A 55229-nucleotide genomic window follows, 5' to 3' on the forward strand; every position below is an offset into this window, starting at 1 on the left:
GGTGTGCTCTACCGATCCCCTGGGGCCCCGCAGGGGCAACGGCCCTGGCGGGCCGCACCGGGCTCCGCCCGGACCCGCGCCTCAAACGCCGGCGGGGCTGGAATGGCCCCCCCCCGGGCTGGAATGGCCCCCCGGGCCGGGATGGCCGGGTCGGGGCCGTCGGGGCTAGAGGCGGCTGAGGGTGGCTGTGGCGTAGAGGACGTCGCGGATGGCCTCGCGGTCGCCGTGCTGGCCCGCCGCCGCGTCCTCCGGCGAGATGTGCCCGGCGACCAGCTGGCAGAACTCCACCCCGTCCAGCGCGATCTCCGCCACCCGGTGCTCCGCCGACGTCGCCGCCGCCGGCGAATCCAGGGCGATGTCCCAGCCGCCCCCACCCGCCCCCTCGATCTCCAGGTGCAGCGTCCGCCCCGGCGCCCCGGCCGCGACCAGGTGCCGCGGCGGAGCCGCCAGGCCCGACCGCCGCCGCCCCGCCAGCGCCCCCGGGAGCAGCCGCGCCGCCAGGTCGATCATGCGGTGCAGGTGCGGCCCGGACGGCGGGGCGTACGGGTAGTCCACCGCCTCCGCGATGTCCCCCGCGTGCACCCAGCACTCGAAGGCCCGCTCCACGAACGCGTCCCCCAGCGGCAGCGCGAAGTCCCCGTACCCCACGGCCAGCTCGGCGACCCCCTGCCCGGCGAAGGACACCGTCCGCACCAGCGTGTGACCCTGCTCCCGCCACGGCTCCCGGACCTGCCGGGTGACCGGGTGCGGCGAGGAGCTCCAGAAGTGCTCGGTGCGCCCGGTCGGCCCCGGCGGCGCGTCCGGCCCGATCGGGTCGTCCAGCCCGAGGGCCGACGCGATCAGCCCGTCGACCGTCAGCAGGTGCCCGATCACCCCGGCCACCGTCGTCCGCCGCGACCGCCCGCCCTCGTCCTCGAACCACTTCAGCCGGACCGGCGTGTGCCATTCCGCGTCACCGAAGTCCCGGAGCAGCGCGTCGAGCCGCGCGGTCTCGGTGTCGTACGGAGTCGCCCACACCGGAACCGGGATCCGGGCCGGCCGCTTGCCCAGGCAGTCCTCCAGCACCCGCGACCGCAGCAGCGGCTTCAGGTCGAGGCTCTCCTCGGGCCGCAGCAGGCCGACCGCGTCGCGCAGCCGCAGCGCCTCGTCGGCGCAGGGCGCGCACTCGGTGAGATGGTCCTCGACGGCCTGGGTCTCCTCCGGCGAACACGCGGCCAGCGCCCACGCGCCGAGCAGGGACTTCAGCACGGCGTGCGTGGGCGCGGGCGAGGGGACCACCGGCGCGGGCGGTACGGCCGCCACGGGCTCGGGGTCCGCCGACGGCAGCGACACCACCGCCGGCAGCCGCTCCCAGTCGTCGGCGGCTTCGCGCGGTCCCGGTATCCACGGGCTGCCGCCGGAGCGGCTTCCGTGGCCGTCGTACGCGTCATCGGGTGACTCGGCGGGGCCGTTCATCGGCTGCTTCCGTATCCGGGCGGGGAGAGGTCTTCCTGCGGAAGGTGGTTGGCCGTCGACAGCAGCTGCAGGCCGAGCCGCAGCCGCCGCCGCGCCTCGTCCTCGCTGATCTGCAGGTCCGCGGCGGCCTGGCGGTAGTCGCGCCGCTTGAAGTAGGCCAGTTCGAGCGCGGCCCGCAGCGGGGCGGGCATGGAGGTGACGATGTAGTCGGCGCGGGCGGCGGCGTTGGCGCTGCGGACCTTCTGCTCCAGCTCCTCGCGGGAGCCGCGGCCCAGTTCGGCCTGGCGCAGCCGGGCCACGGCCTGGCCCTGGGTGATCCGGGCGACCCAGGACCGCATGGAGCCCTGCTTGGGGTCGTAGGCGTCCGGGTTCTCCCAGATGTAGCCGAACACCTCGCGCGTGATCCGGTCCGCGGCCTTCTCGTCGCGCAGCACGCGGTGCGCGAGGCTGTGCACGAGCGAGGCGAAGCGGTCGTACAGCTCTCCGAGCGCGGCGGCCTCGCCGCGCGCGAGCCGCTGCTGCATCCGGCGGTCCCAGCGGGGTGGTGCGTCCTTCGCCATGCTGCCCCCTGCCGTGTGTCGACTCCTTGAATGTAGTGGGCACATGGCCCCGCGCGCCTGTTTTGGGGCAAGTCCGCCCCGGAGCGACACCCTCCGTGGTAGTGGAGCCGACGCTCCGTCATCAGCACATCTGTACGCGCCCCACCGCGCTTCCCGTGCGCGGGTTCGATGCGGCCACCTGCTTGCCGACTTCGCTTAACGCGCAGGCCACCAAGGCCTTACGCTTCCGCCTGTCTTGATCTGAACCCCACCGCACATGTGAAGGCGGAAGCCGAAGATGGACAGCGCAGAGTACGAGCGCAAGATCGCCGCCCGATTCGCCACTTTCGACCAGGACGGCAACGGCTATATCGACCGCGAGGACTTCAGCGCGGCCGCGAAGGCGGTGCTGGCCGAATTCGGCACCACGGCCCGCTCCGACAAGGGGCAGGCCGTCTTCATCGGCGCCGAGGCCTTCTGGCAGGGCATGGCCGGGATCGCCGACGTGGACGGTGACCAGCGGGTGACCCGCGAGGAGTTCATCACCGGGGCGGCCAAACGGCTGCGGGACAATCCACGCCGGTTCGCCGAGATCGCCCGCCCCTTCCTGCACGCCGTGATCGCGGTGGCGGCCGAAGCCGACAGTGGCGCGGGGACCAGCCCGCAGGCCGCGGCGCGGGTGCTGCGCGTCCTCGGTACCGCCCCGGACGTGGCCGACAGTGTGGCCGCGGCCCTGGACACCGACGGCGACGGCCTGATCTCCGAGGACGAGATCCTCGCCGCCTTCGCGGGCTACTGCGGCGTGGCGGCCCCGGACGCCTGACGCGCGGGCACGGGCAGACGGCCGGGCTCCGGCCGACTGCCCCGCCTGCGTACGTCGGCCCCCTGCCGCGTACGTCGTTCGGCGCTCCCCGCGTACGCGCCCGCCCCGGCCGCATCCGCGTACGCGCCCGCCCCGGCCGACCGCTAGTCGGCGGCCGAGGCGGCCCGGAGGAGGGATTCCGCGGCGGCCGTGCGGGCGTAGAGGACCGAGCGGCCGGCGCGGTGGGCGCTCACCAGACCGGCGCGGCGCAGCGCCGTCAGGTTCTGGGACACCCCGGCCGGGGACAGCCCGGTGCGGTGGGCCAGCTGCGTCGTGGAGGCCGGAGTGTCCAGCTCGGTCAGCAGCAGGGTCCGTGAGCGGCCGAGTACGCCGCTGAGCGCGTCCGCGTCGGCGGCGGCCCCCGGCTCCCACAGCGAGCCGATGCCCCGCGCCGGATAGGCGAGTTGCGGCGGATCGGGCGGAACCTGCGTGGTCAGCAGCCGCGGCCCGGTGAAGGCCGAGGGGACCAGCAGCATGCCGGGGCCCGTCGTGGTGCGGGGCATCGGCCTGCTCCGGCGGTCCAGGTGGAGGGCGCTGCCGTCCCACCGGAGCGACCCGTGCAGGTCGTTGAGGGCCCGGCCCGCGCCGTGCGCGGCGACCTGGCGGGCCCGGTGGAAGACGTCGGTGTCGAGCACCGCGCGGATCCGCGCCCAGTAGGGGGCGAGCGCCAGCTCCCAGTACGCGGCGATCTCCTGGGTCACGCGGGCCAGCCGGGTGTCCGGGTCCTGGCGCAGCGACCGCGGCCGGGGCCCGGGAGGCCCCTGGTGGTACACCAGGTGATCGAGGTCGCGGCGCACCCGGCCGGGGTCGGCGGCCCGGATCGCGGCCAGCTCGTCGGCCAGGGAGGGGGCCGGTCCGGCGGGGGCGGGGTTCAGGAAGTACGGGAAGAAGCCCGACGGCGGTATCAGCTCCGCGAGCCACCCGCGGTCGAGCCCGGCCGCCGCCACCCGCGGCCGGACCTGCCGGATCCACGGATCGTGCACCGGGGAGGGCTCGGCGCCGTCCGTCAGCAGCCGGAAGCTGGTCACGACCTGCCACATCGGCGAGACGGCGAAGCGGACCTGCGCCAGATCGCTCGCGGAGAACGCCAGTTCCGCCAGGACGCCCACCCCCTCGGATTCACCCATGCCTGAATCAGTGGCGTTCACCCTAGCCCGCGGAGATCATTCGGCCATGACCTCCCACGCGATACCCGCACCCGCACCCACGCCCGCACCCGCACCCACGCCCGCCCCCGCCCCCACCGCGGCGGCCTCCGGCACCTGGACCCTCGGCGACCGGGTGGTCCACCGGATCGGCTTCGGCACGATGCGGCTGCCCCAGTACGGCGAGGCGCTGATCCCCGGCGCCGCGCCGCGCGACCGCGACCAGGCGATCGCGGTGCTGCGCCGGGCCGTCGAGCTGGGCGTGAACCACATCGACACCGCCGCGTTCTACTTCTCACCGCTGCTGTCGGCCAACGAGCTGATCAACCGCGCGCTGGCCCCCTACGCCGACGACCTCGTCATCGTCACCAAGGTCGGGCCGCGCCGCGACGCGTCGGGCGAGTGGACCGCGCACGCCGGTCCCGGGGAGCTGCGCGGCCAGGTGGAGGAGAACCTGCGCCAGCTCGGCCGCGACCACCTGGACGTGGTGAACCTGCGCATCGTGGGCGAGGGTTCCCTCGCCGAGCGGTTCGGCGCCCTGGCCGACCTCCGCGAGGCGGGACTCATCCGGCACCTGGGGCTCTCCAACATCCGCCCCCACCACCTCGCCGAGGCGCGGGCCATCGCGCCGGTGGTCTGCGTACAGAACGCGTACGGGATCGGCGGCTCACCCGAGCAGGCGGAGTTCCTGCGCGCCTGCGGCGAACAGGGCGTCGCCTTCGTGCCCTTCTACTCGATCGCCGGCAGCGGACGCACGGCGGGCGCGGGCGGCGGTGGTGAGAGCGGTTACAGCGGCGACGAGAACGGCGACGACGGGGTACGGGCCGTCGCCCGCGCCCACGGGGTGAGCGAGGCCCAGATCCGGCTGGCCTGGACCCTGCACCAGGGCCCCCATGTGCTGGCCATCCCCGGCACCGGCGACCCCGTCCACCTCGCGGAGAACGTGGCGGCCGGAGCCGTCCGGCTCTCGGCGGAAGAGCTGGCCGCCCTGGACTCCGTCGGGGCGGGGTCGCGGTAGGCGGCGATCCGCCGGGGCGGCCCAGGCCGAAAGAGACGGCCTACGCGTAGCGCTCGCGCAGTTTGTACTTGAGGACCTTGCGCAGGGCGTCGTTGCGCGGGAGGGCGTCCACCAGCTCCAGCTGCTCCGGGAGTTTGTGGGTGGCCAGGCCCTCGGCGCGCAGGTACGCGGTCACCCGTGACAGGGTCAACGGGTCGGCGGCGGGGCCCTGTTCGACGACCGCGCAGACGCGTTCGCCGCGCTCGGGGTCCGGCAGGCCGATGACGGCCACGTCACCGATGCCCGGGATCCGGTGCATCAGGTCCTCGATCTCCTTCGCGGAGATGTTCTCGCCCTTGCGGATGATCACGTCCTTGCCGCGGCCGGTCAGGACGAGGTAGCCGTCCTCGGTGAGGTGGCCGAGGTCCCCGGTGATCAGGTAGCCGTCGGCGTCGAAGACCTCGGCCGACTGGTCGCGGTTCAGGTAGCCCTGGCAGACGGCTTCCCCGCGCAGCCGGACCTCGCCGTCGGTGCCGGCGGGCAGCGGGACGCCGTCGGGGCCGGTGACGCGGACGGACATGCCCGCGGGCGGGCGGCCCTCGGTGGTGGCCAGGTGCTCGGCGCTGTCCAGCGGCGAGCCCATGGTGATCATGGGGACCTCGGTCATGCCGTAGCCGTGGGTCAGCTGGCAGCCCAGCTCGCGGACGACCGCGTGGTAGATCTCCGGCGGCTTGGGGGCCCCGCCGCCCGCGAGCAGGCGCAGGGTCGGGATCAGCGGGACGCCGGGGGCCTTGCGCTGTTCGGTCAGGAACATCGAGTAGAAGGCGGTGGAGCCGCCCGCGATGGTGACCCCGTGCCGCCGGTACCCGGCCAGCGCGTCCGGCATCGCGAACTTCTCGAAGAGCACCGCGGGGAACCCGTACAGCAGCAGCATCACCGTGTAGTCGGGCCCGGCGATGTGCGCGAAGGGGAAGGCCATCGAGCCGATGTCGGCCGGGCCCAGGCGCAGGGCGTGGGCGAGGCAGGAGCCGCCCGCGATCAGGGAGCGGTCGGTGTGCAGGACGCCCTTGGGGTCGGAGGTGGTGCCGGAGGTCCAGTAGATCCACCGGACGTCGGTGCCGGAGGCGGGCGGCGGGGGCAGCACGGCCGGGTCGCCGTCGGGGAGGCTTTCGTATGCCTCGAAGACGCCCCGGGCGTCGAGCCGCTCGGCCATCGCGGTGTGGTCGTACCCGCGCCAGACGCCGGGCACGGCGAAGAACTCGGCCTTGGACTCGCGCAGCGCGAAGCCGACCTCGCGGTCCCGGTAGAAGGGGATGACGGGGGACTGGACGGCGCCGATCCGGGCCAGGGCGACCGAGAGCAGGACGGTCTCCAGGCGGGTGGGCAGCTGCCAGGCGACGACGGTGCCGGGGCGCACGCCCATCCCGTACAGGCCGGCGGCGACGCGTTCGGCGCGGTCGCGCAGGGCGCCGAAGGTCAGGGTCCGGTCGTCGGCGGGGTGCTCGGCGGCCTCGATGAGCACGGGGGCGCCGGGGGTGAGCGCGGCGCGGCGCGTGATCAGCTCCCAGAGGGTGGGGGACCGCTCCAGGTCCCGCGCCGTCCGCGTCGCACTGTCGGCCGCGCTGTCGGCCGCACTGCCGGCCGCGTTGTCGGTCGCATTGCCGGCGGCGCTGTCGTCCCTCGCCGTGTCGTCCGTCATTCCCGGCCTCCCCGGTGCGGCTGCCTTCCCGGATCGGTCCGAGACCCGTCCGAGAGCGATCTGACCATCCGTCAGATACGAGCGAGAGCGTAAGGCTCCGGCGCTTGTCGGTCCAGGGGTGGCGGAGCTAGCTTGTTTCTGACGATCCATCAGATAAGGCTGAGGAGACACCATGGAACTGCCTCGGATCATCAGCGTGGACGACCACGTGATCGAGCCAGCGCACTTGTTCGATGTCTGGCTGCCGGCCAAATACCGCGACCGGGGACCCAAGCCGCTCACCGCGGGCATCGGCGAACTCGCCTACACCGGCGGCAAGTACGTCATCACCATGGACCCCGACGGCCCGCCCACCGACTGGTGGATCTACGAGGACCTCCAGTTCCCGTACAAGCGCAACATCGCCGCCGTCGGCTTCGACCGCGACGACATGACCCTGGAGGGCATCACCCGGGCCGAGATGCGCCGCGGCTGCTGGGACCCCAAGGAACGCCTCGCCGACATGGACCTCAACCACGTCGAGGCCTCCCTGTGCTTCCCGACCTTCCCCCGGTTCTGCGGGCAGACCTTCGCCGAGGCCCACGACAAGGAAGTGGCCCTGGCCTGCGTGCGCGCGTACAACGACTGGATGGTCGAGGAGTGGTGCGGCGACAGCGGCGGCCGCCTGATCCCGCTCTGCATCATCCCGCTGTGGGACATCGGTCTCGCCGTCGCCGAGATCCGCCGCAACGCGGCCCGCGGCGTGCGCGCCGTGACCTTCTCCGAGATCCCGACCCACCTGGGCCTGCCGTCCATCCACTCCGGGTACTGGGACCCCTTCTTCGCCGTCTGCCAGGAGACCGGCACGGTGGTCAACATGCACATCGGGTCCAGCTCCCAGATGCCCGCGGCCTCCCCCGACGCACCGCCCGCCGTCCAGGCCTCGCTCAGCTTCAACAACGCGATGGCCTCGATGATGGACTTCCTCTTCTCCGGCGTCCTCGTCAAGTTCCCCACGCTGAAACTCGCCTACAGCGAAGGCCAGATGGGATGGATCCCCTACGCCCTGGAGCGCGCCGACGACGTCTGGCGCGAGCACCGCGCCTGGGGCGGGGTCAAGGGCCTCATACCCGAGCCGCCCTCCAGCTACTACTACCGGCAGATCTTCTGCTGCTTCTTCCGCGACAAGCACGGCATCGCCTCGCTCGACGTCGTCGGCCGCGACAACGCCACCTTCGAGACCGACTACCCGCACGTCGACTCGACCTTCCCGCACACCAAGGAGGTCGCCCTCGACCACGTCAAGGGACTGGACGAGGAGACCGTCTACAAACTGATGCGCGGGAACGCCATCCGGATGCTCGGCCTGGACCTCGACCGCGACCGGCGCCCGGCGGGACGGTGACCGCGGTGGACCTCACCTACACCGAGGAGGAGCGCGCCTTCCGCGCCCGGCTGCGCGAGTGGCTGGGCAAGACGCTCCCCGAACTGCCCGCCAGGCCCTCGCCCGACGACTGGCCGGGCCGCCGCGCCTACGACCTCGGCTGGCAACGGCGGCTGTACGACGCCGGGTACGCCGGGCTGCACTGGCCCGCCGACGCGGGCGGGCGCGGCGCCACCCCGACCCAGCACCTGATCTTCCTGGAGGAGACCGAGCGGGCCGGGGCGCCCTACGTCGGGGCGAACTTCGTCGGGCTGCTGCACGCCGGGCCCACCATCGCCGCCGAGGGCACCGCCGAGCAGCGGGCCCGCTGGCTGCCGCCCGTGCTGCGCGGGGACGAGGTGTGGTGCCAGGGGTTCAGCGAGCCCGGCGCGGGCTCGGACCTGGCCGCCCTGCGCACGAAGGCGGTGCGCGACGGGGACGAGTACGTGATCAGCGGCTCGAAGATCTGGACCTCGCACGCGGAGGTCGCCGACTGGTGCGAGCTGCTCGTGCGCACCGAGCCCGTCAGCGCGAGCGTGCCCAAGCACCGCGGGATCAGCTGGCTCGCGATGCCGATGGACGCGCCCGGGGTGAGCGTGCGGCCGCTGCGCACGCTGGCGGGGTCGACCGAGTTCGCCGAGATGTTCCTGGACGAGGTACGGGTTCCCGTCGGCAACCGGGTCGGCGCCGAGAACGACGGCTGGCGCGTCACCATGGTCACCCTGTCCTTCGAGCGGGGCACCGCCTTCGTGGGCGAGGTCGTCGCCTGCCGCCGCACCCTGGCCGCCCTGGCTCGTACCGCCAGGGCGAACGGCCGCTGGGACGACGCGGTGCTGCGGCGCAGGATGGGGCGGCTGCACGCGGAGTTCGGCGCCCTGTGGCGGCTCACCCAGTGGAACGTGAGCGAGTCCGAACGCTCGGGCGGGGTCCCGGGCATCGGCGGCTCCGTCTTCAAGCTGCGTTACTCGCACGCGCGCCAGGAGCTGTACGACACGGCGGCCGAGGTGCTGGGGGCGGCCGGCGGGGCGCTGTCGCTGGACGAGGAGTGGACCCTGGACCGGCTCTCGTCCCTCTCGTACACGATCGCGGCCGGGACCTCCCAGATCCAGCAGAACATCGTCGCCGAGCGGATCCTCGGCCTCCCGAAGGGCCGGTGAGGGACCGTGGACTTCCAGCTGACCGAGGACCAGCGGGACCTGCGCGCCGGAGTGCGGGAACTGCTGGAGGGGCGGTACGGGCGCCAGGCGCTCCGGGGTTCCGTGGACGCGGCCGAGGCGGGCGGGGGTGTGGTCGACCGGGGGCTGTGGCGGGAGCTGGGCGAGGCCGGGTTCTTCGCGCTGCGGCTGCCGGAGGGCGGCCCCGAAGGGGGCGTCGGGCTCGGCCTCGCGGAGGCGGTGCTGGTCTTCGAGGAGGCCGGCCGGGTGCTGCTGCCGGGGCCGCTGGTGGCCACGCACCTGGCGGCCGGGGTGGTGCCGGGCGCGGCCCAGGGCACGGCGGTGGTGACGGCCTTCGACCTGGACGGGCCGTTCGCCGCGTACCTGGGGGAGGCGGACGCGGTGCTGGGGGCGGAGGCCCCGGGGGAGGCGGCGGGCGAGGTCCCGGCCGCGGGACGGGGCGGTGTGCGGGGCGGCGTGCCGGTGCGGTCCGTGGATCCGCTGACGCCGCTGTACCGGGCGCCGGAGCCCGCCGGGTCCGCCGGGTCCGGCGCGCTCGCCGTGGCCCTGCGGGACGAGGGGGCGCTGCTCACGGCCGCCCTCCAGCTGGGCAGCGCGCTGCGGACCACGGAGCTGGCCGTGCGGTACGCGAAGGAGCGCGAACAGTTCGGGCAGCCGATCGGGGCCTTCCAGGCGGTCAAGCACCTGTGCGCGCAGATGCTGGTGCGGGGCGAGGTGGCCCGTACGGCGGTCTACGCGGCGGCCGTGACGGGGGATCCCGGGGAGATCGCGGGCGCCAAACTGCTGGCCGACGAGGCGGCCGTGCGCAACGCGCGGGACTGCCTCCAGGTGCACGGCGGGATGGGGTTCACCTGGGAGGCGGACGTGCACCTGCACCTGAAGCGGGCGTGGGTGCGGGCGGAGCAGTGGCGGACGGCGGCGCAGGCGGAGGAGCTGCTGGCGGAGGAGCTGCTCGGGCAGCAGCCGGTGGCCCGGGAGGCGGTCGACCGGGAGGCGGTCGACCGGGAGGCGGGGAGGGCTTCGGCCTGACGTGTGCTGTCACGGGTGGGACGGCGCAGGACGCGTGTCCGATTACAGAGAGTTGATATCGGTTTGTGTCCTTCGCCCGCCTCCTTACGGACCGGAGTCGGCCACGTGCTCCGGTACGCTCCGACGAATGCGAGCGGTTGAGCGGCGCGGGCGTCGCACAGTATGCAGCACGCCTACTCCTTCGCGCTGGAATATGCCCGAAGCGCTTGTTGTGGTGACTGTATGTCAACCATGCTGCTCCGCAAGGGGATCACGGACCGTGATTCCGTACTGTCGCGAGGCGTTGTGTCCGCCGGTTCGGGTGGTGTGAGCGGTGCAGGTGCTTCAGGTTCAGCTTGAGGTCGGGCCGGATCCCGCGGAGGTCGGCCGGGCGCGCAGGTGGGCGCGGTCCCGCCTGGCGGGATGCGGAGTGGGGGAGGACGAACCGCTCGCGGAGGTCCTGGTCCTGCTCATTTCCGAGCTGGTCACCAATGCGGTGGTGCACACGGGCTGTCCGGCCGTGCTGCGGATGCTCTTCGGCGGCCCGGGCGTCCGGGTGGAGGTGGCCGACGCGAGCGACCGGCCGCCCGCGCCCCGGCACGCCGAGGGGGACGACACCAATGGGCGCGGCCTGGAGCTGGTGGACGGCCTCGCGGACCGCTGGGGCTGGCAGCGCGAGGGCGCCGGTAAGCGGATCTGGTGCGAGATCGACTGCGCCGAGGGCGGCTCCGGCGGCTCCGACGGGCCGCAGGGGCCGGGCGGAGATCACTCGAAAGGCTTTTCCGAAAAATGTGATCAGGCACGGGAACCGCACGTGTACCTCTAACGAGGTGTTGACGGACCGTCACGCATTGATCACCCTTGGGGGAGCGATTCGTTGCGAGGGGACGCCAAGGGCAGGCCTTGACGAGTGCGGGTCGTGGGGTGGCGGCTGCCGTGCGGCGCTCGGGGCGTGCACGAACGTAAGCCGCCACCCACAAAAGAACTCTCCGGTCAGGGGAGTCTCAGGTCGGGAGGCCCCGGGTCAGAGGATGGCCACCGGGGCCACCGGCGTGCCCGTCCCGCCGACGAAGGGCTCCGGCATCGCCGACAGCAGGAACGAATACTTCCGTTCTTGTCCACAGGCTGTGGACAACTTTTCGAGATTCCAGTTCTGACCCTGGTGCATGCCCATCTCCACCAGGTCGAGAGCGTGCACCGGCAGCCACAGGTTCTCGATCTCCGGCGGGAAGATCTCGAAGGTCAGGGTGTCGTTGGCGACGGCCGCGACGTCCCGTGAGTGGAACCACTCCGGCGTGCGCACGGACAGGCCCGGTGACGGATAGCCGTAACCGTGCTTGTCGCCCGCCAGGTAGACCTGGATCTGCCCGGTGCGCACCAGCACGATGTCGCCGGGCCGGACGGTGACCCCGCCGAACTCCTCGGCCTCCGCCAGGTCCTCGGGGGTCACCGCGTGCCCGCCGGGCAGCCGGTCCAGGCCCTTGGCGCGGGCCACGTCCAGCAGGACCCCGCGCGAGACGATGTGGCCGGCCTTGTCGATGCCGCTGAACTGGGCGCGGGAGTGCGCGGTGATGGTGCCGGCGGGGCGCCCGTTGTAGATCTTCCCCGAGTGCGAGACGTGGGTCAGCGCGTCCCAGTGGGTGGCCGACTGCAGGCCCATGGTCACGGCGTCATCGCTGCACGCGACCGTGCCCGGGCCGAAGATCTCCTGGTTGATCTGCACCATCGTGTGCAGCGGGTTGATCCGGCCCGGGATCATGCCCGCCTGGACGCCGTCCTCCTTGAGGGGCAGCGCGAGCGGGATCCGGCGCCCGGTGCGGATCTCGGCGGCGGCCGCGCGCACCACCTCGTCGGTGATCAGGTTCAGGGTGCCGATCTCGTCGTCGGCGCCCCAACGGCCCCAGTTGTTCACGCGCTTGGCGATGTCGTGGAACTCGGCGGGCAGGCCCATGGGTCGCTCACTCCTTGTGGACTGGGGCTTGTGCTGGCGTATCCGGCTGCCCATAGAATCTAACGGTCCGTCAGAAACAGCGGGAAGGGGCCGGGCATGGGGAACTTCTTGGCAGGCAAGGTCGTCGCCGTCACGGGCGCGGGCCGGGGCATCGGACGGGCGGTCGCGCTCGCGGCCGCCGCCGAGGGCGCCAAGGTCGTCGTCAACGACTACGGCGTCGGCATCGAGGGCGGCGAGCCCACCAGCGAGATCGCCGAAGGCGTGGTGAAGGAGATACTCGCCGCGGGCGGGGAGGCCGTCGCCGTCGCCGACGACATCTCGACCATGGCGGGCGGCCAGCGCATCGTGGACACCGCGCTCGCCCGGTACGGCCGGATCGACGGGGTCGTCTGCGTCGCGGGCATCCTGCGCGAACGGATGCTCTTCAACATGTCCGAGGAGGAGTGGGACCCCGTCGTCGCCACCCACCTCAAGGGCACCTTCACCGTCTTCCGCGCCGCCTCCGCCGTCATGCGCAAACAGGGCACGGGCACGCTCATCGGCTTCACCAGCGGCAACCACCAGGGCTCGGTCGCCCAGGCCAACTACAGCGCCGCCAAGGGCGGGATCATCTCGCTCGTGCGCTCCGCCGCCCTCGGCCTGAACCGGTACGGGGTCACCGCCAACGCCGTCGCCCCGGTCGCCCGGACCCGGATGTCGGCGAACGTACCGATGGAACTCAAGGAGATCGGCGAGCCGGAGGACGTGGCCGCGCTGGTCACCTACCTGCTCAGCGACAAGGCCGTCGCGGCCGGCGGCGAGAAGATCACCGGGCAGGTGTACACGATCGCCGGACCCAAGATCGCGGTCTGGGCGCAGCCGCGCGAACTGCGCGCCGGATACGCCGAGGGGTCCTGGACCCCCGAGAAGATCGCCGACTTCCTCCCGGGGACGGTCGGCACCGACCCCATGCCCATGCTGGCGCAGCTGGAGGCCATGGCCAAGGCGGCGGCCGCCAAGGACCGCCCCAACGCGTAGGAGCTCGCATGGACTTCGGCTTCGGTGCGGCGGACGAGGAACTGCGCGCGCGGGCGCGGCAGTGGCTCGCGGAGCACCTCGTGGGACCGTACGGCCGGGCAGTCGGCCTTGGCGGACCGGGCAGCGAGCACGAGGGGGTGACCGCGCGCCGCGCCTGGGAGCGCGAGCTGGGCCGGGGCGGCTGGATCGGCCAGGGGTGGGACGTACCCGACGGGGCCTACGGGCAGCGGCGGCTCTCGCTCACCGGACAGGTGGTGTGGGCCGAGGAGTACGCGGCGCTGCGCGCGCCCGGCCGGGTCGGCCACATCGGCGAGAACCTCCTCGCGCCGACGCTGATCGCCTACGGGTCCACGGAACAGCGGGACCGCTTCCTGCCCGGCATCGCCCGCGGCGAGGAGCTGTGGTGCCAGGGGTACAGCGAACCGGGCGCGGGCTCGGACCTCGCCGGGATCCGCACGAGCGCGGTCCGGGACCCGGCGGACGGCCACCACCGGGTCACCGGCCAGAAGATCTGGACCTCGCTGGCCCAGGACGCCGACTGGTGCTTCGTGCTGGCCCGCACCGAGGCGGGCTCGAAGCGCCACCGCGGGCTGTCGTTCCTCCTCGTACCCATGGACCAGCCGGGCCGGATCGAGGTCCGGCCCATCCGCCAGATGTCGGGCACCGCCGAGTTCAACGAGGTCTTCCTCGACGGCGCGCGGGCCCATGAGGTGGTGGGCGGCGAGGGCAACGGCTGGAGCGTCGCCATGGGCCTGCTCGCCCTGGAACGCGGGGTCTCCACCCTGGTCCAGCAGATCGGCTTCGCGGCCGAACTGGAGCGGGTCGTCGCGGCGTTCCTCGCCTCGCCCCAGGCCGGCGACGCGGTGCTGCGCGACCGGCTGGTCGGACAGTGGGCCGAGCTGCGCACCATGCGGTGGAACGCGCTGCGCACCCTGGGGGCGGCCGCGCCCGACCCGGGGGCGCCCAGTGTGGCCAAGCTGCTGTGGGGCGGCTGGCACCGGCGGCTCGGTGAGCTGGCGGTGGCGGTGCGCGGGGCGGTGGCCACCGCCGGGCCCGGCGACTGGGCGCGGGGGACTCCGTACGAGCTGGGCCTCGACGAGGCGCAGCGGCTGTTCCTGTTCACCCGCGCCGACACGATCTACGGCGGTTCGGACGAGATCCAGCGGAACATCATCGCCGAGCGCGTGCTCGGCCTGCCCAAGGAGTCCAGGTGAGAGGCGTCGTGTTCGACGGCAAGCAGGCCCAGGTGGTCGACGACCTGGAGATCCGCGATCCCGGGCCGGGGGAGGTGCTCGTCGCGATCAGGGCGGCCGGGCTGTGCCACAGCGACCTGTCGGTGATCGACGGGACGATCCCCTTCCCACCGCCGGTGGTGCTGGGGCACGAGGGCGCGGGCGTCGTGGAGGCGGTCGGCCCGGGGGTCACGCACGTGGCGGCGGGCGACCACGTCTCGCTGTCCACCCTCGCGAACTGCGGGGCGTGCGCGGACTGCGACCGGGGCCGGCCGACGATGTGCCGCAAGGCGATCGGGATGCCCGGGCAGCCGTTCTCGCGGGGCGGCAAGCCGCTGTACCAGTTCGCGTCCAACTCGGCCTTCGCGGAGCGGACGATCGTCAAGGCCGTCCAGGCGGTGAAGATCCCTGCGGACATCCCCTTCACCTCGGCCGCGCTGATCGGCTGCGGGGTCCTGACGGGCGTCGGCGCCGTCCTGAACCGGGCGAAGGTGGACCACGGCGAGTCGGTGGTCGTCATCGGCACGGGCGGGATCGGCCTGAACGTCCTGCAGGGGGCCCGGATCGCGGGCGCCACCACGATCGTGGCCGTCGACGCGAACCCGGCGAAGGAGGCGGTGGCCCGGCAGTTCGGCGCCACGCACTTCATCGGCGCCTCGGCGGTGGCGGACTCCTCCGAGGCGGTCCGCGAGATCCTTCCGACGGGCGCGGACCACGCCTTCGAGTGCGTGGGCAACGTGAAGCTGATCCGCCAGGCGATCGACCTCCTGGACCGCCACGGCCAGGCGATCCTGCTCGGCGTACCGGGCTTCAAGGAGGAGGCGTCGTTCCAGGTCTCGTCCATGTACCTGGACAAGACGGTCATGGGCTGCCGCTACGGCTCCTCCCGCCCCCAGCGCGATATCGCCCTGTACGCCGAGCTCTACCGCCAGGGCCGCCTGCTGCTGGACGAACTGGTCACCGAGACCTACCCGGTCGAGGACTTCGCCAAGGCGGCGGACGACGCCCACCACGGCCGGGTGGCCCGAGGGGTGCTGACCTTCTGAGGTGGGGGGCGGGGCCGGGGCAGGGCCTCCGGCCCTACTCCGGCCGGGCGGTGTTCCAGGGCCGGAGCTTCTCCGGGTTGCGGACCGCCCAGATGCGGCTGACGCGGCCGTCCGCGAGACCGAAGGCCGCCACCGTCACCGTGACGCCGGAGTGCTGGGCGACCAGCCCCGGCACGCCGTTGACCGTCCGCTCCAGCAGGGTCAGGCCGGGGGCCTTGGCGGCGATGTGGATCAGGTACGCGGCGATGTTCTCGCTGCCCTCGACCGGGTGCAGGACGGCGCCGACCGCACCGCCGCCGTCGGCGGTCATCGTGGCCGCGGGGTCGAGCAGGCCCACGAGGGCCTCGATGTCCTTGGCTTCCCACGCCTCCTTGAACTCCCGCACCAGGCCGGCCTGTCCGGCCGCGGGCGCCGACGGCAGCTGCGCGGAGCGCACCCGGCGCCGGGCCGAGGCCGCCAGCTGCCGGCAGGCCGCGGGCGTGCGACCGACGATGCCGGAGATCTCGCCGAAGGGGTACCGGAAGACGTCGTGCAGGACGAACGCCACGCGCTCGGCCGGCGTCATCGACTCAAGCACGACGAGGAACGCCATGTTCACCGACTCGTCCAGGGTGACCCGGTCCGCGGGGTCGTCCGACCCGTCCCCCTCGCCCGTCCGCCCGCTGAACCACTCCGTACGGTCGGGCAGCGGTTCGGGTATCCACTCGCCGACGTACCGCTCGCGCCGGACCCGCGCCGAGCCGAGCACGTCCAGGCAGATCCGCCCCGCGACCGTCGTCAGCCACGCGCCCGGGGCCTCGACCGCCGCCTGCCGCTGCGGGGACATCGCGTACCAGCGGGCGTAGGTCTCCTGCACCGCGTCCTCGGCCTCGGCCAGCGAACCGAGCAGCCGGTAGGCGAGGTTGGTGAGCCGGCGCCGCTCGCCGAGGAGCGCGCTCAGGTCTGGTTCGGCCCGGTCGGACGCGGTCGTGTTCATGGCGGTCGCCTCACATTTCGCGGGCCCATGTCGTCGGACCACCGAGAGAGTACCGATCCACCGCCGCGAGGCAGATGAGGGGACCACATCATGGCCACACAGACGACGACAGCACCGGTCGGCGTGACGTTCGTGCAGGTCGCGATAGGCCTGCAGACCCTGGCGATCTTCTTCCAGGCGGCCACCGCCGGCCTGCTGCTCTCCTCGTCCGTCGGCGAGCTGCTGCACGGCATCGGAGCGCGCGTGATGTACGGCATGTCGATGCTGTACGTGATCGCCGCGGTCCTGGCCTGGCGGCCGGGCGGCGGGTCGCCGCGCCCCATCCTGTACGCGTCGGGCTTCCTCGTGCTCGCCTCGGTGCAGGTCGTGCTCGGTATCGCGCACGTGGCGTCGGTCCATGTCCCGCTGGGCGTCCTGATGTTCGGCCTGAGCGTGCTGGCGCTGGGCCACGCGCTGTTCGCGCGTGCGCTGGAGGGGGCAGGCGGGGTCGGCGGGCTCCGGCGGGTCAGTCGCTGAGGCGGCCGAACTTTCCCTTGTGGAAGAGCAGGGGCCCGTCTTCGCCCGCCGCGCCCATCGCCTCGACACGGCCCACGACGATCAGGTGATCACCGCCGGTGTGCACGGCGTGGATGCGGCAGTCGATCCACGCCGGTACGGCGTCCAGCTGGGGCGAGCCCGTGACGGGGGCCGGGGTGTGGGCGACCCCGGCGAACTTGTCGGCCCCACTGACGGCGAAGGCCCGGCAGAGCAGGCCCTGCTGGGCGCCGAGGATGTTGACGCAGAACACCCCGGCGCGGGCGATCCGCGGCCAGGTGGTCGACGTACGGGCCACCATGAACGTCACCAGTGGGGGATCGAGCGACAGCGAGGCGAAGGACTGGCAAGCGAACCCGGCCGGCGAGTCCTCCCCCTCGGCCGCGGGCGAGGTGATGATCGTGACCCCGCTCGCGAAGTTGCCCATGACGGACCGGAACTCGCCCGGATCGATGGGCGCGCGCTCGTCCTCGCCGACGGCCCGCAGCTCGGGGCGCGGATGTGTGTCGACGGCGGAGACGGAGGTGGAGGCGGAGGCGGTGGAGGCGGAGGTGGCGGATTCCGGCTGCCCGGCGGACCTGAGGTATCGGACGACGGTGGCCGCCATCCCTGCGTGTCCCATCACGAGTCCGATTGAACCTGACGGTATGTCAGATGGGAAGGGGCGGGGAGGTGGTGGGGATCGCGCTCATCCCGATCTGCTGCACGGGCCCGCTCCTCGTGGTCATCGCCGGCTTCGCGCACGCGGTCGGCTTCACCTGGCCGGTCGCCACCCTGGCCCGGATCGCCGAACCAGGCAGAACTCGTTGCCTTCCGGATCGCGCATGGTCTGGAACGCCCCCTGGTCATCGGTGACGGTCTCACCGACCCGGGCACCCCCCAGGCCGACCACCTCCGCGATGGCGGCTTCGATGTCACCGGTCCGGATGTCAAGGTGCAGCCGGTTCTTCCCGGCCTTCTCCTCGGGCACAGGCTGAAAGGCCAGCCGCACACCCCCACCTCCGGGCACCTCGAGGTGAGACCAGCCCCGCCCCCGGTCCACCACCTGCGCATGCAGGAGCTGCGCCCAGAAGCGGGCCAGGGCTCGGGGGTCACGGGAGTCGACGACGACTTGGTGGAGGGAGGGGCGGGAGGAGGGGTGGGAGGAGGGGTGGGAGGAGGGCATGGGCCGACTTTACGGTGCGGCTTGGGGGTGGGGGCTCGGGCTTCGAGCGTCCGGGGTCGGGGTGGTTCCCGGGGGCTGCCCGTCAGTTCAACTGTCTCTTCGCGCCGAGCCGCACTGTCAAGGGCGCTCCCTGCGGTCGCGTCGCTGCGCGATGGCCTTCGGCCACCCTTGACAGCACGACTCGACACGAAAAGCCAAGAACTGTCGGGCGGCCCCCGGGGGAAGGCAGGGGGGAGGCTGACCATGGGCCCCTCGTGAAGTCGCTGGGTCGGGGCGAGGGTGCGGCCAAGCCGCGCCCTCCGGGCGGACAGACGACAGGCGACAAGCGCCAAGAATGCTGACAGATCGCTACACAGTCGCGACCGGCAGGCGTCTGCGGCGTGTTTGTGCCTGATGGGCGGTTCGGGAGGGTGGAAAGTCGCCCTCATGAGCATGGAGTCGGATCAAGGCGGGCTCGACATCCAACACCCCACCAAGACGCCCCTTTTGTGACCATTTGAGACCCGGTTGATGGGTCAGACGGCCGCTTGACCCGTCTCCATGCCCGTCTCGCCGTAGTTGAGGTCCTAGATGGGCCCCGAACAGGCCGCAGACGCCGATCCCAGAGAAGCGCGTAGCGATCTGTGCGCGCTCTTGTGGCCTTTCCGCCCGGAGGGCGCGGTGTGGCCCCACCAGGGCCCCTGGCCACTCGCCGAGGACCCGGGCCTTCGGGGGCCCTCCCCCCTGCCGTTCCTCCGGGGGCCGCCCGACAGTTCTTGGCTTTTCGTGTCGAGTCGTGCTGTCAAGGGTGGCCGAAGGCCATCGCGCAGCGACGCGACCGCAGGGAGCGCCCTTGACAGTGCGGCTCGGCACGAAGAGACAGTTGAACTGACGGGCAGCCCCCGGGCACCACCCCGACCCCGGACGCTCGAAGCGCGGGCCTTCGCGGCGAAGCCGCGCCCCCGCCCCCCCGGGGCCGCGCCCGGCGGTGTACCTCCGGGCGGGTGAATGCGGGGAGGTGGGGCGGGGGTAGGGGGCGTGGCGGGGCGTTCGTGCGTGTAGTCGTACGTACGCGTAGGCCTCGCACCCCACGTCTCGCACCCCACGTCTCGCACCCCGATCGCGCCCCACGCCCCTTCGCCACCCCATCGCAGGAGGAACACATGCTCGGCACCGACTTCCGCACCGGATCGCCCAACTGGATCGACCTCGGCAGCCCGGACATCCCGCGGGCCGCGGCGTTCTACCGGGCCGTGTTCGGATGGGAGTTCCAGCTCCTCGGGCCCGAGTCGGGTGGGTACGGTTTCTTCCAGGTGGACGGGAAGACCGTCGCCGCCGTCGGCGAGCTGAACCCGGGCGCGACCTCCGCGTGGACCGTGTACTTCCAGACGGACGACGTGGACGCGACCACGCAGGGCGTGCGCGACGGCGGTGGCACGGTACGCGTCGAGCCGATGGACGTCATGGGCGAGGGGTGGCTCGCGCAGTACACCGACCAGCAGGGCGCGGACTTCGCCGTCTGGAAGCCGGGCAAGACGCCCGGGCTGGGGCTGGCCTCCGCCGACAACACCGTGTGCTGGGTGGAGCTGCATGTGGCCGACCCGGTCGCGGCCGTCTCGTTCTACGGGAGCCTCTTCGGGTGGCGCTCGCAGGAGATGGACGTGCCCGGGATGACCTACCGCGTGCTGAGCATCGCCGACGGGGACCAGCAGGAGGGCTCCTTCGGCGGGGTGGCGCCGTTGATGGAGGGGGAGACGAACGCGCGCTGGGTGCCGTACTTCGCCGTCGCCGACGTCGACGCCGTGGTGGACACCGCGCGGACCAGCGGCGGGACGGTGCTGATGCCGGGCGCGGACGTGCCGGACGTCGGCCGGATCGCATGGCTCGGGGACCCGAGCGGCGCCGTCTTCGCCCTGCTCAAGCCCAACCCCCGGCAGGGCTGACCGCCCTGCTGCGCGCGCGCAGCTCGGGCGGGGCTCGGGCGGGCTCCCGAAGCCGCCGGTGCCGTGAGCGGACCGGGCCGTCTCTTCCGCTCTAGACGCCGCGGTACTTCGGGGTGCGGCGTTCCACGAAGCTCGCCACGCCCTCGGTGGCGTCCGCCGTCGTCATGTTGATCTCCTGGGCGGTGGCCTCGGCCGCCAGGGATGCGGCGCGGTCGCCGTCCAGGGAGGCGTTGACCAGCTGCTTGGTCAGGGCCAGGGCTCGGGTCGGGCCCTGGGCCAGGCGTTGTGCCCATTCGCGGGCGGTGGTTTCCAGAGCCTCGGCCGGGACGACCCGGTTGACCAGGCCCAGGCGTTCGGCGTCGGCGGCGGGCAGGGCGTCGCCGAAGAACATCAGCTCCTTCGCCTTCTGCGGGCCGACCAGGCGGGGGAGCAGATAGGCGCCGCCGCCGTCCGGGACCAGGCCGCGGCGGACGAAGACCTCGATGAAGCGGGCCGAGTCCGCGGCCAGTACGAGGTCGCACGCGAAGGCCAGGTGGGCGCCGATGCCGGCCGCCGTGCCGTTGACCGCCGCGATGACCGGTTTCTCGCAATCCATGACGGACGTGATGAACCGCTGCGCGCCGCCCCGGATCATGCGGGCCACGTCGCCCGCGACCCGCTCGCCGGCCGGGGCGGGGGAGCCGCGCAGGTCCGCGCCCGCGCAGAAGCCCTTGCCGGTGGCGGTGATGACGACGGCGCGGACGGCCGGGTCGGCCGAGGCGTCGGTGAGCAGCGTCATGATGTGCTCGCGCTGGTCCCAGGTGAGGGCGTTCATGGCCTCGGGGCGGTTCAGGGTGATCCACGAGACGGCGTTCTCGGTGTGGTGCAGTACCTCGTCCATACAGGGCTACTCCCGGGCTTCAGCGGCAGATGGCCAGGGCGTCCAGGGCCACGGCGCCCTGGCCGCGGGGGAGGACCATCAGGGGGTTGATGTCGAGTTCGGCCAGTTCGCCGCCCAGCTCCAGGGCCATCCGCTGGACCCGGAGGATGACCTCCACGAGCGCTTCGACGTCGGCGGGCGGGGCGCCCCGTACGCCCTCCAGCAGGGCGTGGCCGCGCAGTTCGCCCAGCATGGCCCGGGCCTGATCCTCGCCGAAGGGCGGGACGCGGACGGTGGTGTCGTTGAGGATCTCGACGAGGACGCCGCCGAGGCCGACGGTGACGGTGGGGCCGAAGAGGTCGTCCTGGGTGACGCCGACGACCATCTCGACGCCCTTCTCCACCATCTGGCAGACGAGGACGCCGTCGAGCGGGATGTTCTCGTAGCGGGCGATGTCGGTCAGCTCGCGGTAGGCGTCGCGGATCTGGCTGGCCGAGGTCAGGCCGACCTTGACCAGGCCGAGCTCCGTCTTGTGGGCGAGCTGTGGGCCCGAGGCCTTCATCACCACCGGGTAGCCGACCAGCCCGGCCGCGCGGACGGCGGCCGCGGCGCTGGTGACGAGCTGTTCGCGCGGGACCCGGATGCCGTAGGCGCGCAGCAGCTGCTTCGCGGCGTGTTCGCTGAGCTGCTGACCGGGGCGCATGAGGGCCTGGGCCTTGCGGTACGAGGGGGACGGCGTCCGGGGGGCGTCCTCGAAGGGGGAGCGGTAGGCGGCGGTGAAGCGGTGGTGGCCGAGGTAGGCCCGTACGGCGGTGATGCAGTTGCCGAAGGTGCGGAAGGTGGCCACGCGGGAGGAGCCGAGGAGGGTGCCGCGGTAGGCCTCCTCGGTGCCGACGGGGGAGCCCCAGATGACGCAGACGAGTTTGTCGCTCTGCTCGGCGGCGTCCACCAGGTCCTGCGCGAGCTTGTCGCTCATCGGGGGGAAGGGCCCGGTGATGGGGCAGATGAGCACGCCGACGGCGGGGTCGGCGAGGATCGCGTCGATGATCTTGCGGCCGCGCCAGTCCCCGACGGGGTGGCCGCCGTTGTCGACGGGGTTGGCGACGTTCAGGTACTCCGGTATCCACTGGTGGAGTTCGTCCTGCTTGGCCTGGGTGAGGGTGGGCAGGGTGAGGCCCGCCTCGGTGGCGAGGTCGGAGAAGTGGGCGCCCGTACCGCCGGAGATGGAGTAGACGACGACGCCGTTCGCGAGCGGCTTGCGCGCGCGGGCCAACAGGGCGGCGGTGTCCTGGAGTTCGTCCAGGCCGTCCACCCGGATCACGCCGAACTGGCGCATGGCCGCGTCCACGACCCGGTCCGCGCCGGTGAGCTTGCCCGTGTGCGAGGCCGCCATGCGGGCGCCGGTCTCCGTGCGGCCGACCTTGACGGCGACGACCGGTACGCCGCCCCGGGCGGCGCGGTCGGCGGCGAGCAGGAAGGACCGGCCGTCCTTGAGGCCCTCGACGTAACAGGCGATCGCCCCGACCTCGGGCTGCTCGGCGAAGTAGGAGATGAAGTCGGAGGTCTCCAGGTCGGCCTCGTTGCCCGTCGGCGCCCAGTGGGAGAGCCGGATGCCCAGCTCCTGGAGGGTGTAGACGGGGCGGCCCTGGTGGCCGGACTGGGTGATGAGCGCGATCGCCGGGCCGTCGAGGTCGTCGCGGAACTTCTCGAAGGCGTTGAGGTTGGTGTTGGGCCCGAGCAGCCGCAGGCCGGAGCGCTGTACGGCGGCGCTCAGCCGGGCCTGGGCGGCCGCGCCCGCGTCGCCGGTCTCGGCGAAGCCGGAGGCGAAGGCGACCGCGAACTTGACCTTGGACTCGGCGAGTTCCTCGATCACGGGGAGCGGGTCGGCGACCAGCAGCACCGCCAGGTCCACCTGCTCGGGCAGGTCGGCGACGGAGGCGTGACAGGCCAGGCCGAAGACGCTGGTGCGGGTGGGGTGGACGGGGTGGAGGCGGGCGCCGACGCGGTCCGCCCAGGCGATGAGCTGGCGGGTGATGCCGGTGTTGGGGCGGCCCTCGGCGTCGGAGGCGCCGATGACGGCGACGGACTCGGGGCGGAAGAACCGGTCCAGGTCCGGCACGTCGGCGCGCAGCGGCCGCCCGCTGACGTCGACGGGGGCGGCGGCCGGGTCGGTGCCTTCCGCGGCGGGGGCCGCCGTGGAGTGGACGGCGGTCCTGGGGGTCTCCCCGCAGGCCTCGACCCGGGCGCGGAAGTGAGTGGTGAGGGTGCCGTGAGTAGATCCAAGCATCGTTCCGCCCGCTTCCCGCTCGATGACTGCCTCGGTGACCGCCAAATAACTGACGCATGGTCAGGTTACTGAACTGACGGGCCGTCAGGAACAGGGCTGCGCAGGAAAGCTGGTGCGTGGGTTTGGTGAAGGCGCCCGGGGCCGCCCCGGGGCGCGGCTCAGGAGCGACGTTCAGGAGCGCGGCTCGGGAAGGCGCCGGGGGAGGGTTTTGGCTATCTTCTCGGCGTCCAGGGCCAGCTCTCGCAGCATTCCACTGATGGGATTCGTGAAACCGGTGAAATACAGCCCCGGGGCCGAATCCGGTGTGCGGGAGCCGCGCGCGAGCGGGCGGCCGCGCCCGTCGAGCACGCCGAGATGGCCGACCAGGCCTTCCAGGCCGCGGCGGTAGCCGGTGGCCGCGATCACCACGTCCGGGGCGATCCGGGAGCCGTCCGCGAGGACCACCTCGGCGCCGTCGAAGGACTCGACCGCGGCGACGGGTACGACCCTGCGCGCGCGGACCGCGGCGATCAGGCCGACGTCCTGCACCGGGATCGCGCCCTCGCGGACCCGGCTGTAGAGGCCGGTGGCGGGGCGGGGGAGCCCGTACGGCGACAGGTCCGGTACGGACGCCTTCGCGACGAGGGCGCCGAGCCGGTCCACCAGGCGTACGGGGAGGCGGCGGACCAGGATGCCGGTGCGCTGGGCGGGCCAGCCGGCGGTGGAGCGGCGGACGATGTGGGGGGCGGTGCGGACGGCGAGGCGGACGGTTTTGGCCCGGGTGGGGGTGAGGGCGGGGGTCTTGTCCTTGGTCCTGCTCATTGTCCCGCGCTTGGCCTTGCCGTGCCGGTCCTCGGTGAGGTCCACGGCGATCTCGGCGCCGGTGTTGCCCGCGCCGACGACGAGGACGTCGAGGCCCGCGTAGGGGGCGGCCGAGCGGTACTCGCTCGCGTGCAGCAGGCGCCCGGTGTACGTGTCCCGGCCCGGCCAGTCGGGGAGCGCCGGGGTGTGGTTGAAGCCGGTGGCGACGACCACGGCGGCGGCGGCCAGCTCGCGGCCGCCGGTGGCGTGGAGGGTCCAGCCGGGGGTGGGCCGGTCGGCGCGGGTGCGGCGGCGGGTGCTCGTGGCGGTGCCGGGGTCGCCATCGGTGCTGGTGCTGGTGCTGGTGCTGGTGTCGGTGGCGCGGTCGATGCGGGTGACCTCGACGCCGGTGATGATTTCCAGCTCGTGGTGCTCGGCGTACTTCTCCAGGTAGCGCACCACGTCGTCCCGCGAGAGCCAGCGTCCGAAGCGGCGCGGTATGCGCAGGCCGGGGAGGGCGGAGAGGCGGCGCGTGGTGTGCAGGTGGAGGCGGTCGTAGTGGCGCCGCCAGGAGTCACCGACCCGGTCCGACTTCTCGATCACCACGGCCCGGACGCCCCGGGCGCGCAGTGCGGCGGCGACGGCGAGGCCACCGGGCCCGGCGCCGATCACGTAGACGGGGCGGGGCTGGGTCGTCATGTCGGGCTGTGCGGGCACTCCAGGCATGAGGTGTGAGCGTATCGCCGGGTGGGGCCGGTGGGTCTCGGACGAGGAGGGAATCGGTTGCGGATCGGTCACGGAGGGTGGGTGGGGCGGTCGGCGGGACGCGGTCGCGGCCTTGCCGGGACGTGGCGGGGGCATTGCCGGGGCGCGGGCTGTGTGCGGGCTCTTGCGGGAAGGCGGCGCATCCGGTGAACTGACGTACCGTCAGATAGAGCCGGTTGAGGGTGGAGGGGTGCCGCATGCAGAGCGTCTGGCTCAGTGGGGCCGAATGGCTCGCCGTGCTTCGGATCGGCCTCGGCCTGTGGTGGCTGGAGAGCTGGCGGCACAAGGACAAGAAGGGCTGGTTCGAGCGCGGGACGGGCATCGCCTGGGCGGCGGACGTCGCGGGCAAGCACCGCTGGGGGTTCGTCCGGGGCGGCTTCGACGCGGTGGTGAAACCCCGGCCCAAGGTGATGGCGTACATCGTCGTCTACGCCGAACTCGCCCTGGGGCTGGGTCTGGTCGCCGGATTCCTGACGCCCGTCGCACTGATCGCGGGGCTGCTGCTGAACCTGCTGTACCTGGTACTGATGATCCACGACTGGGCGGAGCAGGGGCAGAACGCCATGATGGCGCTCATCTCGTTCGTCGCGCTGGTGACGATGAGCTGGCAGGTCTGGTCCTTCGACGCGGCGATCGGACTGTTCCTGTGAGCGAGGTGCGTGCGGTGAGTGCCGTCCGTTTCGATCTGCCCGAGCCCGACGCGTTCACGCGGCCCTACTGGGACGCGGCGGCCGACGGGCGGCTGCTGCTGCGGCACTGCGCCGACTGCGGCCGGACCCACCACTACCCGCGCGAGTTCTGCCCGCACTGCTGGGCGGGCGAGGAGCGGGTGACCTGGGAGCCCGCGAGCGGGCGGGCGACCCTCTACACCTGGTCCGTGGTGTACCGGAACGACCTGCCGCCCTTCGGCGCCCGGGTTCCGTACGTCGCCGCCGTCGTCGACCTCGCGGAGGGGCCCCGGATGATGACCGAGGTCATCGGCTGCGCGGCGGACGACCTGCGGATCGGGATGCCGCTGGAGGTTGCCTTCCGGGCGGAGGGGGAGGGGCCGGCGGCGGTCGCGGTGGCGGTGTTCCGGCCCGTGGCTTAAGCACGGCTCAAGCGCCCGGCCGGGGCGCGCCGTGGCGGTGGAGGACGATCAGGAGCCGCCACGCGTCGGTCGCCAGGGCCTCCGGGGGGCCGGTCAGCAGGCCGTGCACCCAGTCCGCGAGGACTCCGGTGAAGGTCGCCGCGACCGCGGAGGCGATCAGCTCGGGGGCGGCGCCGCCCGCAGCCGTACGTTCGGCCACGCTGCGCTCGCGCAGTTCCCGGTGCAGGGTGTCGCCGAGCGGGCCACCGCCTCCGGGGTGCAGCAGCGTGCGGTACAGGTCGGCGCGCACCTCCGTGGCCACGCTCGCGAAGAACGCGGTCAGGGCGGGCGGCGGGGCGGCCGGGTCGGGGGTCCCGCGCCAGGAGTGCAGCGCCTCGACCGCCTCCCGTACCGTCTCGGCGCACGCGTCCACGGCCAGGTCCGCGACGTCGGTGTAGTGCAGGTAGAACGTGGCCCGGGCGACCCCGGCCCGCCGGACCAGCATCGCCACCGAGATCTCCCGCAGCGGCCGCTCGGCGCACTCCGCGAGCAGTGCCTCGTGCAGCCGTTCCCGGGTCCGGGCGGTCCGGGGGTCCCCGGCGGGCCGCGGGCTCATCAGGCCGCCTGCCCGGCGACGAGGACGGCGGCCAGGGCGAGCGCGCCCGGGAGGGCCTGGGCGAGCAGGATGCGGCGGTTGGCGGTGAGGCCGCCGTACACCCCCGCGATGACCACGCAGGCGAGGAAGAAGACCTGCACCCGGTAGCCGGTGGGGTCGGCCGCGATCAGGCCCCAGACCAGGCCGGCGGCGAGGAAGCCGTTGTAGAGGCCCTGGTTGGCGGCCAGGGGGGCGGTCGCCTTGGCCATGGCGGCGTCGAAGCCGGACAGGCCGCGGCCCGGGGCCCGCTCCCACAGGAACATCTCCAGCACCAGGATGTAGGTGTGCAGCAGTGCGACGAGCCCGACGAGCACCTGCGCGGTGACGTGCATGATCCGTCCCCTTTCCATTTATGGACAGGTGTCCAGAGTAAATGGACAGCTGTCCACTGTCTACCGGGGTGGTATCAGGGCCAGAGCAGCTCGCGCGTCCAGTCCCCGGCGGCGGTGCGGCGGTACCGCAGCCGGACGTGGCGGCGCTCGGCGTCGCCCTGGAAGAACTCGACCTCGTCGGCTTCGAGCACGTACCGCGTCCAGGTCGGCGCCGGGGCGTCCGGCTCCGCCGCGGCCCGTGCCCACGCGTCGGCCGAGGCCCGCGCCAGCTCGTCCAGGGAGCCGAGCACCTCGCTCTGGTGCCCGGTGAGCGCGGCGGCGAGCGCGCCGCGGGAGCGTACGGAGAGGTCCGCGCGGCTCTCGGCGGCGCCTGCGGCGCTCACGCGGCCGCGGATGCGGATCTGGCGTGCGACGGCGGGCCAGTAGAAACCGAGGGCGGCCTCGGGGTGGGCCGCGAGCTGGCGGCCCTTGGCGCTGGTGGAGTGCGAGGCGAAGTGCCAGCCGGCGGGGTCGGCGTCGTGCAGCATCACGGTCCGCGCGTCGGGGCGGCCGTCGGTGTCGACGGTGGCCAGCGTCATGGTGTGCGGTTCCGGCTGCCCGGCCTTGGCGGCGGCCGTGAACCAGTCGTGGAAGAGGGGGAGGGGGGTGGTGGGGGCGGTGTCCGGGGCGAAGGCGGGGAGGGTGGGCGTGTCCCATACGCGGAGGGAGCGGAGGGTAGCGGTGAACTCTTCTTGGGTCGTCATGCGGATATGGAAGCAGGGGCGGGTGGGGGTGGGGGTGTCCCGTTGCTTCCCTCCGGGGGCGCCTCAAACGCCGGCGGGGCGGGAAGTGGCTCGCCTCGGGCGTCGGCGCGGGTGGGGCTGGGGCGGTGTCCTGGTGGTCAGCGGCCCAGGATGAGGGTGCCCGATGAGCAGAACCAGCCTCCTGTGCCCGATGCCAGGGCTATTTCCGGGAGGCGGTTGCCCGGTTTGTGGACCTGGCCCGGGCCCGCCTCGCCGCGTAGTTGGCGGACCGCTTCGACCAGGAGGAAGAGGCCGCGCATGCCGGGGTGGCAGGCGGAGAGGCCGCCGCCGTCGGTGTTGACCGGGAGTTCGCCGTCCCGCAGCAGGCGGCCCTTCTCCACGAAGGCACCGCCCTCGCCCTTCGCGCAGAAGCCCAGGTCCTCCAGCGTGACCAGGGTCATGTAGGTGAAGGCGTCGTAGATTTCGGCGACGTCGACGTCCGCCGGGGTCACCCCCGCGCGCTCGAAGGCCAGCCGCCCCGAGACCGCCGCCGGGGAGACCGTGAAGTCGTCCCACTCCGACATCGTGGTGTGCGAGACGGCCGTCCCGGTACCGAGGACCCACACCGGCGCCTTCGCCGTGTCCGGTACGAGGTCCTCCGCCACCAGCAGCACCGCGCAGCCGCCGTCCGAGCGGATGCAGCAGTGCAGCTTCGTGAAGGGGTCCGCGATCATGTCGCCGGCGAGCACCTCCTCGACGGTGATCGGGTCGCGGAACATCGCGTCCGGGTTGGTCGCGGCGTTCGCGCGGGCCTGGACGGCGACCGAGGCCAGTTGCTCCAGGGTGGTTCCGTACTCGTGCATGTGGCGCCGGGCCGCCATCGCGTACTTGGCGACCAGTGTGTGCCCGTACGGCACCTCGAACTGGAGGGGTCCGCGCGCACCGAAGGAGAGGTTCGAGGTGCGCCGCCGCGCCTTGATGTCGGCGCGGGCCGTGGATCCGTAGACGAGGAGTACGGCGTTCGCGTGGCCCGCGGCGATGGCGTCGGCGGCGTGGGCCGCCATGACCTCCCAGGTCGAGCCGCCGACCGAGGTGGAGTCCACCCAGGTGGGGCGCAGGCCCAGGTACTCGGCGACCTCGACCGGCGCCAGGATGCCGAGGCCGGCCGAGGCGAAGCCGTCGATCACCGAGCGGTCCAGCCCGGAGTCGGCCAGCGCGCGGCGGGCCGCCTGGGCGTGCAGGGCGTACGGGGTGGGGCCGTCCACCCGCCCGCAGTCCGAGAGGGCGACGCCGGCGACCGCGACCCTGCGGCGGGGCGCGGAGGTGGCTGCGGAGACAGCTAGGGGTCCGGGCATGGACTGACGGTACAACTGACGGCACGTCAGTTTCTAGTGGGTGCCGCGCGTGCCGCCCCTCTGGGCATCTGCCCTCCCCCGGCCTAATATGACGGCCCGTCAGATCTGGGGAGGAGCCCGACGATGGACGCCGCCTTCACCGCGGAGCAGGAAGAGATACGCCGCACCCTGCGCGAAATCCTGGGCAAACGCTGCGGTCCGGACGAGGTCAAGGCCGCCGTCCGCACCGACGCCGGATACGACCCGGAGCTGTGGCAGCAGCTCGCCCGGCAGCTCGGGCTGCCCGGGATCGCCGTCGCCGAGGAGTACGGGGGCGTCGGATGCGCCCCCGCCGACCTGGTCCTGGCCTGCGAGGAGACCGGGCGGGCGCTGCTGCCCTCGCCGCTGCTGGCCACCGCCGTGCTCGCCGCGCCGCTGGTCACCGCGCTGGGCAGCCCGGCCCAGCGGTCCGCCCTGCTGCCCGGCTTCGCCGCGGGCACGCTCACCGCCGCCCTCGCCGTGCCCGGCGCCGCGCTGTCCACCGCCCTCGGGCTCACCGGCGAGAACACCGCCGGCGAGTGGGCGGGCGGCGGCCGGGCCGGGGGAGTGCAGGCCCGCCGCCCCGAGGGGGAGGAGGGCTGGCGCCTGTACGGGGAAGCCGATCAGGTGCTCGACGGGCACAGCGCGGGCGTGCTGCTGGTCGCCGCCCACACGGGGGGCTTCGCGCGCAGCCGCGTCCTGCTGTTCCTCGTACGGCCGGACGCGCCCGGGCTCGTACGCTCGCGGCAAACCGCACTCGACGAGACCCGGCCGCAGGCCCGCGTCCAACTGCGCGACACTCCGGCCGAGTTGCTCTGCGAGGCGGCCGGGGAGGCGGGCGGCGAGGACGCGGACATCGCGGAGGCGCTGGCCGCCACCGGGCGCGGCGCGGCCGCGGTGCTCGCCGCCGAGGCGGTCGGCGCGGCCGCGCAGGCGCTCGCGCGCACCGTGGACTACGTGCGCCAGCGCGAGCAGTTCGGCCGGGCCGTCGGATCGTTCCAGGCGGTCAAGCACCGGCTGGCGGACCTGTACGTCCGGGTGCAGGCCGCCCGGTCGGCCGCCTACTACGCCGCCTGGGACCCGCAACAGGGCGGGCTCGCGCTCGCCCAGGCCCTGGAGGCGCTCCGGGTGACCGCGGGGGAGGCCATCCAGCTGCACGGCGGGATCGGCTTCACCTGGGAGCACGACGCCCACCTGTACTTCAAGCGCGCGGCGGCCGACGAGCTGCTCTTCGGGCCGGTCCACCGGCTGCGCGCGCACGCCGCCGACCGGGCGGGCCTCTTCACCCCGCGGGACACGGCACCGGGCCGGGCACCGCACGACGAAAGGGTGGCCGTCTGATGGCTCCGGCTCCCGGCGTCAAGCTGATGCAGAAGGTCTCCTCGACCCTGCTGTTCGCCAAGATCGCACCGCACTTCATCCCCGCCATGGACAAGGCGGTGCACAAACTGACCCGCGGCAAGGTGATCCTGAGCGCCCAGATGCTGCCCGGCGTGATCCTCACCGCGAAGGGCGCCAAGACGGGCGAGCCGCGCACCACCCCGCTCGCGTGCATGCCGGAGCAGGACGGGGCGAGCTGGGTCCTCATCGGGTCGAACTTCGGCCGCCCCGGCCATCCGGCCTGGACGGGGAACCTGATCAAACACCCGGACGCCGACGTCAGCTGGAAGGGCCAGGACATCGCCGTACGGGCCAGGCTGCTCCAGGGCGAGGAGCGCGCGGTGGCGTGGCAGGCGGCGCTGAAGTTCTGGCCGCCGTACGCGGCGTACCAGGCGCGCGTCGAGCGCGAGATCCGGCTGTTCCGGCTGGAGCGTCGCTGATCGGGCCGGAAGGGGCGGAAGGGCCGGAAGGGGCGGAAAGGGTGGAGTCGGCACCGCTGATCGTGGTGTCGGTGTCGGTGTCGGTGTCGGTGTCGGTGCCGGTGCCGGTGCCGGTGCCGGTACCAGTGCCGGTGCCGGTGTTCCTGCGGATGCCGGTGGTGGCACGCGCGCAATGACCGCCGGGGCGGCGGACCCCTGGGGGTCCGCCGTTACCGGGTGGGCTTCTTGCCGGTGATGCCGAGGTGGACGAGCAGCGCCAGGTTCGGCTTCAGCTCGGCCTGCTTCACGCCCCAGGTCTGGAACCCCTTCTGGTGCGAGGCCACCGCGGCGAGCATCGCGACCAGGGAACCGGCCATCGCGGCAGGGCTGACGTCCTTGTCGACCTTGCCCTTCGCCTGGAGCTCCTTCACCGATTCGGTGAGGGAGTTGGTGACCGAGTTCAGGATCTTCATGCGGATCTTGTAGAAGCGCTTGTCGCCCTCGGCCGCGCCGAGGTCGACGACCCGCAGGATCGCGTCGTTGCGCCGCCAGAAGTCCAGGAAGCCCTCGACGAGTTCCTCCGCGGCGGCCCAGCCGGCCTTGCCGACCCAGGCCCGGCCCTCGACGAGCGCGGTCAACTGCGCTCCTTCGTCGGCCATTTGCTCGGCGATCTCCAGGACGGCTCCCTCGACGTCCGGGAAGTACTGGTAGAAGGTCGCGGGCGAGGTGCCGGCCTTGCGGGCGACGTCGATCACCTTGACGTCGCGGTACGGCGAGGAGCTGAGCATCTCGCTGAGGCAGTCGAGCAGCTTCTGCCGCGTCGCCTGGCCGCGCCGACCGGCCACGCGGCCGTCGACGGTGCGTACTTGTCCTGTCATGCCGTCAGCTTACCGAGGGGTGATCGGCGCGCGATTCGGCCGCCTGCAAATGGGGTTACGGGGTACCTGGCCTGCGCCTACCGCGCCCGGTGGGCGGAATCCGGCCGCGCCCCTGCCGCGTCCCCCGAATAGTCTTGTCAACAGGCTGTGGACAAGATGCCGGGGGGATCATGGCCCGAAGGGCAGACTGCCGCATGTAGTGCGACACGCACGAGACCGTACGGCACCGCATGAAAACGGAAGGAAGAGGGCCCATGGCCGCATTCTCGGAGGGCACGCCCTGCTGGGTGGACGCCTCCCTTCCGGACGTCGAGGCGGGCAAGCGCTTCTACGGCGAACTCTTCGGGTGGACCTTCGGGGACAGCGCGGGCGCGCGCTACGGGCACTACACGCAGGCCTACCACCGGGGCCGCAACGTCGCCGCGCTCGCGCCGAAGCCCGACGGCCGCATGCCCACCGTCTGGGGCGTCTACCTCCACACCGCCGACGCCTACGCCGCCGCCGCCCGGATCCGCGCGGCGGGCGGCCAGCTGGTGACGGACCCGGTCCCCGTGGGCCCGTACGGCACGGCCGCGCTGGCCGCCGACCCCGGCGGCGCGGTCTTCGGGCTCTGGCAGCCCGGCACCCACGACGGCTTCGAGGTCCAGCAGGAGCCGTACACGTACTGCTGGAGCGAGCTGTACACGCGGGCCAAGGACGCCGTGGACGTCTTCTACGCGAACGTCTTCGGTTACGTCCCCCAGGACCAGGACGACGCGGGCACCGACTACCGCACCTGGTCCCCGCCCGGCAGCGTGCCCGGCCCGGCCACCGCCGTCATCGGGCGCAGCCTGATCACCGACGCCTTCCCGGAGGCCATGCCCGCGCACTTCCTGGTGTACTTCGCGGTCCCGGACTGCGACGAGGCGGCGCTGACCGTACGCCGTCTGGGTGGCCGGATCACCGCCGATCCCTTCGATACGCCGTACGGCCGGGTCGCGGTCGTCGCCGACAACCAGGGCGCCGTCTTCGCCCTCCTCGCGGAGTCGGGGACAGGGGCCTGACGCGAGCCCGGCGCGAAATGTGACGCAGCCGCTGCCGGAGCCTCGGCGGAGCCAGGGTCCGGACCCGGCGCGGGCCTGACAGAATCGGGTGTGCGCGACCCTCGGGCGGTGTCCGGGAGTGAGACGCTGCACGGGGCCGGCGGGGACGCCGGCGGATACGGGCCGTCGAAGGTCCGTACGGGGAGGTGTGAGGCGAGTGGTGGAGCAGCTGACGCAGCACGACCCGAGACGGATCGGCCCCTTCGAGGTGCTGGGACGGCTCGGCGCCGGCGGCATGGGGCTGGTCTATCTCGCACGGTCGGCGTCCGGACGCAGGGTCGCGATCAAGACGGTGCGCACCGAACTCGCCGAGGACCAGCTCTTCCGGGTGCGTTTCACCCGCGAGGTCGAGGCCGCGCGGGCCGTGTCCGGTTTCTACACCGCGGCCGTGGTCGACGCCGACCCGCGGGCCGCCGTGCCGTGGCTGGCCACCGCCTACGTACCGGCGCCCTCCTTGGAGGAGATCGTCAACGAGTGCGGGCCGATGCCCGCCCAGGCCGTCCGGTGGCTCGCCGCCGGGATCGCCGAGGCGCTCCAGTCCATCCACGGGGCGGGCCTGGTCCACCGCGACCTGAAGCCGTCCAACGTGCTGGTGGTCGAGGACGGGCCGCGCGTGATCGACTTCGGCATCGCCAGCGGGGTCTCGAACACCCGCCTGACCATGACGAACGTCGCCGTCGGCACCCCCGCCTACATGTCGCCCGAGCAGGCCAAGGACTCGCGGAGCGTCAAGGGCGCCAGCGACGTCTTCTCGCTCGGGTCCACCCTGGTCTTCGCCGCCACCGGCCATCCGCCGTACCACGGCGCCAATCCGGTCGAGACGGTCTTCATGCTGCTGCGCGAGGGCCCGAACCTGGACGGGCTGCCGGACGAGCTGCGGCCGCTGATCGACTCGTGCATGCAGATGGACGCGCTGAACCGGCCGACCCCGGCCGACCTCCAGGCGCAGCTGGCCCCGCACCTCTTCGCGGTGGGCGAGGTCGGCGACGACAGCGGTACGGCCTCGGCCTGGCTGCCCACGCGGGCGGTGGCGATGATCGAGACCCGGCGGGCGGTGGGGCACCGGACGCCCGGCTCGGGTGCGAACGCCGCGCGGCCGGGTGCGGGCGCGGCCGCGGGCGGCGGTGCGGTGGCGGGCGCGCGGGACGCCTCGGGCCGCAGCGCCGGTACGCACCAGCGCCGGCCCACCCCGCCGCGCGGTTCCGACCCCTGGGCCGATCCCCGGACCGGGCAGGCGCCGCCGCGGCCGCAGCATCCGCCGATGGCGCCGCTGCCGGGCGAGCCGGTGCGCCTGGGCGGTTCCCCGGTACCGATCGGGCCCGGGCCGCGGGTGTCCGTCGCGGCGCTCGCCGGGCCGTCCGGCGCCTTGGCCCCGGCGGCCTCCGACTCGGCGACGGGCTGGGTCCGGCCGCCGAGCGGCTCCGCGGCCTCGTCCGCCGTGTCCGTACCGCCCTCCAGGCCGTCCTCCGGCGGGCTCCCGGACACCGCCGGGGTGCCGCGGCCGGGCGCGGCCCCGGACAGCGGCCGCTGGCGGCCGTGGCGCTTCCGCATGTCCAACGAGGTCTGGGGCACCCCGACCGTCGCGGGCGAGCTGCTGTACGTCACCTCCTTCGAGGTGCACGCCCTGGACGTGGCGAGCGGCCGCCGCCAGTTCAAGACCCGGGACGTCGCCTGGTCCATGGCCGTCTCGGACGGCCGCATCCACGCCTCCGACGGCCCTTCCCTCTACGCGCTGGACGCCACCGAGGGCTCCGAGCGCTGGCGGCTGTCCACCGACTCCTGGGTGTACGCGCTGCGCGCCGACCGGGGCACCGTGATCACCGCCACGCGCGGGGGCGGCGTACAGGCCTGGGAGGCCGCCAACGGCCAGAAGCTGTGGGAGCTGACCGGCGCCCAGACCGACTTCGAGACCCCGGAGGCGGCCCCGGCGCTGCACGACGGCACGGTGTACGTCTGGCAGGACGCGCGGCTGCGCGCGCTGGACGCCCGTACCGGCCGTGAGGCCTGGTCGTACCCCGTGGGCGACGCGGCGTCCTGCGGGAACGTCCCCGTCCGGGTCACCCCGGCCGCCGACGGCAACGTGTACGTCGCGGCCGGTTCCCGGGTGCTGTCGGTGGACCGCGCCTCGGGCCGGGTCCGCTGGCACTTCGAGGCCCCCGCGGTCTTCATGGCCCCGCCCGCCTTCGCGCCGGGGCCCGCGGTGACGGGCGGCGGGGTGTACCTGGTGGACTACCTGGGCACCGTGTACGCGCTCGACGCCACCAGCGGCGCGGACCGCTGGCGGATCGCCACCGAGCCGCGCCAGTCCCCGGACCCGGTGATCGTCGCCCACGGCAACGTCCACCTGGGCGCGGGCAGCGCGCTCTACACCCTGGATGCGGTCACCGGCACCCCGAAGTGGCGCTTCGCGGCGGGCGGCGAGATCACCGGCTCCCCGGCGGTCGCGGACGGCCGGGTGCACTTCGGTTCGGCGGACCACTGCCTGTACACGCTGGACGCGGCGGGCGGTCAGCTGCGCTGGAAGCTGGCCACCGGCGGGGAGATCACCGGCTCGCCGGTGGCGGAGGCGGGCGTGGTGTACGCGTGCAGCAAGGACCGGTGCGTGTACGCCCTGGACGCGGCGAAGGGGACGGGTACGCGAACGGGCGGCTGACCTGCACGGGTGAGCCACTGCGGCCCCGCCGGGTCGCGCGGCGCACCGGGAGTGACAGGATGGACCCCATGAGCAACGTTTACTTCGACATCAACATCAACGGCGAGGCCGCCGGCCGCATCGTCTTCAACCTCTTCGACGAGGTCGTCCCGAAGACCACGAAGAACTTCCGCGAGCTGGCCACCGGCGAGCACGGCTACGGCTACGCGGGCTCGGGCTTCCACCGCGTCATCCCGCAGTTCATGCTCCAGGGCGGTGACTTCACCCGTGGTGACGGCACCGGCGGCAAGAGCATCTACGGCGAGAAGTTCGAGGACGAGAACTTCAAGCTGAAGCACGACCGCCCGTTCCTGCTGTCGATGGCGAACGCCGGCCGCAACACCAACGGCTCGCAGTTCTTCATCACGACGGTCCTCACCCCGTGGCTCGACGGCAAGCACGTCGTCTTCGGCGAGGTCGTCGAGGGCTCCGAGCTGGTCCAGAAGATCGAGTCCCTGGGCTCCCAGTCCGGCGCCACCCGCGCCAAGATCGAGATCGCCGCGTCCGGCGTCGTCGAGAAGTAAGCAGTCCCCCGGGGCGCACCACGCCCCAGGCACGCCGGCCCCGCCCCCTCAGGGAGCGGGGCCGCCGCCATGTCCGGACGGGGGACGCGGCGGCACGCCCTCGTGGCGGGGTCAGTGGCCGTTGCCCGGTGGGGGTGGGGGCCAGGGGGTGTTCGGGTGGGTCGGGGGCGGGTATTCGGCCGGTGCGGTGGGGGTGTCGTACCGCGGCGGGGGTTCGTCGGCCGGGGGGCGGCGGTCGTGGCGGGGGCGGCGGCGGGGGCGGCCGCGCATGATCGCCGCGGCCAGGATCAGGAGGGCGCCGCCGCCGAAGGCGCCGGCCACGCCCGGGCCGAGGCCCTCGCCGTCGCCGCCGACCGTGAGGCTGCCCCCGGCCTGGCCCTGGCGGACCATCCACAGGACCGTGAAGCCGATGACCAGTACCCCGGCCACCGCCATCAGGACGCGTGAGCGCAGCACGATCGCGATCAGGGTGAGCAGGGCCGCCACGAGGAACGGCAGCAGGAGCGAGGTCATGACCCCGGACTTGCCCGTGGTGTCGATGCCGGAGCCGGAGAAGAGGTCGCCGAGGCGGTAGTCGCGCCCGTGCCTGCCGTCGTACCAGGCGCGGAAGGGGCTCCAGACGGCTGCCGTCGCTCCGATGAGGCCCAGCAGGGAACCGATTGCGTTGCGGATCAAGGTCCGGCCCTCCGGAGAGTGGGATCTTGGGCCCGACGCTACGCCCGGCACCCGCCCCCCGCATGCGGGCGAACCGCCCCGGCGGCGTCAGCCCGCGCCGAAGACCCGTACGTCCGGCGGCCCGTCGAGCAGCCCGGCCGAGCGGGCCAGGGCCGCCGCCAGGTGGGGGGAGGCCAGGTGGGCCTCCCAGGAGACCGCGTCCGCCCACTCCTCCACCACGACCCAGGTGCCCGGGGCGAGCGGGTCCTCGTACGGGCGGTACGAGCGGTTGCCCGGCTCGCTCCGGGTGGGGGCGACGAGCGCGAGCGCCTGGTCCCGGACCGCCGCCTCCCGGCCGGGCAGGGCCCGCAGGCGGGCCAGCGCGGTCACCCCCGGCGCCCCCGTGGCGGTCATCGGGCCGCCGCCATCTTCTGCTTCAGCGCGGTCAGCAGGTCGCGCAGCAGGGCGATGCTGGTCTCGTCGGTCAGGTTGCCGTGTGCGTCGAAGCGCTCGTACGACCGGAAGAGGTGGACCTCGGGCTTCACGACCACGTCGCTGTCCGTCCACACGAACGACTGGCGCAGGGCGAGCTGCGCGCGCACCGTGCCGAAGTTCGTCGGCGCCGCGCCCATGATCGCGACCGGCTTGCGCAGCAGCGGCAGGCCTTCCTCGCGCGTCCAGTCGGTGCTGACCCAGTCCAGCGCGTTCTTCAGGGTGCCGGGGACCGAGTAGTTGAACTCGGGCGTCGCGATCAGCAGGCCGTCCGCCTCCGTGATCCGGCGGCGGAGGTCGGCGACGACGGCCGGGCGGTCGGCCGGGGTGTCGAGGTCCTGGTCGTAGGGCGGGATCTCGCGCAGGCCGTCGTAGATCTCGAGGGCCAGGCCGCCCGGCTGGTGCTTGCGGGCGGCCCGCAGCAGCGCCGTGTTGTGCGAATCGGCGCGCAGGCTGCCGGAGATGGCGAGGACCTTGAACTCGGCCGCGTGCTCGGTGGTGTGCTCCGTGGTGGTCATGGCGAGGACACTAAACCGTTCAGTTCAGTCTGGCAACTACACCGTTTGGTTTAGTTGGCGGTAGGGTAGCGGCATGAACGACGACAGCGGTTACGACGAGTACGGGATCCCCGTCATCCCGGAAGCCGTCAGCTCCTCCCAGGCCAAGCGCCGCGCCATCACCGACGCGGCCATCGCGGAGTTCCTGGCCGGCGGGTACAGCGCGGCCTCGGTCGATGCCATCGCCTCCCGCGCCGCCGTCTCCAAGCCGACCGTCTACAAGCACTTCGGCAGCAAGGAGCGCCTCTTCCTCGCCGTCATCGGGGGCGTCCTCAACAACGCCTACGCCGACCTCCAGCCCTGCGGCGCGACGGTCACCGAAGCCGCGGACCTGCGGGCCGCGCTCGTGCGGGTACAGGCCGACTGGGCGCGGCTCCAGCTCTCCGACGGGCTGCTGTCGCTGCGCCGCCTGGTCATCGGCGAGGTCGAGCGCTTCCCGCAGCTCGGCCGCCTCTGGTACCGGCGCGGCTACGCGGCCATGAACGCCCCGCTCGTGGACGCCGTACGCGAACTCGACGCGCGGGGGCGGCTCGTCGTCCCCGACGTCGAACGGGCCGTCACGCAGCTCGTCGCGGTCACCGTCTCCGTCCCGCAGCTCGCCAAGACCTTCGATCCGGGGTACGCGCTCACGGACGCGGAGTTGGTGGCGCTGGTGACGGACGGGGTGGACATGTTCCTGGCCCGGTACGCGGTGGCGGTGTAGGACGCGCGGGGGGCCGGGCGGGGGGCTGGTACCGTGACGCGCCGTTGTCCAGGGGGAGGGATCGTGCCGTGGTGGCTCGTCGTTTGAGATTCGGGGCCGTCCTGGTCGCCGTCGTGTTCGCGCTGACCGGGTTCTCGAGCGGGAAGCACAAGAGCGGTGGCGGGCACGGGTGTTCCAGCTCGAAGTCCACCCACCGGACCAGCACCACCGGCGGGACCAGCAGCGGCAGCAGCAGTAGCGGCAGCTCCGGTTCGCGCGGCACGTCGTCGCCCACGCCCACGCCCACGCCGACCAAGTCCGGGCCGCCCGCCCACGCCGTCGTCGTCAGCTGCGCCGGACCCTCCTCGGCCACCGCCACCGTCCGGGTGACCTCCGACGTCGACGTGACGCGTACGGTCACGGTCCCCGTCGTCTCCGAGGGCGCGACCAACGACTACGGCTCCACCACCGTCACCCTCAAGGCCCGGGAGACCCGCACCGTCACCGTGCGGATGGGCACTCCGGGCGACGCGGCGAGCGTCCGCACCTGCCGCGTCGGCACGATCTCCTAGCGCCGCGGCCGGATCCCGGATCCCGGGTGGCCGCCATCGGCCCTCTCACCCGACCTGCCACAGCCACACCGTGTCGTTGCTCCCGCCGCTCGTGCCGCTGCTGCACCCCGCGGCCAGCCATTTCCCGTCCGGGCTGAAGGCCAGCGCCTCGACGGAGGAGCCGGGTTCGTGGGTCGCGGTGGAGGTGCCGGAGGTGGTGGACCAGACGATCACCCTGCCGTCCCGGTCGCCACTGGCCAGCCGGCGACCGTCCGGGTGGAAGGCGACCACCTGGACGGTGGAGTCGTGCCCTTGCAGGGTGGCGACGTCCCGCCGGGTGGCGGTGTTCCACAGGAGTACCCCGTCGCTCTGGCCCCCGAAGGCCAGGAGCTGCCCGTCGGGGCTGAAGACCGCCCTGGTCCCGACGTTGGCGTCGAGCGTGGCCAGGACGGTGTCGGCCGAACCGTTTCGCAGTTGGACCGGCGATCCGGCGACGAGCATGGACCCGTCCGCGCTGTAGACGGCCGAGCCGTTCTTGATGTCCTGGCGCAGGGCGAGCCGGGATCCGGAACCGGTGTCCCACAGATACAGGCCCCGGCCGCTGGTGGCGGCCAGCGTCTTCCCGTCGGGGCTGAGCCCCAGGGCGTGTACGAACCCGTCCTGGAGCTCGCCCGTGGTCTCTCCGGTGAACGTCCCGACCGTGCGGCCCGTGGCGACGTCCCACTTCAGGATCTTGTGCTCCTCCGCCCGGTAGAGCGTCGTGAGGTCCCGGCTGAAGACCAGCGGCTGGGTGTACTGGGCGACGCTGATCCGGGTGGTGCTGCTCTCCTTGCCGGGCAGCGACCAGCGCCAGATTTCGCCGCTCCCCCCGACGGCGGCCAGCGTCTTGCCGTCCGGGCTGAAGGCCACCTCGTACGCGCTGCTCGGGCCGTCGAGGGCGTCACCCTCCCGCAGCAGTAGGTAGGCGGGGACCCCGACCGCGGCGACCGCGGCGACCGAGGCGCCGCCGATGAGCAGCGCGCGCCGTGAGGGCCCGCGGCGGCCCGGACCGGGTACGGGGACCGTCGGCCGTCCGGGTACGGGGCTGCCGGGGCCGGGGCCGGGGCCGCCGGGGCCGGGTACGGCGGCGCCGAGGACCGGCGTCGCGGGGCTCGGCGGCGGCGCGTGGGTCCGCGTCACCGCGGCGGCCAGTGCGCGCGGGTCCTGGCCGGGGAGCGGTTCCGGGCCCGCGCCCCGGGCCCGTTCCGTGGACGGCGGCCGCGGGGTCTGCGGTGCCTGCGGTGTCTGTGGTGTCTGTGGGGTCTGTCCGGAGGGGGCTGCCACCACGGTCGGTTCGTGGCGCGGCGGGTGGACCCGCGCCGCACCCGCGACGGCGGCCGCGAAACGGGCGGGCAGGCCCTCGACGGCGGGCCGGTCGGCCGGGTCCTTGGCCAGGCATGCGGTGAGGATGGCCCGGAGTTCGCCGTCGATCCCGTCGAGGGCGGGCGGTTCGTCCAGGATCCGCTGGACGACGGTCACCAGGGAGGGCGCGTCGAACGGGCCCCGGCCCGTCGCGGCGAAGGCGAGCACCGAGCCGAGGGCGAACACGTCGCTGGCGGGCCCGGCCCGGTCGGCGCGGATCTGCTCCGGCGACATGTAGGCGTAGGTCCCGATGACCGATCCGGTCGCGGTCAGCGAACTCGCGTCCACGGCCCGCGCGATGCCGAAGTCGATGATGCGCGGCCCGTCCTCGGCCACGATCACGTTGCCCGGCTTGAGATCCCGGTGGACCAGGCCGCACCGGTGGATCGCCGCGAGCCCCTCGGCGAGCCCCGCCCCGAGCCGCAGCGCCACCGCCGGACCGACCGGCCCGTGCTCGGCCACCGCGCGGTGGAGGGTGGGGCCCTGGATGAACGCGGTGACCAGCCACGGCGATTCGGCCCCCGGGTCCGCGTCCACGACCTGCGCCGTGTGGAACCCGCCGACCTGCCGCGCGGCCTCCACCTCCCGCGCGAACCGCTCCCGGAACTGCGCGGTGCCCGCCAGCTCCGCGCGGATCAGCTTCACCGCGACCTTGCGACCGCCCGGCGAGGTACCGAGGAAGACCTGGCCCATGCCGCCCTCGCCCAGCCGTCCCTCCAGGCGGTAGGGGCCGACCCACCGCGGATCGTGGGGCAACAACGCGTCCATGAGTACCGTCCGTTGAGGTTTTGGGTGTTGAGGTGTGGAGCTTTCGAGGCGAGGCGAGGCGAGGAGAGGCGCGGAGAGGCGCGGAGAGGCGAGGAGAGGAGAGGCGCGGAGAGGAGTGGTCGGTCAGGCGAGCTGCCAGAGCTGGATCGTGCTGTCCGACGGGCTGAAGGCCGCCGCGAGGGTCTTGCCGTCCGGGCTCAACGCCAGCGCGGAGAGCAGGGGAGCGGCGACCGACTCCTCGAGGTCGGCGGTGAGGGTCTGTGCGACCCGACCGGTCTTGAGGTCCCACAGGCTGATCGTGCCGCCCGTGGCGGCTCTGGCCTTGTCCTTGATGTCGTCGCCCGGCCCGAACCCGAAGCCGCCGCCCGCGATCATCGGGTGGCCCGGACGGTACGCGGCCTCCTCGAGGCGCCGGTGCGGCGAGGTGAGGGTGGTGGTGGGCCGCCCCGTCGCCCGGTCCCACAGATGGACGCCGGGCCCGGCGCCGCCGATGGTCTTTCCGTCCGGGCTGATCAGCACTCTGTCGAAGCGGAACTCGACGGAGTCGTCGGTGAATGTCCTGGGCTGTCCCCCGCCGTCGACCTCATAGAGCAGTACCTGCTGTCGGGAGGCGGTGGCGATCGCCTTGCCGTCCGGGGTGAACAGCACGCCGGACGGCTCGCCCGCTTCGATCTTCTTCAGGCGGCGTCCGCTCGCCAGGTCGAAGATCTGGAGCGTGCCTCCGCCGGCCGCGGCGAGGACCGCGCTGTCCGGACTGACCGCGAGGGAGTACGGGGTCGGGAGCGAGAGCGCCTCGAACCCGGAGAGCGCGGGCAGCGGCACCCAGGTCCGCGCATCCCAGCGCCGCAGCGTTCCGTTCTGGCAACTGCCCACCAGGGTCCGGCCGTCCGGGCTGAAGACCAGGCCGTAGACGTGCGGGGGCTCTCCCTCGAACTTGGTGATCGTGCGGCGGGTGACGGTGTCCCACAGCCACAGCTCACCGGCGGACCCACCGGCGGCCAGGGTGCGGCCGTCCGGGCTGAAGGCGAGACACTCGAGCGACTGGGGGTGCCCTTCGAGCCGGGCCACGGGCCGGGTCCGGTCCTGCTCCGACGCCGATCCCAGCCAGGAGTCCCGGAACAGATAGGCGGGTACGGCGGCTGCGGCGACCGCGGCGCCCATCCCGCCGAGGAGGACCGTACGGCGGGATGAGGCCCTTGCGGGGGCGGCAGCGGGAGCGGGGGCCGCTCCCGGCCAGCCGGGCGGCGCCGTGGCCTGCCGCGTCGGCAGAGCATGAAACTCCACGCCGGGCCCGGCACCGGGCGCGGCCCCGAAGGCACCGCCGGGCGCACCCGGCGCCCCGCCCCGCCCCCCGCCCGGTCCGGTGACCGAGAGCCGGGCCAGCACCTCGTCCATGCCGGGGCGCCGGGCCGGGTCCTTGGCGAGGCACGCCCCGACCAGCTCCCGCAAGGGCGCCGCCAGTCCGTCGAGTCGGGGCGACTCGGTGACGACCCGGTGCACGATGGCCGGTACGGTCGTCGCGTCGAAGGGGCTGCGGCCGGTCGCCGCGAACGCGAGCACCGAGCCGAAGGCGAACACGTCGCTGGCGGACGAGAGCGCCTCGCCCCGCATCTGCTCCGGTGACATGTAGGCGTAGGTCCCGATGACCGACCCGGTCCGGGTCATCGCGTCCGCGCCCGGCTCGTGTGCGATCCCGAAGTCGATGATGCGCGGCCCGTCCTCGGCCACGATCACATTGCCGGGTTTGAGATCCCGGTGCACGAGCCCGCACGGTGGATCGCGGCCAGCCCTTCGGCGATCCCGGCGCCGAACCGCAGCACGGTCGCCGGGTCGCGGGGCCCGTCGGCGTCGACCAGCTGTTGCAGGGTCGGACCCGGGACGAACGCGGTGGCCAGCCACGGCGGTTCCGCCGCAGGATCGGCGTCCACGACCTGCGCCGTGTGGAACCCGCCGACCTGCCGCGCGGCGGCGGCCTCCCGCGCGAACCGCTCCCGGAACCGCGCGGTGCCGGCCAGCTCCGGCCGGATCAGCTTCACCGCGACCTGGCGGCCGCCCGGCGACGTACCGAGGAAGACCTGGCCCATGCCGCCCGCGCCCAGCCGTCCCTCGAGGCGGTAGGGGCCCACGGTCCGCGGATCGCCGGGCCGCAGCGGCCCGACCGCGGAACTGCCGGTTCCACCTGTGCGTATGGACTCTGTCACGCTCGGCATTGAACCATGATCCGCCGAACGGGCGGCCGCGGGCCCGACCGGCGCCCCGGTGGCGACGGGACCCGGCGAGCCCGCCCCCTCAGCGCACGCGGAACTCCGCGGATCCCGGGCGCCGCCCCTCGAACAGCTCCGCCTGCCGCTCCGGCGCCAGGTTGCCGAGCGCGATCAGGTGCGGCGCCTGGGCCAGGGCCTGCGCCCTCGCCCCCTCCTTCGCCGACCACAGCGCGCGTACCGTCCCCTGCACGGCCTCCGTGGGGAACCCGGCCAGGGTCCGCGCGGCCCGCTCCGCCGCCCCGAGCAGCTCCGCCGGCTCCGCCAGCTCGGAGACCAGGCCGATCTCGTACGCCCGGCGCGCGGAGAGCCGTTCGGCCGTGCCCATCAGGGACATCCGGGCGACCTCGCCGAACGGCATCCGCTGGGCCATGTAGATCGCCTCGTAGGCGCTGACCATGCCGTAGCTGGTGTGCGGGTCGAAGTACGTCGCAGTGGTCGAGGAGATGATGAACTCCGCCTCGCCCAGCAGGTAGAAGGCGCCGCCGCAGGCCATCCCGTTGACCGCCGCGATCACCGGCTTCCACAGGTCGTTGGCCTTGGGGCCGATCGCGACCATCGGGTCGTCGATCGAGTACGGGGAGCCGGGCTGCGGCACCTCCACCGACCGGTCGATGCCCGTACAGAAGGCGGTGGGCCCGGCGCCGGTCACCACCACCGCGCGCACGGTGTCGTCGAAGCGGAACTCCCGCCACAGCGCCGACAGTTCGGCCGCCGTCGCCAGGTCGACCGCGTTGTGCCGCTCCGGCCGCTCCAGGGTGACGACCGTGACCCCGCTCGCCTTGTCCCGGTCCACGCGCAGGGCCGCGCCGTCCGTCACGACTTCTCCAGCAGCCAGCGCGGCACGCTCATGCCGCCCTGCTCCGTGAAGGCCACGTGCACCCGCGCCCCGATCCGCAGCCGCGCCGGGTCCAGGGAGTCGAGCGGGGCGTCGGGCGCCGTGACCAGGTTCCCGGCGAGCCGGATGTGCGGGGCGTCGGCCAGCTCGACCAGGATCACGTTGTACGGGGCCTGCGCGGCGTAGGCGGGCAGCAGCGGCGGATGCGGCCGGACGTACGACCACACGCGCCCCCTGCCGCTCATCAGCCGCCACTCGCTCTCGAAGGACTGGCAGTGCGGGCAGCAGGGCCGGGGCGGGAAGCGGAGCTTTCCGCAGGCGGGCGCGGCGCAGGCCTGGATGCGCAGCTCGCCCCGGGCGGCGTACTCCCAGAAGGGCGCGCCGTCCTCGTCGGGGACGGGCAGGAGAAGGGCCTCGGGGGCGGCGGCGGCCGAGCCGGGGTCGGAGGCCGAGTCGGGGTCGGAGGCCGGGGCGGTGGCGGCGGTGGTGGTCATGGGGCGGTCAGCTCCTCAGCAGGATCGCGGACGTCGGGACTCCCTCGCCCGCCGTCACCAGGCAGGTCGCGGCGTCCGGGACCTGGGCGGTGGAGATCCCGCGCAGCTGCTTGACGCCCTCGTTGATCAGGTTGAAGCCGTGGACGTAGGCCTCGCTGAGGCCGCCGCCGCCGGTGTTGACGGGCAGGCGGCCGCCGATCTCCAGCGCCCCGCCCTCGGTGAAGGCGGCGCCCTCGCCGCGCCCGCAGAAGCCGTAGCCCTCCAGGGAGAGCGGAATGAGGGGGGTGAACGCGTCGTAGATCTGCGCCACGTCCACGTCCTGCGGCCCGAAGTCGGCCTGCTTCCACAGGTGCCGGGCGGCTGTCCAGGCGGGGCCGGTCAGCGGGTCGTCGTTCCAGTAGTTGACCATGCCGTGGTGCTGGGCGGGCAGGCCCTGGGCCACGGAGTGGACGTACACGGGCTTCTGTCTGCAGTCCCGGGCCCGCTCGGCGGAGACGATCACGCAGGCCAGCGCGCCGTCCGTCTCCAGGCAGTTGTCGAAGAGGCAGAGCGGCTCGCTGATCATCCGCGCGGTCATGTAGCTCTCGCGGGTCATCGGGCGCTCGTACATGATCGCGGCCGGGTTCTGGTTGGCGCGGTTGCGGCAGGCCAGGGCCACGTTGAAGAGGTGGTCGCGGGTGGCGCCGTACTCGTGCATGTAGCGCCGCGCCAGCATGCCGATCTCATCGGCCGGGCGCAGCAGGCCGAAGGGGCGGGTCCACTGGCCGGGGGTGGGCAGCTGGACCGCCGTGTTCTTCCAGGGGCGCGGGCCGGAGCCGCGTTTGCGCGAGCGCCAGGCGACGCCGACGCTCGCCTGTCCGGTGGCGACGGCCGCGGCGAGGTGGCCGACGGTGGCGCAGGAACCGCCGCCGCCGTAGCCGACCTTGGAGAAGAAGGTCACGTCACCGGCGCCGATGGCCTTGGCGACCTCGACCTCGTCGGTCTCCTCCATCGTGTAGGACGCGAAGGCGTCGACCTCGGAGGGGGCTATCCCGGCGTCCGCGAGCGCGGCCACGATCGCGCGGCAGGCCAACTCCTTCTCGGTCTGCGGCAGTTGTTTGGCAAAGGCGGTCTGGCCGATACCGACTATCGCCGTAGCGTCCTTGAGCGTTGCGGCCATCGCCACCTCCGGGGTGTACCAGTGCTGACAGCCGCGAAGGGTACAGCTAATCTGACGAACAGTCAGCTACTGGTTCGCGGGTGAGGGGCGTGCGATGGGCGAGGAAGCGGGAAAGCGGCTGCGCGACCACGGGGACGAGGGGGGCGCCGAGGACGCCCGCGGGGACCTGCGCTGGGGCACCATCGCCGGGCTCGTGCGCGATGCCGCCGCGCGGTACGGCGCGCACGAGGCCGTCGTCGACGGCCGGGTCCGGATCAGCTACGCGCAGCTCGGCGAGCGCGTCGAGCGCGCCGCGGCCGCCTGCATCGCCGCCGGTGTGGAGCCGGGCGACCGGGTGGCGGTCTGGGCCCCCAACACCCTGGAGTGGATCGTCTCCGCGCTCGGCGCGGTCTCGGCGGGCGCGGTGCTCGTCCCGCTGAACACCCGTTTCAAGGGCGCGGAAGCGGCGTACGTACTGGAACGCAGCCGCGCCCGGATGCTCTTCGTCACCGGCACTTTCCTCGGCACGTCCTACGTCGCATCCCTGCGCCGCGCCGCCGTCGACGGGCCGGGCCGGGGCCCGCTGCCGGGGCTGCCGCACCTGGAGCAGGTCGTCGTGCTCGCCGACGACGCCCCCGAGTCCTTCCGCACCTGGAAGGACTTCCTGGCGGGCGGAGACACGGTCACTTCGGCCGCCGTCCGCGCCCGCGCCGACTCGGTGCGCCCCGACGCCCCCTCCGACATCATCTTCACCTCCGGCACCACCGGCAGCCCCAAGGGCGCCGTCATCACGCACGCCCAGACCCTGCGCTGCTACCAGGTGTGGAGCGAGCTGGCCGGGCTGCGCGAGGGCGACCGCTATCTGATCGTGAACCCGTTCTTCCACACCTTCGGCTACAAGGCGGGCATCATCGCCTGCCTGATGCGCGGGGCGACGATGGTGCCGCAGCCCGTCTTCAACGTCGACACCGTCCTCGCCAACGTCGCCGCCGAGCGGATCTCCGTCCTGCCCGGGCCGCCCACCCTGCACCAGTCGATACTCGACCACCCGGCCCGCGACCACCACGACCTCTCCGCGCTGCGCCTGGTCGTGACCGGCGCCGCCGTCGTCCCGCTGCGGCTCGTGGAGCGGCTGCGCGGCGAACTGCGGATCGGGACGGTCCTGACGGCGTACGGGCTCTCCGAGGCCAGCGGAATCGTCACCATGTGCCGCCGCGGGGACCCGGCCGAGATCATCGCGGCCACCTCCGGGCGGCCCATCCCCGGGACCGAGCTGATGATCGCCGACGCCGAGGGCGGCGCGCTGCCGGTGGGGGAGGCGGGCGAGGTCTGGGTGCGCGGGCACCACGTGATGCGGGGGTACTTCGAGGATCCGGCGGAGACCGCGAAGGCCGTCACTCCCGAGGGCTGGCTGCGGACGGGGGACGTCGGGGTGCGGGACGCCGACGGCAACCTGCGGATCACCGACCGGATCAAGGACATGTTCATCGTGGGCGGCTTCAACGCCTATCCGGCCGAGATCGAGCAACTCCTGGGCCTGCACCCGGACATCGCGGACGTGGCGGTGGTCGGCGTACCGGACCCGCGGCTCGGCGAGGTCGGCCGGGCCTACGCGGTGCGCCGCCCCGGCTCGACGCTGACCGCGGACGACCTGATCGCCTGGTCCCGCCGGGAGATGGCGAACTACAAGGTCCCGCGGTCGGTGGAGTTCGTGGCGGACCTGCCGCGCAACGCGAGCGGCAAGGTCCTCAAGACGGAGCTGCGGGCGCGCTCCTAGGGCGTGCGGTCCTCGCGGCTCGTACGGGCCTTGCGGGCCAGGACCAGACGCCAGTTCGGCCGGCCGTCGTGCGGGCGGCGGCCGAAGTGTTCCAGGGGTGCCGTCTCCACCGTGAAGCCCGCCGCGGCGAGGTCGGCGCGGACCGCGCCCAGCGGGAAGGTCCGGTAGTACATGACGAAGGGCGGCCGCCACACCGCGTTGCGCACCCGCATCGCGGCGTCGAAACCGGCCGTCACCCACCAGGCCGCCGAGGAGAGCGGCAGCGGCGCACCGATGGGGAAGGCGAAGAGCCCGCCGGGGCGCAGCGCGCCGTGCACGGAGGCGAAGAGGGCGGGCCGCTCGGCGGGCAGGAAGTGCCCGAAGGCGCCGAAGCTGACCGCGAGGTCGAAGGAGTCCGCGAAGGCGGGGGGCAGGGCGAGGGCGTCGGCCCGGACGAACTCGGGCGCGGGCGGGCCGCTCCCCGCGGGGTGCGCGCGGCGGGCCCGCTCCAGCATCCCGGCGCTGAGGTCGACCCCGGTCACCCGCTCCCGGCACAGCCGCCGCAGCATCCCGGTCCCGGCCCCGGTGCCGCAGCACAGGTCCAGCCCGGCCGCGAACGAGCCCTCGTGCTGGGCGAGCGTCTCCTCGACGGCGTCGAGCATCCGGTCGGGGGTGCGGAAGGGGGTGTGGTCGAACGTGGGCGCCAGCAGGTCGTAACCCCGCTCGACGGAGGACAGGGCCTGCACGGCCAGCTCACGAAGGCTGGGCCCCTCGGTGGTGAACACCCGCCCACCCTAGGCGCACAAGGGGCCCCCGACGCGTGCGGAGCGCGCCGGGAGCCCAGCGCGGCCCGGGTCTCGGGCAGATCTACACGGGAGGCCGACCAGGGGTGGGGGTCGGCGGGGGCGACGGGAGTGCCGGGCCAGGGTTCGGCGGCAGCTGCGGTGGTCCGCCCGCGTGCTTGCCCATCGTCACCTTCGCCGCGGTGAGCCCGTACACACCGAGTGGCGGGAACTGCTCGACGCGGGCGGGGTAGCCCGCTTCCGCGCAGGACAGGCACAGCAGATCGCGAGCGCCGTGGCGAACGCGGGCGGCCTCGACCGGCTCGCGCCAGCAAGCTTCGCAGGTCACGACGTCCGTGCGGGTGACCTTGAAGTCCGTAGCGATCACGAAGTCTCCTCAGGGATCGGAGCGTGCGGGATCGCCGGGGGACAGCACCACACGTCGAAGTCGAGGCCGTACCCGTCCTGCTGGACGAGGACCGCGCCGCGGTACACGCGGTCGGCGGTCAGCGGCGCCCCGCAGGCCCCGCACGCCCGGCCCTGGAGCTGCTCGGCGGAGAGGTGGCTTGCGGGACGGAGGGGCGCACCCTTGCAGGGGACGGGCGCCTCGACGGCCAGTCCTCGCTGTTCGCGGCACGGCGCGCACGCGTACAAGGGCTTGGGGGGCCCGGAGTTCGATTCCCCCCACTGGATCACCAGCGCGGTGTCCGACGGCCCGTCGTGCCAGTTGCACCAGCCACCGGTGAGGACGGGATACTCCACCGGGCCGACCTGCTGCTCCATCGCCATGACCGCACGTTAGGAACGGGTCGGGGGCCGCGTCCGGCCGGTTGCGGCGGATTGCGCGGCGGCCCAGCGGTTGGCGCCGGTTGCTCACACGGGGGCAATTGAGCGCCGGGCGCGGGCGATCAGCCGGTGGGCCTGCGACCCGTACACGGCCGCGCTGTTCAGACCGTCCCACACCCGGCCGTAGAGGGCGAGGTCGTCGGACGAGTCGAAGGTCAGCTCGGTGTTGATGGTCTCGACGATGACGCGCTGTTCGTCGAAGATCCAGAACCCGTGCTTCGGGGTCAGGTCCAGAGGCGCGCCGAGGGGGACGATGCCGAGCCGCACCGTGCTCATGCCGATCAGGCCGACGAGGCGGTCGAGCTGGCCGACCATGACGTCTCGTGGGCACACGAGCGCGTGGAGCGCCCCTTCCCACACCAGGACGCGGAAGAGCTTGCCCGACTCGTACAGCACCTCTTGGCGGCGCATACGGGCGGCTACGGAGGCCTCCGTGTCCCGCGGGGACTGCATCAGTACGGCGTTCTTCGCGAACAGGTGGCGGGCGTAGTCGGGGGTCTGGAACAGCCCCGGGATCACGGTGGCTTCGTAGCCGCGCATCGTGGCGGTCTGCTGGTACTCGACGACGTACCGGTCCTGCACGGGCCGGTTGCCGGCGACGAGCTGACGGCGCCATGACCGCTGCTGGGACTCCAGGCCGCGCAGTCGGCTCGTGAGGTCGGCGGCCTGCTCTGGTACGCCGGCGGCGGCGGCCCAGGCGGTGAGGTCGTCGGCGGTGGCGGTCTGCTTGCCGTTCTCCAGCCGGGACACCTTCGACCGCTGCCAGTCGAGGCGGGCGGCGAAGTCCTTCCCGTTGTGGCCCGCCTCGGCGCGCAGCTCTCGCAGCCGCGCGCCGAGGGCCACGCGGGCGCTCTGAAAGTCAGTGCTCACGCAGACGAACGTACCTGTGCCCACACCTCGGCAGTAGGGGCGGCGAGGGGCCAGGCGCGGTCACGGGCCTGGCACGCGGAACGCACGTCGGCGGGGTCCTCGGTGACCTCGACGCCGGTTGTGACGTCCTGGTCGTCGATGTGGAAGCGGACCACGGTCCGGGAGTCGAACAGCCAGAAGTCGTACTCGGGCAGCTTCAGGCGCACGGCCTCCGAGCGTGCGAGTACGCGGATGTCCTCGCCCATGGCGGCGTTCGAGGTGGCGGACGCCATCAAGAATCGCTGTCCATCGGTGGGTGGCTCGTCGATGATGCGCACCCGGGAGAAGCGTGCCCCCTGTGCGGCCTTCTCGCGAACGTTGAGGTGCCACGGGTTGCCGGGCTCCCGCACCGGGTCGATGCCGCGCATGAACGCCTGGTACCGGGCCCCCTGCCGATCGGAGGCGTAGCCACGGCGGGTTTCCAGCCGGAACGCCGTGTGCTCGAACTCCGAGAACAAGTGGACGATGCTCTCGAACGGAACCAACACGGTCACTCCTTCGGCGCGAAACGCGTGAGCAGCTCGCGCGGAATGACGACGATCGTCTCGTGTTCGCCGACGTCTCGCAGCTGGGCCAGGTGCTTGGGGTCGGTCAGCACATCGCCCTGGACGACGATGTCGCCCGTCTCGACGACTTCGTACAGGGTGGGACAATTGCCGAACTCGGACGTGGTGCCGATGAAGCGCAGTGTCATGGTGTGCTCCGTTCAGGCGGGTTGGGGAACCCAGCATGCTGCGCTGTGCACGGCCGTGGGGTGCGATTGCGCGAGATTGCGCGCAATGCGCCCGGCTGCGCGCGCCGAAGCCGTACGCGTCCGCGCCCGGACATGGATACGCGGTGGTCGCGGTGGTCCCCCCTCCGGGCCACCGCGACCACCGTCCCCCGTACCGCCGTCGGTCCTTACCCGTGACCCCCTGTTACGGGCGCGGACCGGACGCGTGGTTGTCCATGGTCGTGAGTTCCTCGCCCGAGGCGTGGTTGTCCAGCGGCTTCGTCTCGACGCCCGAGGCGTGGTTGTCGAGCGGCTTCAGCTCGCCGTCGTCGGTGAGCGGCAGCAGGCCGGGCGTGGTCGGCGCCTTGGGCGCGGCGGTCACGTTCGGCACGTTCGGCAGGGCGTTCTCGTTCGTCGTCATCGCGCACTCCTGATGATGGGTCGGGCCCGTTCGGCGATTCCCCCGCGACCGCCGAACGGGTGGTCCAGCGGACCCGCCACCTCCCCCGACGCGACGAGTCGATGTACTCATAGTGGCGGTCGGCGATAAACGAACGATGAACGACCTCGTTCATCTCCGCCCCCTCGCAGGTCACGGCCGGGCCGACGGCGAGCGGCTGCGTTCATGCGGCGATCGCCGATGCCAACAGGGCGCGCACTTCCGACAGTTCGGACGATCCCAACTGCTCGAAAACGGCCTCCGCGTCCCGCCAGCACACCCGCGCCCGGTCGGTCTGCCCCAGGCTCCGCAGCGCCTTGCCCAGCACCGTCAGCACGGTCGCCCGCCGCCATTCCCCGCCGATCCCGCGCAGCGCGATCGCCTGCTCGGCGTGCGAGGCGGCGAGCGTGGGGCGGCGCGCGGCCAGGTGCGCCTCGGCGAGCCGGAAGTGGGTCACGCCCTCCCAGAGCGGCTGGCGGTTGTCGTGGAACAGCGACAGCGCCTCGGTGAGCTGGTCCTGGGCCTCCTCCAGCCGGCCGGCCTGGGTGAGGGCGATGCCCAGCGCGTAGCGGCCGTTGGCCAGGCGCAGGCTCAGGCCCATCCGGTCGTAGATGGCGATGCCCTGCTGGGCCAGCTCTATGGCGGTGGGCAGCCGCCCGAGCTCCACGTGGATGCGGGAGAGGTTGCACAGGGCGGCGGCCTCGCCGACGTGGTTCCCGTCGGCGCGGAAGCTGGCGATGGCCTCCAGCAGAAAGCGCTCGCCGTCCGCGAAGCGGCCCTGGTGCAGGGCGATGATCCCGCGGTCGTTGGGCGCCCAGCAGCTGGGCAGCGGGTCGCCCGCGGCCTTGGCCAGGGTGGTGGCCCGGCGGGCCTCGTCGTCGGCGGCGGTGAAGCGGCCCGCGATCAGGTGGACGGTGGTGAGGGTGGTGCGGGCCCGGCCCTCGGCGCGCGGGTCACCGGCGGCGTGGGCGGCGTCGCGGACGGCGCCGGCCGCGGACTCGTACTGCTTGGAGTTGGCCCCGGACTCGGCGAGGTCCTTCGCCGCCCACAGCAGGTCCACGGCCCGGCGCAGCACGCCGCCGCCCGGTGCGCCGTCCGGTGCGCCGCCCGCCCCGGGCAGCGCGCTGCGGGACGCGGCCTGGCGGACACAGGCGAGGACGGTGTCGGCCTCGGCGTAGAGCCAGTCCAGGGCGGCGCGCGGCTCGGCGAAGTCCCGCCCCGGGTACCGGGTCGGGGACAGGTGGGCCACGAGCCGGTCGCCGGGGCGCTCCAGCGCGTACACGCGGGAGGCGGTGGCGAGGTAGAAGTCGAGGAGCCGGTCCAGGGCGGCGGACCGCTCGCTCGCGGGCCGCTCGTCGCGTTCCGCGCACGCACGCGCGTAGAGGCGTACGAGGTCGTGGAAGCGGTAGCGGCCGGGCGCGGCGGATTCCAGCAGGGAGCAGTCGACTAAAGCCTCGAGCAGGTCCTCGGTGTCGTGTTCGGGCCGGTCCAGCACGGCGGCCGCGGCGCACAGGGAGATGTCCGGGCCGTCGGCGAGTCCCAGCAGCCGGAAGGCGCGCTGCTGGGCGGGCTCGAGCTGGCCGTAGCCCAGCTCGAAGGTGGCCTTGACGGCGAGGTCGCCGGCCTGGAGTTCGTCCAGGCGGCGGCGCTCGTCGGCGAGCTTCGCGGCGAGTACGGAGACGGTCCAGGTACGGCGGGCGGCGAGCCGGGAGGCGGCGATGCGGATGGCCAGCGGCAGGAACCCGCAGGCGCCGACGACGTCGAGGGCGGCCTGGCGCTCGGCGCCGACCCGCTCGGCTCCGACGATCCGGGTGAACAGGAGCAGGGCTTCCTCGGGGCTCATCACATCGAGGTCGACGAGGTGGGCCCCGGCCAGCCCGGCCATCCGGACCCGGCTGGTCACCAGGGCGGCGCAGCCCGCGGTGCCGGGGAGCAGCGGACGTACCTGGGCGGCGTCGCGCGCGTTGTCGAGGAGGACCAGGACGCGGCGGCCGTCGAGGGTGGAGCGGTAGAGCGCGGCCCGCTCGGCGGGGGAGTCGGGGATCTGGGTGTCGGGGGTGCCGAGCGCCCGCAGGAAGGAGCCGAGGACGGCCTCGGGCTCGGCCGGGCGGGCCTCGGTGCCCTGGAGGTCGACGTAGAGCTGTCCGTCGGGGAAGTGCGGGCGGGCGGCGTGCGCGACGTGCACGGCGAGGGTGGTCTTGCCGACGCCGCCGATGCCCGCGAGCGCGGAGACGGCCATGACCTGGCCGCCGGCGCCCGACAGGACCTTGCCGAGCTCGGTGACGAAGGGGCCGCGGCCGGTGAAATCGGGCACGGTGGCCGGGAGTTGTGCCGGGCGCACCTGGATCGGGACGGCGGCGGGTGCGGGGTCCGCGGCGCGGGCGAGCTCGGCGTCGGCGCGCAGGATCCGCTGCTGGAGGGCGCGGAGCTCGGGGCGCGGGTCGACGCCCAGCTCGTCGGCGAGGAGGCGGCGCGTGTCGGCGTACACGGCGAGGGCCTCGGCCTGGCGGCCGCTGCGGTACAGGGCGAGCATGAGCAGCTCGCGCAGGCGCTCGCGCAGCGGGTGGGCGGCGGTGAGGGCGGTGAGCTCGGAGACGGCCTCGGCGTGGCTGCCGACCTCGAGGTCGAGGTCGAGGCGGGTCTCCAGGAGCTGGAGGCGCCATTCGCCGAGCCGGACGCGCTCGGTCTCGGCGTGCGGCCCGGGGACTCCGGCGAGGGGCTCGCCGTCCCACAGGTCCAGGGCGCGGGCCAGCAGGGTCCGGGCGAGGGAGCGGTCACCGGCGGCGCGGGCCTTGTCCGCGTCGCCGCTGAGGGTCCGGGCGACGCCGAGGTCGAGGGCGGCGGCGGAGCCGAGCCGGATGGCGTACCCGCCGGACTCGCTGACCAGCAGGCCGGTGTCGAGCACCTTGCGGAGCCGGGAGGCGTAGGTCCGGATGGCGGCCAGGGCCTGCGGGGGAGGGTCCTCGCCCCAGATCGCGTCGATCAGTTCGGGTGCGGTTGCGGTCCGGCCCTCGCGCAGCAACAGGGCCGCGAGCAGGGCGCGTTGCTGGGGGCTGCCGGAGGAGAGCGGCTCGCTGCCGCGCCAGGCGCGGATGGGGCCGAGCACGGCGAAGCGGGAGCTCGGGGCTGGGGCGGCCGGTGCGGTGACGGCCGGTGCGTTGATCGCCGGTGCGGGGGCCGCCGGTGCGGGGGCCGCCGACGAGGGGGCCGCCGACGAGGGGGCCGCCGACGAGGGGGCCGCTGCCGCCGTGGTCGCTGGTGTGGTGACCGCTGCCGCGGGGGCCGACGGCGCGGGGCGCTCGGCCGGGGCGGGCGTCGGTGTGGTGACCGCTGCCGCGGGGGACGGTTCCGTGGGCGCCGCTTCCGTGGGAATTCCCTTCGTGGGGGCGGCCGCCGCGCCCGGCGCCGCTTCCGGTTCGGGCGGGACGGGGGGTGGGACGGCGGATCGGGCTGCTTCGGGGTGGTTCCGCTGGTGCGGGATGGCCGGTATGCCGTGCATCTGTCGTCCCCCCTGCCTTCCGTCGGTGTGATGGCCAGTCTGCCCTGTCTTGGGGTGAGACGTCAGTCCGTGGTGGAGCGAGCGCCGTCCAACTAGCTGACGCATCGTCAGATCAACGCTACCGTGGGGGTCATGGAGACCTTCCCGAAGATCATCTCGGTGGACGACCACACGGTTGAGCCCCCCCACGTCTGGCGGGACCGGCTCCCGTCCAAGTACCACGACGTCGGCCCCCGCGTCGTACGCGCCCCCCTGAAGGAAATGACCTTCCTGGGAGGCAAGTTCGCGCCGGTCATGGGTGCCAAGGGCGACGACGGGCCGATCGGTGACTGGTGGGTCTACGAAGACCTGCACCGGCCGCTGACCCGACTGGACACGGCGGTCGGATACGACCGCGACGAGATCAAACTGGAAGTCATCACCTACGAGCAGATGCGCCCGGGGTCCTTTTCGGTTCCCGAGCGCCTCGCCGACATGGACGTCAACCACGTCCAGTCGGCCCTGTGCT

Annotated in this window: 55 protein-coding genes (1 of these 55 running past the window's edge); 23 read left to right on the top strand and 32 right to left on the bottom strand. The window is 73.4% G+C overall.

Going from position 1 to position 55229, the window contains the following annotated elements; all coding sequences use genetic code 11:
• Nucleotides 1-165 precede the first annotated feature (165 nt).
• Together ABT084_RS25145 and ABT084_RS25150 are read right to left on the bottom strand one after the other, a co-directional pair.
• Nucleotides 166-1455: a zf-HC2 domain-containing protein gene (locus ABT084_RS25145; protein WP_351048025.1), complete on the bottom strand. Its 1290-nt coding sequence runs from the start codon at nt 1453-1455 to the stop codon at nt 166-168.
• Nucleotides 1452-2015 (bottom strand): sigma-70 family RNA polymerase sigma factor, encoded by a 564-nt coding sequence (locus tag ABT084_RS25150; RefSeq protein ID WP_330331850.1) that lies wholly within the window; start codon nt 2013-2015, stop codon nt 1452-1454. The genes ABT084_RS25145 and ABT084_RS25150 overlap by 4 nt, the downstream gene beginning before the upstream one ends.
• A gap of 277 nt (nt 2016-2292) precedes the next feature.
• Here ABT084_RS25150 and ABT084_RS25155 point away from each other — a divergent pair, with 277 nt between their 5' ends.
• Complete coding sequence (locus ABT084_RS25155) at nt 2293-2817, top strand: EF-hand domain-containing protein (RefSeq protein ID WP_351048028.1); 525 nt, start codon at nt 2293-2295, stop codon at nt 2815-2817.
• Nucleotides 2818-2960: 143 nt separating this feature from the next.
• Here the strand turns inward: ABT084_RS25155 and ABT084_RS25160 are convergent, their stop codons facing one another.
• Complete coding sequence (locus tag ABT084_RS25160; RefSeq protein WP_351048031.1) at nt 2961-3983, bottom strand: ArsR/SmtB family transcription factor; 1023 nt, start codon at nt 3981-3983, stop codon at nt 2961-2963.
• A 46-nt stretch (nt 3984-4029) separates the two neighbouring features.
• Here ABT084_RS25160 and ABT084_RS25165 point away from each other — a divergent pair, with 46 nt between their 5' ends.
• The gene (locus tag ABT084_RS25165) at nt 4030-5019 is read left to right on the top strand and encodes an aldo/keto reductase (RefSeq protein WP_351048034.1); all 990 of its coding nucleotides are present in this window, start codon (nt 4030-4032) and stop codon (nt 5017-5019) included.
• 40 nt (nt 5020-5059) lie between these two features.
• On the opposite strand, the gene ABT084_RS25170 is transcribed toward ABT084_RS25165, so the two are convergent.
• Nucleotides 5060-6697 carry a class I adenylate-forming enzyme family protein gene (locus ABT084_RS25170; protein WP_351048037.1) on the bottom strand — a complete coding sequence of 546 codons (1638 nt, stop codon included), beginning with the start codon at nt 6695-6697 and terminating at the stop codon, nt 5060-5062.
• Between the two features lie 172 nt (nt 6698-6869).
• Between ABT084_RS25170 and ABT084_RS25175 the strand changes: the two genes are divergently transcribed.
• The 4 genes from ABT084_RS25175 to ABT084_RS25190 all read left to right on the top strand — a co-directional run bounded on the left by ABT084_RS25175 (nt 6870) and on the right by ABT084_RS25190 (nt 11108).
• Entirely contained in the window at nt 6870-8081 is a 1212-nt protein-coding gene (locus ABT084_RS25175) for an amidohydrolase family protein (RefSeq protein ID WP_351048039.1), read from the top strand.
• Between the two features lie 5 nt (nt 8082-8086).
• Nucleotides 8087-9256: an acyl-CoA dehydrogenase family protein gene (locus tag ABT084_RS25180; RefSeq protein WP_351048042.1), complete on the top strand. Its 1170-nt coding sequence runs from the start codon at nt 8087-8089 to the stop codon at nt 9254-9256.
• A 6-nt stretch (nt 9257-9262) separates the two neighbouring features.
• On the top strand, nt 9263-10303 hold the full coding sequence (locus ABT084_RS25185) for an acyl-CoA dehydrogenase family protein (protein ID WP_351048044.1): 1041 nt from the start codon (nt 9263-9265) through the stop codon (nt 10301-10303).
• 313 nt (nt 10304-10616) lie between these two features.
• Nucleotides 10617-11108, top strand: coding sequence for an ATP-binding protein (locus ABT084_RS25190; protein WP_351048046.1), 492 nt, complete (start codon nt 10617-10619; stop codon nt 11106-11108).
• Nucleotides 11109-11306: 198 nt separating this feature from the next.
• Here ABT084_RS25190 and ABT084_RS25195 read toward each other — a convergent pair whose 3' ends face one another.
• Nucleotides 11307-12233 carry a cyclase family protein gene (locus ABT084_RS25195; protein ID WP_351048049.1) on the bottom strand — a complete coding sequence of 309 codons (927 nt, stop codon included), beginning with the start codon at nt 12231-12233 and terminating at the stop codon, nt 11307-11309.
• A gap of 96 nt (nt 12234-12329) precedes the next feature.
• Between ABT084_RS25195 and ABT084_RS25200 the strand changes: the two genes are divergently transcribed.
• Genes ABT084_RS25200 through ABT084_RS25210 form a run of 3 tightly spaced genes read left to right on the top strand, consistent with a single transcriptional unit; the run spans nt 12330 to nt 15528 of the window.
• Nucleotides 12330-13250, top strand: coding sequence for an SDR family NAD(P)-dependent oxidoreductase (locus ABT084_RS25200; RefSeq protein ID WP_351048052.1), 921 nt, complete (start codon nt 12330-12332; stop codon nt 13248-13250).
• Nucleotides 13251-13258: 8 nt separating this feature from the next.
• The gene (locus ABT084_RS25205; protein WP_351048054.1) at nt 13259-14464 is read left to right on the top strand and encodes an acyl-CoA dehydrogenase family protein; all 1206 of its coding nucleotides are present in this window, start codon (nt 13259-13261) and stop codon (nt 14462-14464) included.
• Complete coding sequence (locus ABT084_RS25210; RefSeq protein ID WP_351048057.1) at nt 14461-15528, top strand: Zn-dependent alcohol dehydrogenase; 1068 nt, start codon at nt 14461-14463, stop codon at nt 15526-15528. Before ABT084_RS25205 ends, ABT084_RS25210 begins: the two co-directional genes overlap by 4 nt.
• Nucleotides 15529-15562: 34 nt before the next feature.
• Here the strand turns inward: ABT084_RS25210 and sigJ are convergent, their stop codons facing one another.
• Nucleotides 15563-16504 (bottom strand): RNA polymerase sigma factor SigJ, encoded by a 942-nt coding sequence (sigJ, locus tag ABT084_RS25215; RefSeq protein WP_351048060.1) that lies wholly within the window; start codon nt 16502-16504, stop codon nt 15563-15565.
• 90 nt (nt 16505-16594) lie between these two features.
• Between sigJ and ABT084_RS25220 the strand changes: the two genes are divergently transcribed.
• The gene (locus ABT084_RS25220; protein ID WP_351048061.1) at nt 16595-17020 is read left to right on the top strand and encodes a hypothetical protein; all 426 of its coding nucleotides are present in this window, start codon (nt 16595-16597) and stop codon (nt 17018-17020) included.
• Here the strand turns inward: ABT084_RS25220 and ABT084_RS25225 are convergent.
• Nucleotides 17010-17645 carry a flavin reductase family protein gene (locus tag ABT084_RS25225; RefSeq protein WP_351048198.1) on the bottom strand — a complete coding sequence of 212 codons (636 nt, stop codon included), beginning with the start codon at nt 17643-17645 and terminating at the stop codon, nt 17010-17012. The genes ABT084_RS25220 and ABT084_RS25225 overlap by 11 nt on opposite strands.
• A 147-nt stretch (nt 17646-17792) precedes the next feature.
• Nucleotides 17793-18203: a VOC family protein gene (locus ABT084_RS25230; RefSeq protein WP_351048064.1), complete on the bottom strand. Its 411-nt coding sequence runs from the start codon at nt 18201-18203 to the stop codon at nt 17793-17795.
• Between the two features lie 1142 nt (nt 18204-19345).
• Here ABT084_RS25230 and ABT084_RS25235 point away from each other — a divergent pair.
• On the top strand, nt 19346-20125 hold the full coding sequence (locus ABT084_RS25235; RefSeq protein WP_351048067.1) for a VOC family protein: 780 nt from the start codon (nt 19346-19348) through the stop codon (nt 20123-20125).
• A gap of 91 nt (nt 20126-20216) precedes the next feature.
• Here the strand turns inward: ABT084_RS25235 and ABT084_RS25240 are convergent, their stop codons facing one another.
• From ABT084_RS25240 to ABT084_RS25250, 3 genes are all read right to left on the bottom strand, one after another.
• On the bottom strand, nt 20217-21005 hold the full coding sequence (locus ABT084_RS25240; protein ID WP_351048070.1) for an enoyl-CoA hydratase/isomerase family protein: 789 nt from the start codon (nt 21003-21005) through the stop codon (nt 20217-20219).
• A 19-nt stretch (nt 21006-21024) separates the two neighbouring features.
• A complete protein-coding gene (locus ABT084_RS25245) occupies nt 21025-23271 on the bottom strand; it encodes an acetate--CoA ligase family protein (protein ID WP_351048073.1) in 2247 nt (748 codons plus the stop codon).
• Between the two features lie 171 nt (nt 23272-23442).
• The gene (locus ABT084_RS25250) at nt 23443-24777 is read right to left on the bottom strand and encodes a flavin-containing monooxygenase (protein ID WP_351048076.1); all 1335 of its coding nucleotides are present in this window, start codon (nt 24775-24777) and stop codon (nt 23443-23445) included.
• 236 nt (nt 24778-25013) lie between these two features.
• On the opposite strand from ABT084_RS25250, the gene ABT084_RS25255 reads away from it, so the two are divergent.
• Complete coding sequence (locus ABT084_RS25255; protein WP_351048079.1) at nt 25014-25466, top strand: DoxX family protein; 453 nt, start codon at nt 25014-25016, stop codon at nt 25464-25466.
• A 14-nt stretch (nt 25467-25480) separates the two neighbouring features.
• Nucleotides 25481-25906 (top strand): Zn-ribbon domain-containing OB-fold protein, encoded by a 426-nt coding sequence (locus ABT084_RS25260; protein ID WP_351048082.1) that lies wholly within the window; start codon nt 25481-25483, stop codon nt 25904-25906.
• Nucleotides 25907-25913: 7 nt separating this feature from the next.
• Here the strand turns inward: ABT084_RS25260 and ABT084_RS25265 are convergent, their stop codons facing one another.
• From ABT084_RS25265 to ABT084_RS25280, 4 genes are all read right to left on the bottom strand, one after another.
• The gene (locus tag ABT084_RS25265) at nt 25914-26501 is read right to left on the bottom strand and encodes a TetR/AcrR family transcriptional regulator (protein ID WP_351048085.1); all 588 of its coding nucleotides are present in this window, start codon (nt 26499-26501) and stop codon (nt 25914-25916) included.
• Nucleotides 26501-26872: a DUF1304 domain-containing protein gene (locus ABT084_RS25270; protein ID WP_351048088.1), complete on the bottom strand. Its 372-nt coding sequence runs from the start codon at nt 26870-26872 to the stop codon at nt 26501-26503. The genes ABT084_RS25265 and ABT084_RS25270 overlap by 1 nt, the downstream gene beginning before the upstream one ends.
• A gap of 74 nt (nt 26873-26946) precedes the next feature.
• Nucleotides 26947-27615, bottom strand: coding sequence for a pyridoxine/pyridoxamine 5'-phosphate oxidase (locus ABT084_RS25275; protein WP_351048090.1), 669 nt, complete (start codon nt 27613-27615; stop codon nt 26947-26949).
• 137 nt (nt 27616-27752) lie between these two features.
• Nucleotides 27753-28949, bottom strand: coding sequence for a thiolase C-terminal domain-containing protein (locus ABT084_RS25280; RefSeq protein ID WP_351048093.1), 1197 nt, complete (start codon nt 28947-28949; stop codon nt 27753-27755).
• A 123-nt stretch (nt 28950-29072) separates the two neighbouring features.
• Here ABT084_RS25280 and ABT084_RS25285 point away from each other — a divergent pair, with 123 nt between their 5' ends.
• The 3 genes from ABT084_RS25285 to ABT084_RS25295 are packed head-to-tail and all read left to right on the top strand — an operon-like array spanning nt 29073 to nt 30963.
• Nucleotides 29073-30308 (top strand): acyl-CoA dehydrogenase family protein, encoded by a 1236-nt coding sequence (locus ABT084_RS25285; protein WP_351048096.1) that lies wholly within the window; start codon nt 29073-29075, stop codon nt 30306-30308.
• On the top strand, nt 30308-30787 hold the full coding sequence (locus tag ABT084_RS25290) for a nitroreductase family deazaflavin-dependent oxidoreductase (protein WP_351048099.1): 480 nt from the start codon (nt 30308-30310) through the stop codon (nt 30785-30787). The genes ABT084_RS25285 and ABT084_RS25290 overlap by 1 nt, the downstream gene beginning before the upstream one ends.
• Nucleotides 30788-30828: 41 nt before the next feature.
• Nucleotides 30829-30963 (top strand): hypothetical protein, encoded by a 135-nt coding sequence (locus ABT084_RS25295; protein WP_351048101.1) that lies wholly within the window; start codon nt 30829-30831, stop codon nt 30961-30963.
• Nucleotides 30964-30996: 33 nt separating this feature from the next.
• Here ABT084_RS25295 and ABT084_RS25300 read toward each other — a convergent pair whose 3' ends face one another.
• Entirely contained in the window at nt 30997-31644 is a 648-nt protein-coding gene (locus ABT084_RS25300) for a TetR family transcriptional regulator (protein ID WP_351048104.1), read from the bottom strand.
• A 254-nt stretch (nt 31645-31898) separates the two neighbouring features.
• On the opposite strand from ABT084_RS25300, the gene kbpA reads away from it, so the two are divergent.
• From kbpA to ABT084_RS25315, 3 genes are all read left to right on the top strand, one after another.
• Nucleotides 31899-32687, top strand: coding sequence for an AfsK-binding protein KbpA (kbpA, locus tag ABT084_RS25305; RefSeq protein WP_351048106.1), 789 nt, complete (start codon nt 31899-31901; stop codon nt 32685-32687).
• 199 nt (nt 32688-32886) lie between these two features.
• A complete protein-coding gene (afsK, locus tag ABT084_RS25310; protein WP_502969166.1) occupies nt 32887-35379 on the top strand; it encodes a protein serine/threonine kinase AfsK in 2493 nt (830 codons plus the stop codon).
• Between the two features lie 68 nt (nt 35380-35447).
• Nucleotides 35448-35942, top strand: a complete 495-nt coding sequence (locus tag ABT084_RS25315; RefSeq protein WP_351048111.1) for a peptidylprolyl isomerase — start codon at nt 35448-35450, stop codon at nt 35940-35942.
• A gap of 111 nt (nt 35943-36053) precedes the next feature.
• Here ABT084_RS25315 and ABT084_RS25320 read toward each other — a convergent pair whose 3' ends face one another.
• From ABT084_RS25320 to ABT084_RS25330, 3 genes are all read right to left on the bottom strand, one after another.
• The gene (locus ABT084_RS25320) at nt 36054-36617 is read right to left on the bottom strand and encodes a hypothetical protein (RefSeq protein WP_351048114.1); all 564 of its coding nucleotides are present in this window, start codon (nt 36615-36617) and stop codon (nt 36054-36056) included.
• Between the two features lie 87 nt (nt 36618-36704).
• The gene (locus ABT084_RS25325; RefSeq protein WP_351048117.1) at nt 36705-37010 is read right to left on the bottom strand and encodes a putative quinol monooxygenase; all 306 of its coding nucleotides are present in this window, start codon (nt 37008-37010) and stop codon (nt 36705-36707) included.
• Complete coding sequence (locus ABT084_RS25330) at nt 37007-37606, bottom strand: NADPH-dependent FMN reductase (RefSeq protein ID WP_351048120.1); 600 nt, start codon at nt 37604-37606, stop codon at nt 37007-37009. The genes ABT084_RS25325 and ABT084_RS25330 overlap by 4 nt, the downstream gene beginning before the upstream one ends.
• A gap of 73 nt (nt 37607-37679) precedes the next feature.
• Here ABT084_RS25330 and ABT084_RS25335 point away from each other — a divergent pair, with 73 nt between their 5' ends.
• Both ABT084_RS25335 and ABT084_RS25340 read left to right on the top strand, forming a co-directional pair.
• Entirely contained in the window at nt 37680-38348 is a 669-nt protein-coding gene (locus tag ABT084_RS25335; protein ID WP_351048123.1) for a TetR/AcrR family transcriptional regulator, read from the top strand.
• A 68-nt stretch (nt 38349-38416) separates the two neighbouring features.
• Nucleotides 38417-38899: a hypothetical protein gene (locus ABT084_RS25340; RefSeq protein WP_351048126.1), complete on the top strand. Its 483-nt coding sequence runs from the start codon at nt 38417-38419 to the stop codon at nt 38897-38899.
• Nucleotides 38900-38944: 45 nt separating this feature from the next.
• Here the strand turns inward: ABT084_RS25340 and ABT084_RS25345 are convergent, their stop codons facing one another.
• From ABT084_RS25345 to ABT084_RS25365, 5 genes are all read right to left on the bottom strand, one after another.
• Nucleotides 38945-41047 (bottom strand): WD40 repeat domain-containing serine/threonine protein kinase, encoded by a 2103-nt coding sequence (locus tag ABT084_RS25345; protein WP_351048128.1) that lies wholly within the window; start codon nt 41045-41047, stop codon nt 38945-38947.
• Between the two features lie 123 nt (nt 41048-41170).
• A complete protein-coding gene (locus ABT084_RS25350; RefSeq protein ID WP_351048131.1) occupies nt 41171-42946 on the bottom strand; it encodes a WD40 repeat domain-containing serine/threonine protein kinase in 1776 nt (591 codons plus the stop codon).
• 390 nt (nt 42947-43336) lie between these two features.
• Nucleotides 43337-44128, bottom strand: coding sequence for an enoyl-CoA hydratase/isomerase family protein (locus tag ABT084_RS25355; RefSeq protein WP_351048133.1), 792 nt, complete (start codon nt 44126-44128; stop codon nt 43337-43339).
• A complete protein-coding gene (locus tag ABT084_RS25360; RefSeq protein WP_351048136.1) occupies nt 44125-44640 on the bottom strand; it encodes a Zn-ribbon domain-containing OB-fold protein in 516 nt (171 codons plus the stop codon). The genes ABT084_RS25355 and ABT084_RS25360 overlap by 4 nt, the downstream gene beginning before the upstream one ends.
• A gap of 7 nt (nt 44641-44647) precedes the next feature.
• On the bottom strand, nt 44648-45799 hold the full coding sequence (locus ABT084_RS25365) for a lipid-transfer protein (protein ID WP_351048200.1): 1152 nt from the start codon (nt 45797-45799) through the stop codon (nt 44648-44650).
• Nucleotides 45800-45893: 94 nt separating this feature from the next.
• Here ABT084_RS25365 and ABT084_RS25370 point away from each other — a divergent pair, with 94 nt between their 5' ends.
• The gene (locus ABT084_RS25370; protein ID WP_351048139.1) at nt 45894-47555 is read left to right on the top strand and encodes a FadD3 family acyl-CoA ligase; all 1662 of its coding nucleotides are present in this window, start codon (nt 45894-45896) and stop codon (nt 47553-47555) included.
• Here ABT084_RS25370 and ABT084_RS25375 read toward each other — a convergent pair.
• The 8 genes from ABT084_RS25375 to afsR form a co-directional block, all read right to left on the bottom strand.
• Nucleotides 47552-48319, bottom strand: coding sequence for a class I SAM-dependent methyltransferase (locus ABT084_RS25375; RefSeq protein ID WP_351048141.1), 768 nt, complete (start codon nt 48317-48319; stop codon nt 47552-47554). The two genes, ABT084_RS25370 and ABT084_RS25375, sit on opposite strands and share 4 nt — an antisense overlap.
• Nucleotides 48320-48401: 82 nt before the next feature.
• On the bottom strand, nt 48402-48704 hold the full coding sequence (locus ABT084_RS25380; RefSeq protein ID WP_351048144.1) for a hypothetical protein: 303 nt from the start codon (nt 48702-48704) through the stop codon (nt 48402-48404).
• Complete coding sequence (locus ABT084_RS25385) at nt 48701-49105, bottom strand: hypothetical protein (RefSeq protein ID WP_351048146.1); 405 nt, start codon at nt 49103-49105, stop codon at nt 48701-48703. The genes ABT084_RS25380 and ABT084_RS25385 overlap by 4 nt, the downstream gene beginning before the upstream one ends.
• A gap of 84 nt (nt 49106-49189) precedes the next feature.
• Nucleotides 49190-50032, bottom strand: coding sequence for a helix-turn-helix domain-containing protein (locus ABT084_RS25390; RefSeq protein WP_351048149.1), 843 nt, complete (start codon nt 50030-50032; stop codon nt 49190-49192).
• Nucleotides 50029-50559, bottom strand: a complete 531-nt coding sequence (locus tag ABT084_RS25395; RefSeq protein WP_351048151.1) for a DUF6879 family protein — start codon at nt 50557-50559, stop codon at nt 50029-50031. The genes ABT084_RS25390 and ABT084_RS25395 overlap by 4 nt, the downstream gene beginning before the upstream one ends.
• A 2-nt stretch (nt 50560-50561) precedes the next feature.
• Complete coding sequence (locus tag ABT084_RS25400) at nt 50562-50765, bottom strand: hypothetical protein (RefSeq protein ID WP_351048153.1); 204 nt, start codon at nt 50763-50765, stop codon at nt 50562-50564.
• A 223-nt stretch (nt 50766-50988) separates the two neighbouring features.
• Nucleotides 50989-51204: a hypothetical protein gene (locus ABT084_RS25405; protein ID WP_351048156.1), complete on the bottom strand. Its 216-nt coding sequence runs from the start codon at nt 51202-51204 to the stop codon at nt 50989-50991.
• 202 nt (nt 51205-51406) lie between these two features.
• Entirely contained in the window at nt 51407-54721 is a 3315-nt protein-coding gene (gene afsR, locus ABT084_RS25410; RefSeq protein ID WP_351048159.1) for an SARP-family global regulator AfsR, read from the bottom strand.
• Between the two features lie 132 nt (nt 54722-54853).
• On the opposite strand from afsR, the gene ABT084_RS25415 reads away from it, so the two are divergent.
• Nucleotides 54854-55229: the start of an amidohydrolase family protein gene (locus ABT084_RS25415; RefSeq protein WP_351048161.1), read on the top strand. 866 nt of this gene lie beyond the right edge of the window; only the first 376 of its 1242 coding nucleotides appear in the window; the start codon lies at nt 54854-54856; its stop codon lies off the right edge, out of view.

The organism is Streptomyces sp. NPDC002138, from assembly GCF_040296485.1.
Taxonomy (GTDB): domain Bacteria; phylum Actinomycetota; class Actinomycetes; order Streptomycetales; family Streptomycetaceae; genus Streptomyces.

Coding starts and splice junctions, on each gene's coding strand:
- kbpA (WP_351048106.1), top strand. CDS start 31,899: ATGGCCGCATTCTCGGAGGGCACGCCCTGCTGGGTGGACGCCTCCCTT.
- ABT084_RS25255 (WP_351048079.1), top strand. CDS start 25,014: ATGCAGAGCGTCTGGCTCAGTGGGGCCGAATGGCTCGCCGTGCTTCGG.
- ABT084_RS25245 (WP_351048073.1), bottom strand. CDS start 23,271: ATGCTTGGATCTACTCACGGCACCCTCACCACTCACTTCCGCGCCCGG.
- ABT084_RS25200 (WP_351048052.1), top strand. CDS start 12,330: ATGGGGAACTTCTTGGCAGGCAAGGTCGTCGCCGTCACGGGCGCGGGC.
- ABT084_RS25230 (WP_351048064.1), bottom strand. CDS start 18,203: ATGCCCTCCTCCCACCCCTCCTCCCACCCCTCCTCCCGCCCCTCCCTC.
- ABT084_RS25300 (WP_351048104.1), bottom strand. CDS start 31,644: ATGACAGGACAAGTACGCACCGTCGACGGCCGCGTGGCCGGTCGGCGC.
- ABT084_RS25325 (WP_351048117.1), bottom strand. CDS start 37,010: ATGACCGCCACGGGGGCGCCGGGGGTGACCGCGCTGGCCCGCCTGCGG.
- ABT084_RS25205 (WP_351048054.1), top strand. CDS start 13,259: ATGGACTTCGGCTTCGGTGCGGCGGACGAGGAACTGCGCGCGCGGGCG.
- ABT084_RS25150 (WP_330331850.1), bottom strand. CDS start 2,015: ATGGCGAAGGACGCACCACCCCGCTGGGACCGCCGGATGCAGCAGCGG.
- ABT084_RS25160 (WP_351048031.1), bottom strand. CDS start 3,983: ATGGGTGAATCCGAGGGGGTGGGCGTCCTGGCGGAACTGGCGTTCTCC.
- ABT084_RS25155 (WP_351048028.1), top strand. CDS start 2,293: ATGGACAGCGCAGAGTACGAGCGCAAGATCGCCGCCCGATTCGCCACT.
- ABT084_RS25330 (WP_351048120.1), bottom strand. CDS start 37,606: ATGACCACCACGGAGCACACCACCGAGCACGCGGCCGAGTTCAAGGTC.
- ABT084_RS25270 (WP_351048088.1), bottom strand. CDS start 26,872: ATGCACGTCACCGCGCAGGTGCTCGTCGGGCTCGTCGCACTGCTGCAC.
- ABT084_RS25280 (WP_351048093.1), bottom strand. CDS start 28,949: ATGCCCGGACCCCTAGCTGTCTCCGCAGCCACCTCCGCGCCCCGCCGC.
- ABT084_RS25345 (WP_351048128.1), bottom strand. CDS start 41,047: ATGGACGCGTTGTTGCCCCACGATCCGCGGTGGGTCGGCCCCTACCGC.
- ABT084_RS25175 (WP_351048039.1), top strand. CDS start 6,870: ATGGAACTGCCTCGGATCATCAGCGTGGACGACCACGTGATCGAGCCA.
- ABT084_RS25285 (WP_351048096.1), top strand. CDS start 29,073: ATGGACGCCGCCTTCACCGCGGAGCAGGAAGAGATACGCCGCACCCTG.
- ABT084_RS25165 (WP_351048034.1), top strand. CDS start 4,030: ATGACCTCCCACGCGATACCCGCACCCGCACCCACGCCCGCACCCGCA.
- ABT084_RS25220 (WP_351048061.1), top strand. CDS start 16,595: ATGGCCACACAGACGACGACAGCACCGGTCGGCGTGACGTTCGTGCAG.
- ABT084_RS25335 (WP_351048123.1), top strand. CDS start 37,680: ATGAACGACGACAGCGGTTACGACGAGTACGGGATCCCCGTCATCCCG.
- ABT084_RS25275 (WP_351048090.1), bottom strand. CDS start 27,615: ATGACGACCCAAGAAGAGTTCACCGCTACCCTCCGCTCCCTCCGCGTA.
- ABT084_RS25405 (WP_351048156.1), bottom strand. CDS start 51,204: ATGACGACGAACGAGAACGCCCTGCCGAACGTGCCGAACGTGACCGCC.
- ABT084_RS25250 (WP_351048076.1), bottom strand. CDS start 24,777: ATGCCTGGAGTGCCCGCACAGCCCGACATGACGACCCAGCCCCGCCCC.
- sigJ (WP_351048060.1), bottom strand. CDS start 16,504: ATGAACACGACCGCGTCCGACCGGGCCGAACCAGACCTGAGCGCGCTC.
- ABT084_RS25265 (WP_351048085.1), bottom strand. CDS start 26,501: ATGAGCCCGCGGCCCGCCGGGGACCCCCGGACCGCCCGGACCCGGGAA.
- ABT084_RS25170 (WP_351048037.1), bottom strand. CDS start 6,697: ATGACGGACGACACGGCGAGGGACGACAGCGCCGCCGGCAATGCGACC.
- afsR (WP_351048159.1), bottom strand. CDS start 54,721: ATGCACGGCATACCGGCCATCCCGCACCAGCGGAACCACCCCGAAGCA.
- ABT084_RS25315 (WP_351048111.1), top strand. CDS start 35,448: ATGAGCAACGTTTACTTCGACATCAACATCAACGGCGAGGCCGCCGGC.
- ABT084_RS25235 (WP_351048067.1), top strand. CDS start 19,346: ATGCTCGGCACCGACTTCCGCACCGGATCGCCCAACTGGATCGACCTC.
- ABT084_RS25290 (WP_351048099.1), top strand. CDS start 30,308: ATGGCTCCGGCTCCCGGCGTCAAGCTGATGCAGAAGGTCTCCTCGACC.
- ABT084_RS25145 (WP_351048025.1), bottom strand. CDS start 1,455: ATGAACGGCCCCGCCGAGTCACCCGATGACGCGTACGACGGCCACGGA.
- ABT084_RS25225 (WP_351048198.1), bottom strand. CDS start 17,645: ATGGCGGCCACCGTCGTCCGATACCTCAGGTCCGCCGGGCAGCCGGAA.
- ABT084_RS25365 (WP_351048200.1), bottom strand. CDS start 45,799: ATGGCCGCAACGCTCAAGGACGCTACGGCGATAGTCGGTATCGGCCAG.
- ABT084_RS25195 (WP_351048049.1), bottom strand. CDS start 12,233: ATGGGCCTGCCCGCCGAGTTCCACGACATCGCCAAGCGCGTGAACAAC.
- ABT084_RS25360 (WP_351048136.1), bottom strand. CDS start 44,640: ATGACCACCACCGCCGCCACCGCCCCGGCCTCCGACCCCGACTCGGCC.
- ABT084_RS25400 (WP_351048153.1), bottom strand. CDS start 50,765: ATGACACTGCGCTTCATCGGCACCACGTCCGAGTTCGGCAATTGTCCC.
- ABT084_RS25370 (WP_351048139.1), top strand. CDS start 45,894: ATGGGCGAGGAAGCGGGAAAGCGGCTGCGCGACCACGGGGACGAGGGG.
- ABT084_RS25385 (WP_351048146.1), bottom strand. CDS start 49,105: ATGGCGATGGAGCAGCAGGTCGGCCCGGTGGAGTATCCCGTCCTCACC.
- ABT084_RS25240 (WP_351048070.1), bottom strand. CDS start 21,005: ATGGACGAGGTACTGCACCACACCGAGAACGCCGTCTCGTGGATCACC.